At 47.7% G+C, this 54,905-nt stretch carries 71 protein-coding genes (1 of these 71 running past the window's edge); 6 read left to right on the top strand and 65 right to left on the bottom strand.

Annotated elements, in window-relative coordinates:
- The 54 genes from NSB25_RS20165 to NSB25_RS19900 form a co-directional block, all read right to left on the bottom strand.
- Positions 1–259, bottom strand: the 5' portion of a protein-coding gene (locus NSB25_RS20165; protein WP_103241049.1) for a DUF3599 family protein. It extends 104 nt beyond the left edge of the window; 259 of the gene's 363 nt are visible here — the first part of the coding sequence; the start codon lies at positions 257–259; the stop codon falls past the left edge of the window.
- Positions 260–269: 10 nt separating this feature from the next.
- Positions 270–662 (bottom strand): DUF3199 family protein, encoded by a 393-nt coding sequence (locus NSB25_RS20160; RefSeq protein WP_103241050.1) that lies wholly within the window; start codon positions 660–662, stop codon positions 270–272.
- Positions 663–670: 8 nt separating this feature from the next.
- Positions 671–1,006 (bottom strand): hypothetical protein, encoded by a 336-nt coding sequence (locus NSB25_RS20155; RefSeq protein ID WP_103241051.1) that lies wholly within the window; start codon positions 1,004–1,006, stop codon positions 671–673.
- A gap of 13 nt (positions 1,007–1,019) precedes the next feature.
- Positions 1,020–2,084: a carbohydrate-binding protein gene (locus tag NSB25_RS20150; protein ID WP_207656176.1), complete on the bottom strand. Its 1,065-nt coding sequence runs from the start codon at positions 2,082–2,084 to the stop codon at positions 1,020–1,022.
- A gap of 20 nt (positions 2,085–2,104) precedes the next feature.
- Positions 2,105–3,412, bottom strand: coding sequence for an XkdF-like putative serine protease domain-containing protein (locus NSB25_RS20145; protein ID WP_103241052.1), 1,308 nt, complete (start codon positions 3,410–3,412; stop codon positions 2,105–2,107).
- A gap of 119 nt (positions 3,413–3,531) precedes the next feature.
- Positions 3,532–3,789: a hypothetical protein gene (locus NSB25_RS20140; protein WP_103241053.1), complete on the bottom strand. Its 258-nt coding sequence runs from the start codon at positions 3,787–3,789 to the stop codon at positions 3,532–3,534.
- A 1-nt stretch (position 3,790) separates the two neighbouring features.
- The gene (locus NSB25_RS20135; RefSeq protein ID WP_103241054.1) at positions 3,791–5,437 is read right to left on the bottom strand and encodes an EndoU domain-containing protein; all 1,647 of its coding nucleotides are present in this window, start codon (positions 5,435–5,437) and stop codon (positions 3,791–3,793) included.
- A 1-nt stretch (position 5,438) separates the two neighbouring features.
- Positions 5,439–7,136: a phage portal protein gene (locus NSB25_RS20130; RefSeq protein ID WP_103241055.1), complete on the bottom strand. Its 1,698-nt coding sequence runs from the start codon at positions 7,134–7,136 to the stop codon at positions 5,439–5,441.
- Complete coding sequence (locus NSB25_RS20125; RefSeq protein WP_103241056.1) at positions 7,136–8,614, bottom strand: terminase B; 1,479 nt, start codon at positions 8,612–8,614, stop codon at positions 7,136–7,138. Before NSB25_RS20125 ends, NSB25_RS20130 begins: the two co-directional genes overlap by 1 nt.
- Entirely contained in the window at positions 8,604–9,392 is a 789-nt protein-coding gene (gene terS / locus NSB25_RS20120) for a phage terminase small subunit (RefSeq protein WP_103241057.1), read from the bottom strand. Before terS ends, NSB25_RS20125 begins: the two co-directional genes overlap by 11 nt.
- A 97-nt stretch (positions 9,393–9,489) precedes the next feature.
- Positions 9,490–10,011: a ParB N-terminal domain-containing protein gene (locus NSB25_RS20115; RefSeq protein WP_103241058.1), complete on the bottom strand. Its 522-nt coding sequence runs from the start codon at positions 10,009–10,011 to the stop codon at positions 9,490–9,492.
- Positions 10,001–11,152: a phosphoadenosine phosphosulfate reductase domain-containing protein gene (locus NSB25_RS20110; RefSeq protein WP_103241059.1), complete on the bottom strand. Its 1,152-nt coding sequence runs from the start codon at positions 11,150–11,152 to the stop codon at positions 10,001–10,003. Before NSB25_RS20110 ends, NSB25_RS20115 begins: the two co-directional genes overlap by 11 nt.
- A complete protein-coding gene (locus NSB25_RS20105) occupies positions 11,143–11,769 on the bottom strand; it encodes a ParB/Srx family N-terminal domain-containing protein (protein ID WP_103241060.1) in 627 nt (208 codons plus the stop codon). The genes NSB25_RS20110 and NSB25_RS20105 overlap by 10 nt, the downstream gene beginning before the upstream one ends.
- A 125-nt stretch (positions 11,770–11,894) precedes the next feature.
- Complete coding sequence (locus NSB25_RS20100; RefSeq protein WP_103241061.1) at positions 11,895–12,680, bottom strand: phosphoadenosine phosphosulfate reductase domain-containing protein; 786 nt, start codon at positions 12,678–12,680, stop codon at positions 11,895–11,897.
- Positions 12,673–14,058 (bottom strand): sodium:solute symporter family transporter, encoded by a 1,386-nt coding sequence (locus NSB25_RS20095; protein ID WP_103241062.1) that lies wholly within the window; start codon positions 14,056–14,058, stop codon positions 12,673–12,675. Before NSB25_RS20095 ends, NSB25_RS20100 begins: the two co-directional genes overlap by 8 nt.
- A 199-nt stretch (positions 14,059–14,257) precedes the next feature.
- Positions 14,258–15,010 carry a hypothetical protein gene (locus tag NSB25_RS20090; protein ID WP_242982530.1) on the bottom strand — a complete coding sequence of 251 codons (753 nt, stop codon included), beginning with the start codon at positions 15,008–15,010 and terminating at the stop codon, positions 14,258–14,260.
- Between the two features lie 90 nt (positions 15,011–15,100).
- A complete protein-coding gene (locus tag NSB25_RS20085; protein WP_103241063.1) occupies positions 15,101–15,313 on the bottom strand; it encodes a DUF6011 domain-containing protein in 213 nt (70 codons plus the stop codon).
- The gene (locus NSB25_RS20080; protein WP_103241064.1) at positions 15,310–15,531 is read right to left on the bottom strand and encodes a hypothetical protein; all 222 of its coding nucleotides are present in this window, start codon (positions 15,529–15,531) and stop codon (positions 15,310–15,312) included. The genes NSB25_RS20085 and NSB25_RS20080 overlap by 4 nt, the downstream gene beginning before the upstream one ends.
- Positions 15,524–15,751, bottom strand: a complete 228-nt coding sequence (locus NSB25_RS20075; RefSeq protein ID WP_242982531.1) for an alanine racemase — start codon at positions 15,749–15,751, stop codon at positions 15,524–15,526. Before NSB25_RS20075 ends, NSB25_RS20080 begins: the two co-directional genes overlap by 8 nt.
- 2 nt (positions 15,752–15,753) lie before the next feature.
- Complete coding sequence (locus NSB25_RS20070) at positions 15,754–16,068, bottom strand: hypothetical protein (protein WP_120478977.1); 315 nt, start codon at positions 16,066–16,068, stop codon at positions 15,754–15,756.
- Between the two features lie 91 nt (positions 16,069–16,159).
- The gene (locus NSB25_RS20065; RefSeq protein WP_207656177.1) at positions 16,160–16,555 is read right to left on the bottom strand and encodes an ASCH domain-containing protein; all 396 of its coding nucleotides are present in this window, start codon (positions 16,553–16,555) and stop codon (positions 16,160–16,162) included.
- Positions 16,549–17,361: an MmcB family DNA repair protein gene (locus tag NSB25_RS20060; RefSeq protein WP_207656178.1), complete on the bottom strand. Its 813-nt coding sequence runs from the start codon at positions 17,359–17,361 to the stop codon at positions 16,549–16,551. Before NSB25_RS20060 ends, NSB25_RS20065 begins: the two co-directional genes overlap by 7 nt.
- Positions 17,318–17,794, bottom strand: coding sequence for a hypothetical protein (locus NSB25_RS20055; protein WP_103241067.1), 477 nt, complete (start codon positions 17,792–17,794; stop codon positions 17,318–17,320). The genes NSB25_RS20060 and NSB25_RS20055 overlap by 44 nt, the downstream gene beginning before the upstream one ends.
- A 13-nt stretch (positions 17,795–17,807) precedes the next feature.
- On the bottom strand, positions 17,808–17,990 hold the full coding sequence (locus NSB25_RS20050; RefSeq protein ID WP_103241068.1) for a hypothetical protein: 183 nt from the start codon (positions 17,988–17,990) through the stop codon (positions 17,808–17,810).
- A 9-nt stretch (positions 17,991–17,999) separates the two neighbouring features.
- Positions 18,000–18,341, bottom strand: a complete 342-nt coding sequence (locus tag NSB25_RS20045; protein WP_146040118.1) for a hypothetical protein — start codon at positions 18,339–18,341, stop codon at positions 18,000–18,002.
- A 33-nt stretch (positions 18,342–18,374) separates the two neighbouring features.
- Positions 18,375–18,551 carry a hypothetical protein gene (locus NSB25_RS20040; RefSeq protein WP_172455196.1) on the bottom strand — a complete coding sequence of 59 codons (177 nt, stop codon included), beginning with the start codon at positions 18,549–18,551 and terminating at the stop codon, positions 18,375–18,377.
- A gap of 43 nt (positions 18,552–18,594) precedes the next feature.
- Complete coding sequence (locus NSB25_RS20035) at positions 18,595–18,810, bottom strand: hypothetical protein (protein WP_103241070.1); 216 nt, start codon at positions 18,808–18,810, stop codon at positions 18,595–18,597.
- Positions 18,807–19,394 carry a DNA adenine methylase gene (locus NSB25_RS20030; RefSeq protein WP_242982532.1) on the bottom strand — a complete coding sequence of 196 codons (588 nt, stop codon included), beginning with the start codon at positions 19,392–19,394 and terminating at the stop codon, positions 18,807–18,809. The genes NSB25_RS20035 and NSB25_RS20030 overlap by 4 nt, the downstream gene beginning before the upstream one ends.
- A gap of 42 nt (positions 19,395–19,436) precedes the next feature.
- The gene (locus NSB25_RS29755; RefSeq protein WP_242982533.1) at positions 19,437–19,622 is read right to left on the bottom strand and encodes a DNA adenine methylase; all 186 of its coding nucleotides are present in this window, start codon (positions 19,620–19,622) and stop codon (positions 19,437–19,439) included.
- A gap of 5 nt (positions 19,623–19,627) precedes the next feature.
- Positions 19,628–20,296, bottom strand: a complete 669-nt coding sequence (locus NSB25_RS20020; RefSeq protein ID WP_103241071.1) for a hypothetical protein — start codon at positions 20,294–20,296, stop codon at positions 19,628–19,630.
- A gap of 93 nt (positions 20,297–20,389) precedes the next feature.
- On the bottom strand, positions 20,390–21,436 hold the full coding sequence (gene dnaN, locus NSB25_RS20015; RefSeq protein ID WP_103241072.1) for a DNA polymerase III subunit beta: 1,047 nt from the start codon (positions 21,434–21,436) through the stop codon (positions 20,390–20,392).
- Positions 21,390–21,950, bottom strand: a complete 561-nt coding sequence (locus NSB25_RS20010; protein ID WP_103241073.1) for a Holliday junction resolvase RecU — start codon at positions 21,948–21,950, stop codon at positions 21,390–21,392. Before NSB25_RS20010 ends, dnaN begins: the two co-directional genes overlap by 47 nt.
- Complete coding sequence (locus NSB25_RS20005) at positions 21,943–22,131, bottom strand: hypothetical protein (RefSeq protein ID WP_103241074.1); 189 nt, start codon at positions 22,129–22,131, stop codon at positions 21,943–21,945. Before NSB25_RS20005 ends, NSB25_RS20010 begins: the two co-directional genes overlap by 8 nt.
- The gene (locus NSB25_RS20000; RefSeq protein WP_242982534.1) at positions 22,125–22,511 is read right to left on the bottom strand and encodes a hypothetical protein; all 387 of its coding nucleotides are present in this window, start codon (positions 22,509–22,511) and stop codon (positions 22,125–22,127) included. The genes NSB25_RS20005 and NSB25_RS20000 overlap by 7 nt, the downstream gene beginning before the upstream one ends.
- Positions 22,504–23,544, bottom strand: a complete 1,041-nt coding sequence (locus tag NSB25_RS19995; RefSeq protein ID WP_103241076.1) for a DUF5131 family protein — start codon at positions 23,542–23,544, stop codon at positions 22,504–22,506. Before NSB25_RS19995 ends, NSB25_RS20000 begins: the two co-directional genes overlap by 8 nt.
- The gene (locus NSB25_RS19990; RefSeq protein ID WP_103241077.1) at positions 23,516–23,794 is read right to left on the bottom strand and encodes a hypothetical protein; all 279 of its coding nucleotides are present in this window, start codon (positions 23,792–23,794) and stop codon (positions 23,516–23,518) included. Before NSB25_RS19990 ends, NSB25_RS19995 begins: the two co-directional genes overlap by 29 nt.
- On the bottom strand, positions 23,787–23,972 hold the full coding sequence (locus tag NSB25_RS19985; RefSeq protein ID WP_103241078.1) for a hypothetical protein: 186 nt from the start codon (positions 23,970–23,972) through the stop codon (positions 23,787–23,789). The genes NSB25_RS19990 and NSB25_RS19985 overlap by 8 nt, the downstream gene beginning before the upstream one ends.
- Position 23,973: 1 nt before the next feature.
- A complete protein-coding gene (locus tag NSB25_RS19980) occupies positions 23,974–26,076 on the bottom strand; it encodes a PcfJ domain-containing protein (protein ID WP_103241079.1) in 2,103 nt (700 codons plus the stop codon).
- Positions 26,077–26,088: 12 nt separating this feature from the next.
- On the bottom strand, positions 26,089–27,201 hold the full coding sequence (locus NSB25_RS19975; protein WP_103241080.1) for a Cas9 inhibitor AcrIIA9 family protein: 1,113 nt from the start codon (positions 27,199–27,201) through the stop codon (positions 26,089–26,091).
- On the bottom strand, positions 27,182–28,027 hold the full coding sequence (locus NSB25_RS19970; RefSeq protein ID WP_103241081.1) for an N-6 DNA methylase: 846 nt from the start codon (positions 28,025–28,027) through the stop codon (positions 27,182–27,184). Before NSB25_RS19970 ends, NSB25_RS19975 begins: the two co-directional genes overlap by 20 nt.
- The gene (locus NSB25_RS19965; RefSeq protein ID WP_103241082.1) at positions 28,020–28,661 is read right to left on the bottom strand and encodes a replicative helicase loader/inhibitor; all 642 of its coding nucleotides are present in this window, start codon (positions 28,659–28,661) and stop codon (positions 28,020–28,022) included. Before NSB25_RS19965 ends, NSB25_RS19970 begins: the two co-directional genes overlap by 8 nt.
- Positions 28,654–29,448 (bottom strand): hypothetical protein, encoded by a 795-nt coding sequence (locus NSB25_RS19960; protein WP_103241083.1) that lies wholly within the window; start codon positions 29,446–29,448, stop codon positions 28,654–28,656. The genes NSB25_RS19965 and NSB25_RS19960 overlap by 8 nt, the downstream gene beginning before the upstream one ends.
- A 50-nt stretch (positions 29,449–29,498) precedes the next feature.
- Positions 29,499–33,347: an AAA family ATPase gene (locus tag NSB25_RS19955; protein ID WP_103241084.1), complete on the bottom strand. Its 3,849-nt coding sequence runs from the start codon at positions 33,345–33,347 to the stop codon at positions 29,499–29,501.
- The gene (locus tag NSB25_RS19950) at positions 33,344–33,811 is read right to left on the bottom strand and encodes a hypothetical protein (RefSeq protein ID WP_242982539.1); all 468 of its coding nucleotides are present in this window, start codon (positions 33,809–33,811) and stop codon (positions 33,344–33,346) included. The genes NSB25_RS19955 and NSB25_RS19950 overlap by 4 nt, the downstream gene beginning before the upstream one ends.
- A complete protein-coding gene (locus tag NSB25_RS19945) occupies positions 33,787–34,953 on the bottom strand; it encodes a hypothetical protein (protein ID WP_103241086.1) in 1,167 nt (388 codons plus the stop codon). The genes NSB25_RS19950 and NSB25_RS19945 overlap by 25 nt, the downstream gene beginning before the upstream one ends.
- A 165-nt stretch (positions 34,954–35,118) precedes the next feature.
- Positions 35,119–35,430 carry a hypothetical protein gene (locus NSB25_RS19940; protein WP_146040119.1) on the bottom strand — a complete coding sequence of 104 codons (312 nt, stop codon included), beginning with the start codon at positions 35,428–35,430 and terminating at the stop codon, positions 35,119–35,121.
- Positions 35,366–35,641, bottom strand: coding sequence for a hypothetical protein (locus NSB25_RS19935; RefSeq protein ID WP_103241088.1), 276 nt, complete (start codon positions 35,639–35,641; stop codon positions 35,366–35,368). Before NSB25_RS19935 ends, NSB25_RS19940 begins: the two co-directional genes overlap by 65 nt.
- A complete protein-coding gene (locus tag NSB25_RS19930) occupies positions 35,638–36,258 on the bottom strand; it encodes a cell wall hydrolase (protein ID WP_242982535.1) in 621 nt (206 codons plus the stop codon). The genes NSB25_RS19935 and NSB25_RS19930 overlap by 4 nt, the downstream gene beginning before the upstream one ends.
- On the bottom strand, positions 36,236–36,427 hold the full coding sequence (locus NSB25_RS19925; RefSeq protein ID WP_103241089.1) for a hypothetical protein: 192 nt from the start codon (positions 36,425–36,427) through the stop codon (positions 36,236–36,238). The genes NSB25_RS19930 and NSB25_RS19925 overlap by 23 nt, the downstream gene beginning before the upstream one ends.
- 10 nt (positions 36,428–36,437) lie before the next feature.
- Positions 36,438–36,662, bottom strand: coding sequence for a transcriptional regulator (locus NSB25_RS19920; protein ID WP_242982536.1), 225 nt, complete (start codon positions 36,660–36,662; stop codon positions 36,438–36,440).
- A 14-nt stretch (positions 36,663–36,676) separates the two neighbouring features.
- Positions 36,677–37,042 carry a hypothetical protein gene (locus NSB25_RS19915; RefSeq protein ID WP_103241090.1) on the bottom strand — a complete coding sequence of 122 codons (366 nt, stop codon included), beginning with the start codon at positions 37,040–37,042 and terminating at the stop codon, positions 36,677–36,679.
- Between the two features lie 2 nt (positions 37,043–37,044).
- Entirely contained in the window at positions 37,045–37,491 is a 447-nt protein-coding gene (locus NSB25_RS19910; protein WP_103241091.1) for a helix-turn-helix domain-containing protein, read from the bottom strand.
- Between the two features lie 103 nt (positions 37,492–37,594).
- Complete coding sequence (locus NSB25_RS19905) at positions 37,595–38,068, bottom strand: helix-turn-helix domain-containing protein (RefSeq protein WP_172455197.1); 474 nt, start codon at positions 38,066–38,068, stop codon at positions 37,595–37,597.
- A gap of 45 nt (positions 38,069–38,113) precedes the next feature.
- The gene (locus tag NSB25_RS19900) at positions 38,114–38,329 is read right to left on the bottom strand and encodes a helix-turn-helix domain-containing protein (RefSeq protein WP_207656179.1); all 216 of its coding nucleotides are present in this window, start codon (positions 38,327–38,329) and stop codon (positions 38,114–38,116) included.
- A gap of 161 nt (positions 38,330–38,490) precedes the next feature.
- On the opposite strand from NSB25_RS19900, the gene NSB25_RS19895 reads away from it, so the two are divergent.
- From NSB25_RS19895 to NSB25_RS19885, 3 genes are read left to right on the top strand one after another with little or no spacing between them, the layout of a single operon-like run.
- Positions 38,491–39,189 carry a helix-turn-helix transcriptional regulator gene (locus NSB25_RS19895; RefSeq protein WP_172455198.1) on the top strand — a complete coding sequence of 233 codons (699 nt, stop codon included), beginning with the start codon at positions 38,491–38,493 and terminating at the stop codon, positions 39,187–39,189.
- Positions 39,190–39,194: 5 nt separating this feature from the next.
- Positions 39,195–39,569, top strand: coding sequence for a hypothetical protein (locus NSB25_RS19890; protein ID WP_103241094.1), 375 nt, complete (start codon positions 39,195–39,197; stop codon positions 39,567–39,569).
- Between the two features lie 36 nt (positions 39,570–39,605).
- Entirely contained in the window at positions 39,606–40,712 is a 1,107-nt protein-coding gene (locus NSB25_RS19885) for a site-specific integrase (protein ID WP_103241095.1), read from the top strand.
- Positions 40,713–41,209: 497 nt separating this feature from the next.
- On the opposite strand, the gene guaA is transcribed toward NSB25_RS19885, so the two are convergent.
- Together guaA and NSB25_RS19875 are read right to left on the bottom strand one after the other, a co-directional pair.
- On the bottom strand, positions 41,210–42,502 hold the full coding sequence (guaA, locus tag NSB25_RS19880; protein WP_103241096.1) for a glutamine-hydrolyzing GMP synthase: 1,293 nt from the start codon (positions 42,500–42,502) through the stop codon (positions 41,210–41,212).
- 179 nt (positions 42,503–42,681) lie between these two features.
- Positions 42,682–43,476 carry a histidinol-phosphatase gene (locus NSB25_RS19875; protein ID WP_172455199.1) on the bottom strand — a complete coding sequence of 265 codons (795 nt, stop codon included), beginning with the start codon at positions 43,474–43,476 and terminating at the stop codon, positions 42,682–42,684.
- A 213-nt stretch (positions 43,477–43,689) separates the two neighbouring features.
- Between NSB25_RS19875 and NSB25_RS19870 the strand changes: the two genes are divergently transcribed.
- The gene (locus tag NSB25_RS19870) at positions 43,690–44,109 is read left to right on the top strand and encodes a metal-dependent transcriptional regulator (protein ID WP_103241098.1); all 420 of its coding nucleotides are present in this window, start codon (positions 43,690–43,692) and stop codon (positions 44,107–44,109) included.
- Here the strand turns inward: NSB25_RS19870 and NSB25_RS19865 are convergent.
- The 6 genes from NSB25_RS19865 to NSB25_RS19840 form a co-directional block, all read right to left on the bottom strand.
- Complete coding sequence (locus tag NSB25_RS19865; protein WP_103241099.1) at positions 44,101–44,289, bottom strand: FeoB-associated Cys-rich membrane protein; 189 nt, start codon at positions 44,287–44,289, stop codon at positions 44,101–44,103. The two genes, NSB25_RS19870 and NSB25_RS19865, sit on opposite strands and share 9 nt — an antisense overlap.
- A 19-nt stretch (positions 44,290–44,308) precedes the next feature.
- Entirely contained in the window at positions 44,309–46,714 is a 2,406-nt protein-coding gene (feoB, locus tag NSB25_RS19860) for a ferrous iron transporter B (protein WP_103241100.1), read from the bottom strand.
- Between the two features lie 61 nt (positions 46,715–46,775).
- Entirely contained in the window at positions 46,776–46,997 is a 222-nt protein-coding gene (locus tag NSB25_RS19855; RefSeq protein ID WP_103241101.1) for a FeoA family protein, read from the bottom strand.
- Positions 46,998–47,097: 100 nt separating this feature from the next.
- Positions 47,098–47,310, bottom strand: coding sequence for a FeoA family protein (locus NSB25_RS19850; RefSeq protein WP_103241118.1), 213 nt, complete (start codon positions 47,308–47,310; stop codon positions 47,098–47,100).
- A gap of 284 nt (positions 47,311–47,594) precedes the next feature.
- The gene (locus NSB25_RS19845) at positions 47,595–49,424 is read right to left on the bottom strand and encodes a DUF5050 domain-containing protein (protein ID WP_242982537.1); all 1,830 of its coding nucleotides are present in this window, start codon (positions 49,422–49,424) and stop codon (positions 47,595–47,597) included.
- A 37-nt stretch (positions 49,425–49,461) separates the two neighbouring features.
- Positions 49,462–50,733: an LptM family lipoprotein gene (locus tag NSB25_RS19840; RefSeq protein WP_103241102.1), complete on the bottom strand. Its 1,272-nt coding sequence runs from the start codon at positions 50,731–50,733 to the stop codon at positions 49,462–49,464.
- A gap of 400 nt (positions 50,734–51,133) precedes the next feature.
- On the opposite strand from NSB25_RS19840, the gene NSB25_RS19835 reads away from it, so the two are divergent.
- Positions 51,134–51,406, top strand: coding sequence for a helix-turn-helix domain-containing protein (locus NSB25_RS19835; RefSeq protein ID WP_103241103.1), 273 nt, complete (start codon positions 51,134–51,136; stop codon positions 51,404–51,406).
- A gap of 5 nt (positions 51,407–51,411) precedes the next feature.
- On the opposite strand, the gene NSB25_RS19830 is transcribed toward NSB25_RS19835, so the two are convergent.
- Positions 51,412–52,119: a hypothetical protein gene (locus NSB25_RS19830; protein ID WP_146040120.1), complete on the bottom strand. Its 708-nt coding sequence runs from the start codon at positions 52,117–52,119 to the stop codon at positions 51,412–51,414.
- Between the two features lie 223 nt (positions 52,120–52,342).
- On the opposite strand from NSB25_RS19830, the gene NSB25_RS19825 reads away from it, so the two are divergent.
- Entirely contained in the window at positions 52,343–53,767 is a 1,425-nt protein-coding gene (locus tag NSB25_RS19825; RefSeq protein WP_103241106.1) for a VanZ family protein, read from the top strand.
- A gap of 394 nt (positions 53,768–54,161) precedes the next feature.
- Here the strand turns inward: NSB25_RS19825 and NSB25_RS19820 are convergent, their stop codons facing one another.
- Positions 54,162–54,425, bottom strand: a complete 264-nt coding sequence (locus NSB25_RS19820) for a Txe/YoeB family addiction module toxin (protein ID WP_103241107.1) — start codon at positions 54,423–54,425, stop codon at positions 54,162–54,164.
- On the bottom strand, positions 54,418–54,669 hold the full coding sequence (locus NSB25_RS19815; RefSeq protein ID WP_016292713.1) for a type II toxin-antitoxin system RelB/DinJ family antitoxin: 252 nt from the start codon (positions 54,667–54,669) through the stop codon (positions 54,418–54,420). The genes NSB25_RS19820 and NSB25_RS19815 overlap by 8 nt, the downstream gene beginning before the upstream one ends.
- Between the last annotated feature and the right edge of the window lie 236 nt (positions 54,670–54,905).

Below are 54,905 nucleotides of genomic sequence, written 5' to 3'. Positions count from 1 at the left end.
GGTCAACGATTTTGTCATTTACCCGGACGTCTGTTCCGTAAGGCAGATTCAGCTTTCCAACCACGACATATTCATTGGCATCCTCCGTCTGTTCTAAGGTTCCCGTATCCGACACATTGAAATGGCATGGGATGGAAGCCTCGTCCGGCTCCATCGGATAAGAAAAACTATCCCCGTTTATTCCATACCCCAGGCTTTTGCTGTCCTTTTTCATATGGTATATTGCACACTTGTGATCCAGCAAATTTTCAAACGACATCCGGCACCTCCTACAGCTTCCGCAGTTTCATAACCACTTTACCATGATCTTCCGGCAGAACATATTCCTCCAGCATTGCGCCAAGCCCCAGGCTGTCTGCAATGTCCGCTCCCACATCAACGGTATATGAATAATCGTCAAATGTCTCTGAACTCAGTGCTCCCTCTCTCTGCACTATCGCCTGCTTCGCATAGGCCTCTGCAAGAAGGATGACTGCCATCGTCACATCCGATGGCAGCCCGCTCTCATATTCCTTTGAATCAAAATTGTTGTGCGTATGGAAGATTACATATTTTTCTGCCCTGGCTATATCATAAGCGAGCTGGGTGTCAGTTCTGGCCTCGACCTTTGGAGATGACGTGTAATCCCGAATCTGTTTGGGTTCTATCCAAGGTCTTTTCATGCTCCCCCCTATTCTTCGGAAGCCAGCCGCGCAAAAGCATTTATGTCCATTCCACTCTGAATCCGCTGGATCCGCTCTTCATTGTTCTTGCAGTCCGAAACATCGATACCCTGAGCCTCTGCAAATGCAATCAGCTCATCTTTCTTCATCGAAGTTATATTGGCAGATTTACCATCCGGAGCCACAGGTTCAGGATCTATGGGAACCGTATCTACAGCCTCAAATCGGCCGGTTTTCATAAGCTTTTCAGCAACATCATCCTCGACATCCATAACTTTTCCTTTCCTGCATGAAATGCCTTTGGCGACATAGGAAAGCCCTGTCTTCAAACATACTTTTCTCATAGCGCCACCTCCGTTATGAAAGATCCGTAAGAAGCGCCGGAAGGTTTGTGATCATTGCCGTGGCCTCGATCTCCTCAATGATCGCATCGAAGTCAAAGTGGATCACATAAAATTTCTTATCCTTCCGGATTGCCTCTACAGAAGTTTCATCTTTCCGAATCTTCATCGTGTAGGTGTTAACCTGGACAAAATTCTTCGGATTGGAAAGGATAACGGTATCATCCGGCATCATAGGAACGCCCATAGAAGGAATTCCCACGGGGCTTTTATATAAGCTCTCAGGGACGGCACCTCCGGCATTGATAACCTTATTGAGCAAGAACAGCTCCCACTGCTGCGCCCTGGTCGGACTCATCATCCAGCGAAGCGTTCCGTCATTGAATCTGGTTGGCATAGAGGCTACTGCCCTATAGAACATTTCAAGTTCCATTTCTTTTGCCCCAGAGGCATCAATGATGTGGCTGCCGCCAAGAATCTTGATAACACCGTCATTCTGGCCAAGAAATACCTTGTCTGCAGCATCTCCGATCCGTTCAGCCTCTGCCGCATTCCATGCTCCCGCAGCATGGTTTACCCGAAAGCGGTATAAGCCACCGGCCTCTGTTACGCAGTCACCCGCCTTGTAAGCCGTACTGGCGGAAAAGGCTTCTGCCGCAGTTGCGTTTTCCTCTCCATTGAGCAGAAGATCTTCCGAATCGACACCGACCTGCTTCGTCATGAGATTGGTTACGACATCATCCATATTTTCGCCCTCGATATTCTGCCGGAGCGTTTCATTGGTGATATCCCAGTCAAGCCTTGTCGCTTCGCAGGCATATTTGACTACCCCGAATGTGGGGCTTGCGGTTACGCCGTCAAATGTATTCTCTACCTTCGGGCGGAGCAGTCTGTGACCGATACCGATCTTGTCAATCTCGCCTGATTTTTCCGTCCGTGTCACATGCCGGATAGCCTGCTGGAAAGGCGTGGCCTCAAAGGTCTGCACTAAAAACTTCTTAGCCTGATACGGGGTAAGCAGGCCGTGTGAGACCGAATCAGTTGTTATTGTATTTTTGATGATCTGTGCATTAGTTGGCATAATGTTCTCTCCTCCTTTTCTTAGACAATGCCGTGCAGGTAGTGCTGCTCCTGCTTTTCAACGGCTCCCGCTGCGTCATTGAGATTGCCGGGGATCGCCCTGCTTTTCATCACAGGCTCCAGCGCTTTCATCACAGGCTCCATGGCCTTCTTGATCTCTTCCCCTACCATCTTTGCTACTGCATCAGCCGACATATCTCCGGCGGGTGCCACGCTTCCAGATGCCGGAGGTTCGCTTCCGCCCTCCCCCTCCCCCTTAGTTACCGTGGCAATTGCTTTCAGCTGCTCCACAACGGGATCCATGGCCTTTTTCACTTCTTCGGCCACCACTACCTTTACTTCTTCACTTGTCATGTCAACATCCTCCTTCTGAACATTATTTGTTTCCGCCGGTTCCTCCTGGAAATCTGCCAGAAATGAACCGAGCGTATCATAAATGCCTTTGATGGCACTTAGATTCTTTGCACTGAGACTCTTACCCTCTTTATGGATGGGGGACGGAGCCGCCTTTGCGGCCTTTTCCAATGACTTCACGATACTTCCATCCGAAGTAAGAAGCTGCGTAACGATATCATTGAAATCCTCCAGTGCCTCCCGGATGGTGCTTTCATCGGAGTTATAACCCCATTCCCACATGCCTGTGTCCGGATTATAAAAATTCCCTTCCAGCGTGCTTCTGAGCGCATACCATGCAGAATAAAAATTATCCTCTTTTACTCTGCGCTGGAAATTCGCTTTTACAGCGCCCTTCTCCACCACATCAAATCCCATTGCTTTAGCCAGGCGCCGGAGCAATCCTTTGGGTTCATCCCTTTTTTCAACGGGAAGCTCTACATCTTCTTCGGAATACACGCCCATTCCTCCCATGGAAAATCCTGTGATATCCCCTTTCTGTATAGCTTCCCACACATCGGTATCACTGATCTCCATAGTCATGATCCATGTACCCTTTTTGATGGCCTCGCCTTCGATCTCCATGTCGCACTTCGCAACATAAGATTCCACCACAGCGGCACCATCGCATTTTTCAAAACAGTGCTGCAGATCCACCTGGTTTCCATTCTTGGCAAACCAATAGGCAGCTTTTGTAATTTCTTCTTCCGTCATGTAATTGCCCTGGGTATCTTCCACCATAGGCTCATACACAATTCCGGTTACAAAGTGACTGTCTGCATCAGCCTTCAGGATCCGTCCGAATGTAGCGAAATTTGCAGCTCCATTCTCAGATTTGGTAATCAGGAACTGCTTTTTATTCGCAGCCTTATTTACCAGAGACACAAAGCTGATCTTTGCGTCTGTAATTGCGTATGCTTTCGCAATCCGCGGCATAATCTCATACCTCCTTCCACTACTATCATTGATTCAATATCCAAAATTCCCGCGCTCCCTCCCTTCCTAAAAAATGCAACAAAAAAGACACCCTTTCGGATGTCTCCTTTCAGAATCCCTTATGCGATTTTATCTTCAAGCTCTCCGAGCGCATTATAAACATCATCCGTCATAAATTTTCGGTAAATGCTCTCAAAGCACCCTGAAACTACTTTAAGATCCCCGGGTTCCATTTTATCCAGATAGGACAGTATTGCGTCCGCATCTTCTCCAAACGCTTCCATAAGCGGATTGATAAGATGCTTCCCTATGTCCATGCCCTGGGTATCTGTTTCCTTCCACCACTTAACCAGGCTCTCTATTCTGTTTTCATCCATATCAATCACCCACCTCTCTTTGCGCCGCATCCGGAAAGACCGTATCTATATTGTGCCCCGCATCCTCGAATATACCTACCGTTACGCCGTCAAACTTTTGGAATTTGCGATATCCAATGATATCTCCAGCATCATTCCGAATTTCTTCCGTGATCGCCGGCCGATTTGCGGTGTACGTCCCTGCCACGGTAATCTTTTCCGTATCCCAGCTTTCTGGAAACCAGGATTGCCCTGACTGTCCCAGCCTTTTCTCCGGTGCCGTATGGTTTTCCACCCCGCCTATACGGACACCATTGTCATATGCCATTTCAATGTTGTATGCAATCCCTCGGTTTGAAAGCTCGTTGAGATTTGCCTGCGAGTGCCCACCACCCGTCATGTTGCCGCCATTTCGCCCGCCGGCCGGTTTCTTCGGATTCGCAAGGTTGGAGAAATCTCCCACCGTTGAATGCCTTGCGGCTGAGCTTCCTACAGTTAATATACCATCTTCCCGCAATTCCTGCAATGTGGATTTTTTAATCTTTCTCAGCATTTCATCACTGTCGATCAGCCCGGCGTCATAAAGGGCCATTTTTGCCTTTCCGAGATATTTGATCTGTTTTTCTCTCGGCTTTTCCTTAAAGCTTTCAAGCGCAGAATAGGGTGTTATCCCGGCCTTTGCCTTATTCTGTTCATCCAGTTCCTTTTTCCATGCGCCATCATCCTCCTCAATATATTTTTGCTGAAGCTGTCGCCGCTCCTCCAGGCTCATTCCGAGAGCATCATCTGCCGCAACTCCCCTATGGATACAATGGCAATTCACAGTTTCGCTGGCAGGGAGGATTGGATCTCTGGGATACATGGGATGATAGACAACACCATCTCTCCCCTGTAATTCAAACGGTTTATCCTTTGGAACAATCTGGCCGTCCATATCTACATGATTTGGGCGAGGCTTATTTTTATGTGCCCCGGTATGCCGCCATTCCTTCCGATCCGTAGATGGGCTTTGCTGAATCGCCTCTTCTCTGGCAACCGAATGTGCCCGCAGCACTTCGGTAACAGCTACCCGCCGTGCCTGGTAATGTTCATTCCGCCAGCCTCCATCCATTATTTTCCGCGTAAGTGTCTCAATGCTTTCTCCCTGATCTATAGTTCTCTGGATAATATCCGTTATCTGTTGATGGGTATTTATTTTCATCAGCTGTCCCAGCCGCTGGCTCCATGAGGCAATCCAGCTTTTTGTTCTCTGCCGGATGACATCAACAACCAGGTCTCCGTCTGTTTCCTGCATATAAACCGTTGCCAGCTTAGGAACCTCTGTTTGGAACATATCTGCAGCGGCTTCCTGAACCTGCTCCGCAATATCATCTCCGTCAAGCATTTCAGATACTTTTTTCTGCGCCGCAGCCCATCCGGAATCCTGTTCCGCCGCCAGTGCTTCCACAAGATCATCTGTCTGGTTCTGAAGCGTTTCCGCTATCTCTTCCTGCATGGCATTGATTACCTCGACTGAATCTTCTGCATCAGCATACCCTTCATCAGCCAACACATCCGACAATTCATCATCAGCTTTTGCAAGATACTTGTCTATGGCCTCTATGATTCCATCGGCATTTGATATGAGAGCTTTTGCAATCGCCTGGTTATATTTTAACTGCCTCGGCATATCACTCACCCTCTTTCTCTCGATATCCTTTCAACGCCTTCCGGATTTCCAGCATAATAGGAATAATATCCGCATCAAAAACAGCTGCTTTCCGGATTTGCCCGTCAAGCTGCTCGATCTCTTCATCCGTAACCACTCTTTTTTGCCTCTGAGACTCTCTCTTTTGACCTGTAGGCTCGTTAGTCTGCGCCGACAGGCTTCCCAACGGTTCAGCCGCTAAACCCGCCTGTTGGCTTTGTGAGAGCGTTTTTGTATAAGCAAGCGGAATGTCTCCCCATTCCCCTTCGTAGTCCTCGCAGCCGTCTTTCCCCAGAACTTCATAAGTCAGAGCTTTGGCGGTATTGGGTGTCAGGCCGCCGGCCCGTTCCGTAATGTTCAGCATCTTCTGAATATCATCCGGATTGGTGATGTCTGGCTCATCGAATTGCGCCTCCACATGTTTGAAGCGATAACCATTCAGCAGTTTTTGATTGACTGCCCAGGCAAGGGACGTCCTTTCTGGCTGGAATACCTGTTTTTCAGTAACCTCCATTGCCGTCTGAGCCGTTGCCCTGTTAAAGTCTGTGGTATATCCCACATACAGATCCGGGAGTAGGAAAGCTGACTGCGTTTTCTTTCTTCCGTTCTCCTGGTACTCCTGAAACAGTTCATCTTTTTGTAGGATGGCAGCAAGATCCTTGATTTCTACTTCCGGCTGTTTCTGATCCGTAAATGCGGCCGTGGTCTCCAAGGTGTCCGTCTCCAATACCAAAAAGGAGTGCTGTCCGCTTTCTCCTTCAATGCCGTCCATATACGCTTGCAGTTTGGTAAATGCCGAGTCTGTCAGCGTTCCACCCTTGACCAATATCATAAGCGGCGTATGCCTCCCATGCCGGAAATAATTATTATTTAAAACCTCTGCCCTTCGGTTCCCGTCCACGGTAAGCACTTGCCCGATCCAGCGGACTTCTCCGTATGGCATACTTCCAATGCGGAATTCGATAATCTCATTGGCCTGGTCATCTATGTCGATAGGAGCATCAGCCTCTCCTATGTACTCACCATTTCTCTTATCCATGATACGGGGATCTCCAAACTCCTTGAAGTACACCGTCTTACCGCCTACATTCTGCCGGAACTTGCGAAATTTCTTTTTTCTGTTGATTGCTTTCCCCTTGTAAAAATACTCGATATCCACATATGGCCGAAGCGGATATGTCATATCAACGGACGGCGTATCGATAATGAACTGCAGCTCCACGACCTCCTGTGCCTGATTCCTGATAACCTCGCAATAGGATATTCCATACGTTTCCCGGTCACGGATAACATTTTCAAATACCTCTTTTGTCTGCATATCCATATTGAGAAGCGCTATGATCTGCTTCAGCGTATCCCATTCCGCTTTCATCTCCGGCGTTTCTGTATCATAATCTTCTGCGTATCTCACAGAAATACCAAAACCGGCAATATTGCTCTTATATGCTCTGATGCACTGCGGCAAAATCGTGGAATTATCAACCAGAATTTTCAGGCCGCGCATATCAATGGCATGTGGTATCCAGTCAGAAGCAGATATCTGTATGGACGGATCCAGCTGTTCGCCCTTATCCGACTTCTCCACCTTCTGCTGCTCATAAAATACTGTCGGTGTATCCATGCTGGAGGATTTTATTATTTTCACATCCACTCTTGGCGTAGGAGCTTTCTTTTCATCCATCAGCTCTTGCCTCCCTTCTTCTTATAATTCATTGGCAAACACACAAGCAGAATACAGTCCCCTTCATCCGGAGAGGAAAGCCCCCTGTCTTTCATATCCTGTTTGCTCTCTACTTTCTGTTTGGCATTACTCCCAAACTCAAATTTCCGGCAAGACAGCTGGCCGATAAGGTCACTGTCATCCGGCAAGATCACTTCTGGCACATGGGGACGCCCGAAATCATCATATGGCGCAATCAGATCCCTTACTACCCCCATCATATAGGTTGTCGAATCCGCATAATGCCGGTGCTTTATTGGCACTCCGAAATTCACTGCCAGAATAGCCATATCCCCAAACACTTCCGGGTCAGAACGTTTCCAGTTTCTCAGCTGATCAACAACACCGCCTCCGACACCGCCATCATCGACTTTCACGCCAATCTGTCCCTGGAATCTAAACCGCTGCTTCAATTCCTTATAGAGCCGCGCTATCATGCTGGCCGTCCAGGTGGTATCCTTCCCGTTGTACTTTTTATAGATTTGGACTACTTCATTTACCCGATACCCTATGCAGGTTTTATCATCGCCAAACCGGGCCACGTCACAGCCTATCTCAATCAGCTCCACTCCGCTCACATCTACCGGCTGGAGATTCCCGGCGCCGTCCCGGTATTTTCCGAATGCTCTGGCTGTAGGCTCTGACATTTCGGTTTTGATACTCTGCTCCAGAAACGAGATAGGGATAAACACATCATCTTCCTGCTCTGGGAACTCCCCATATACACGGACACGGACCACATTGCTGCGCTCCCCATACTTTCGCTTCATGGCATCGATATTCTCTTTATTGGTACGCTTGCTATGCTCCGCATTTACCGTATGACAGCGATACAAGGCCCTGTCTGCAGTATGGCTTTCATAAAACGTGCCGCTGGTCTTTGTCGGATTGCCCATCAGCAGAAGTTTGTTATTGGCTCCAGCCAGAGTACCGGTAATTGCCTCCATAATCGGATCTGCTACGCCCGATGCCTCATCCACAATGAAGAGCATATTGTCCTCATGGAATCCCTGCATATTCTCCGGCTTGGTCGCTGTCCTTGCCACCGCAAACCAGCGTTTTTCATATCCAATCATGTAAACGTATGTTTTGGTCCATTTAAGGAGCATTGGGAGTAGCGGAGAATTATTCATCCACTTATCAACCTCAGACCACAATACATCGTGAAGCTGCTGCTTTGTAGGGGCCGTGGCCACAATGCGCGGATACGGAAAGCAAACCAGGAACCAAAGAAGCAGTGCCGCTTCCTCACCGGTTTTCCCGACACCTTGCCCTGATTTGACTGACACTCTCGGATAATCCCTCAAATCATAGGCCACCTCGATCTGCCAATCATCCGGTTCAAACAGCAATACCTCGCGCATAAATAAAACCGGATCGCCTCGCCACAGCGGGATGCTTTCATCAAGGAATTCTTCAAGCCATTTTTCATTTTTCATCCCGCTGCCTCCTTGCCTCTAAAACTTTTTGGGCCCAGGTCTTCACAATATCATTGCCAGCCTCTTCATTCTCCAGCTTTTGGCTCTCCGTCCTGAGTCTTGACAGTGCCTCTATAGCCTTTGTCTTTGCCCTCTGCACTTTGGTTAATTCAGCCTCCAGGGCCATTATGCTGCTCATGACAGCTTCCGTGTGCGTGACGCTGGTTTCTGTCACCTTCTTATATTTTCCAGCACCGGCACTCTCTCCATCAAAATCTGTCACATCCTCCACCTTTTTGGTCTTGGATGCCGCTTTTACGGAAAGCCCATGGTTCTCCGCTTCCAGCTCCCGATAGTGCTTGATCCTCTGCATCAGGCGGCGCTCCCGTATGGAGAACATTTGCAGCTGCATAAGCAGGTGTTCTTCCTCGGAATCCCCCATACTTTCAATCATGCCCAGTTCTTCATCGTCCAGGGTATCCCAGTATACCTTGGAATAGGCTCCATGTGTTTCTGCGTTTTTATTTCTTTTAGGGGTAGATGGGGCATGGCCAGCAGCATTCTTATTCCCTCTCGGCGCTCCTTTTGGTTTCCGAGCGTTCGGTTTCTTTTTATCCGAGCGTTCGGTTTCTTTTTTTTTACTCTGTTCGCTTTTATTTCCATCCCATTTTTGGGTAGATTTCCATCTGCGGACAGTGCTGTCCGGTACGCCGATTTTCTTCGCAATATCAACCAGTTTCATCCCATCCTGGTATAGCTTTTCTGCTTCAATACTGCTTGGGCTTCTTGCTCTTGCCATTCATCACCACCTCGCTATTTGTTTTGTTTTCATAAAAACAGAGGGAGGCAATGCACTCCCTCGTTGTTGTGTCATACGGATACCGATTGATTTAACATTAAATCTTCGTTATAAACTCCGCTTTCGAGAACCCCTGATCCGGCTTGATCATCATTTTCAGAAAGTCTTCTTTGGAAAACTCTGAAAGCCGGAAGATTTCCTCCGGCCTCATTCCCAGCTGCTTCCCAATTTCTTCCACGGATTTCCCCTCTGCCATCAGCTCCTTTACGATTGCTTTCATGGGTCCCAGCAGATGCGTACCTCTCGCCCTGTTATGGGTAACAGTTCCATAGATATTCCCGGCCTTATCCTTATGCTCCACAATTACCACCGGCACCTTCCCGTCCAGCATGGAAACCAGAGGCTCTTCTCCGGCAACCGTCCATCTGTGGAATCCGTCAATAATCGTGAAATCCGGCCTTACCACAATCGGCAGGGTCCAGCCATTGGCAAGTATGGATTGCTTCAGCAATTCCAGGTTCTGTTTTGATACTTTGTTTGGGTTGTAGTCGTTCGGTTTCACACTCCCCCTGTCTACCCATCGGAGCGTTGACAGCGGGCCAGAAATCTTATTGTCCATTCGGCAGCCCCTCCTTTTTCTTGGCTTCTGTGATATATTTTCCATAGATCCTCTGGTATAGCGCCCGGAACGAACGCAGCTTCGGATCGCCCGATATAAGCCCTTCATAAATCGCCTTGCAGTCCTTATTGTCCGCAATAGCAGAAACACTCATAAAAAAGTTTCGGTATCGGTTGGCCACATATCGCTTATGCTCCGTCCGAAAATTCCCATCCATGTCAGAGAACAGCTCCAGAAGCGCCGCCTTGTAATCCTTTTCAGCGCTCCCCTTTTCATTCTGCTTTCTGGCTGTGGTATTTCTCCCGAACATCTCACTGTCCCAATAGAGGGCAGCGAGATAAGCGTTTGGTTCCCTACGAATGATCCGCTCCATCAGATCCGGATAATACTCATTCATTTTCACAAGGCTCTTGGCCGTGTCAATGGAGAAAAACTGCGATACCCTCAGCTGGCCCTTCTTTGTCCCGGACTGCCATAAAAACAGGTATATCTCCGGAATATCCACTTTTTCCCGCAGTAGATAGAGCCATACATCATTGTTGGTCCAATCATAGATCGGGAATACCTGGTGCTTATTCGTCATGGACTTTCCGGCTCTCAACATTACTGCGATATTTTGCAGGCGCTGTACGGATTCTGCTGTCCGGATTCCGGTTATGGTAATCCCCGCTGTGCATAGCCTCGGCAGGAAATCCTGATACGCATCTATGCGGGGCCGCAAGAGCGGATGGTCCCGGATTGCGAATGATGGGGGCTGCCTTACCCATACATCCTTTTTATATCTGTCCCAGCAGATGAAAGTTTCATCGTTGGACAGTTCGTTAAAGCAGTTGTAGTGTTTCACCTCAAGGCAGAACCACTCAAACTTTGCCCCAACTAACATGAATTTTTTGCGCCATTCCCGCACCTTTTCCTCCATGCATGGGAAAATGGCTTCTTCATCAATGAATTGCACAATGAGCTGCGCCGGATCGATCTCGCCAGTCTGGATCAGATTCATTACCAGCTGCGACATGCAAAGGCTGTCTTTCCCACCGCTGAAAGACATATAAACCGGGAGACCATTTCGGAAAACATTCCGGATTCTGATCTTTGCAGCTTCCACCACATCGATGCTGGCCGGGCATCTTTTTATAGCCATATCTTTTCTCCACATTTCGGGCAGACAACAAATTTTCTTATCTCGGTGGGATCTTCATTGTCTGCCGCCGGCTCCTGCTGCACTACTGCGGCCGGGGCCTGTTCTGACTGCTGTTCTCCCTGGCTGGCCTGCATCTGCTGATCCCTTTTCTCCGCCGCCTCCTTAATGCTCCGGATCTCATCTTCATCAAGGGTTCCATATTCAGAAAGCTTGCTTGTGATATCCTCGGCCTCCGACACCATCTGTTTCAGTATTTCTTCATCAAATCCGGGAATATCCAGATCGCCCTGCAGGTCCTCCAAAAAGCTGTTCAACGTCTCCAGGTTCTCAATCCCCAGGCTGAAAATCTTATTGTCAGCGATCATCAGCTTCTTTTTCTGATTTTCAGTGAGATTGTCATACCGGTACACGTCTGCCGTGTCCATCCCCATCGCAACGAGGGTATCATACAGGCCGTTCCCTGCCAGAATGATATTCTTTTCATCCACGACAATCGGCCTGATCTGCCCGAACATTTCCACGCTCCGGCGAAATTCTTTGATCTGCTGCTCTGTATGGATCCTGACATTCTTCTCAGGCTTTACCAGATCAGCCAATTTCATTTTTACCACTTTCATGTCCGCATCCTCCAAACTGATTTGGTAGGAGCGTCTGCAACGTATGATCTATATGCCATCTGCAAATAGCAAAATTGACAGCCATTGCGGACATTTGCCTGCAAGTGCTGTCAAGTGAAAACATTTTATTTCAGACTATCCAAAAAGTCTTTTGCGCTCTGGATATGTTCTGCCGCCTCCGTTACGATAGAGCCGTCTATCTCATAGATCTCTGCCCAGGCATTTTCCACGCTTCCGGTCCACTGCCTTGCCGGCCATGGATGCGTGCCGCAGAGATACCCGTTTTTCCAATCATAGATTGGCGGCATCTCCAGATTGTGATAATGGATATATGCCAGCATCTGTTCATGTGTCCAGTCGGAGAGCGGGCTGTATCTCGTCACGCCCTGATTGTTGGTATAGATATTGTCTCCCCTTCCCACATAGTTCCCATCTGCCCGCCGGCGTCCCAAAAGCATCATATCCAGCTGGTTCTCTTTGTAATATTTCGCCTGCCCTCTATGCTGAACGATCTGGAACCACATAGACGCATATTTGCTGTCCTGTGGGAAAAGCATCTGCGGATGGGCGGCCAGCCATTTCATGTCCTGTCCTGTGTTGATTATGGACAATTCCGGAGGCTTATGAGCATCCACCCATTCTATAAACGCTTTGTACTCCAAATTGCAGATAACGAGCACACAGGAGGCTATCCCCGCCATACGGCAGATTTCCCCCAGAACCAGGGAATCCTTTCCGCCGCTCCATGCATATGCGGCTTTCTTGCCCCTGGTTTTCTTTTTAATCTCCTTCACGGTTTTATCCACCAGCTGATCCAGCTCTTTCCGGCTCACGGCCTGCTCGATCTTTGCAAGCGCCTCGATCCATTCAGAATTTTTGATCCGCTGCTTTCTTCCAAGTATTTCACCCATGGTCCTCACCCCGCTTTCTGGTCACGGCCAGAGCCACGGCTCCGGAGAGGATAACGGTCAGAAGGCTCCCTGCAGTCTTGCAAACGGCTATCCCCTTTATATTTCCATACCCGAACACCGGCAGTCCGATCAGCATGGCGGAGATAACTCCTGCCACGATGCCCTGCGGCGCCAGCCTTACGCCTTTAAGGGTAAGAACCGTTGGCAACAATGTGGAGGCTCTGAGCGTTCCGTACATCAGGAAAAAGTGCGTTACCGTCAGCCCCGGGATATTTGCTACCGCAATGCCGGCGGCCAACAGCAAGATCATGGAGAGCTTTGTTTTCCCCATTGTATTTTTCCGAAAAATGTCTGTTGTGAGGGAAGATACTGCGCACAGGTTACTGTCAATCGTGGACAGCAGGCCGGAAATGATCATAAACAAAAACGGGATCACCGCCCAGGCCGGAAATAATGTGCTTATCAACTCAAAATTGACCACCCCGGTATCCACCGCGGCATATCCCATGCCGGCGCCGATAAATCCGAGGATCCCCATCGACAGCGGCACAATGCCAAACAGCAGAGCTCCTACCAGAAATGCCCTGCCGACCCTGTCTTTTTTCACGCAGAAAGCCCTCTGCCAAAAGCACTGATCCCCAAACGGCCCGGATATAAGCCCGATTGTGGTCGGAAGCCCAAATCCGAGGAAAATCTCCAGTCCACTTGCCGAGAACAGGCGTCCGGCATCCCCTGTGGCCCCTCTTAAACCCGTAAGCAGCGTTTCCAGCCCTCCGCCATTCTTTACACCAAAAGCCACAAAACCTATGCTGGCGGCCAACATGAAGACCATCTGAATGGCATCTGTCAGTATCGAGGCCCTTATCCCGGAAAACTGGGAATAGGAAAACGCAATCGCCGCCATAATCACCGTCATGGCGGTAAACGGGATCCCGGTAAGCATACTTAAAATCTTGCTGCCTGCCAGCAGCTGCACCCCGGTAGATAATACCGACAATGCGCCGAGCTGGAGCAGGTAAATGTTCTTCACGGAGCCGGACCGGTATTTTTCATGCATATACCCGGAAAGAGTGATCCCCTCCGGCATTTCCTCCCTTATCCTTTTTGCAAAAGGGATGAACAGTATCAGGCAAAGCACATTCGGTACCAGGAACCAGAAGAGCCCTGCAAAGCCCTTTGTGTATGCGTTCTCGGTTGACGTGAACAGCGCCGGCGCCCATATCCATGTGGCGGCTATGCTCAGCGCGGATATTCCCCACCCGATATCTCTATTCCCGACACAGAACCTTTCGACATTGCCCTCTTTTTTTGTCATAAGCACCGTTGCCCCAAACATTACCACCGCATAGGCCAACAGCACGATCAAAGTGTAATTCATGGTATTCCTCCTTATTTTCTTTTGGAGGAGCCCTCATGCCATCCTCTCCCTGCTCCATCTCCTTTCCCGGAAAAATTGCACGAAAAAGGAAGCCCGGAATACTACCAGGCTTCCCCGACGTTCGATTTAGAATTTTACGAGTACAATTTTCCCACTTTTATATTGTAATGTCAATGGAAAGTTTTTTGAGCCGGAGGATTTATCGAACGTTCAATCCGTCCACCCCAAAAATGAGCGCCGTCAGCCTCTCAATCCCTACCCGGAGATCCGAATATACACTGTCCTTGGAAATATTCTGCTTTTCCGCAATCTCCTTGGCCGAAAGCGTATCCTCCGCCATATACATATCCCATACCACATTGTACCGGCGCAGATCAATCTCCCTATTGGTGGACCTGTCACAGTAAGAATAATACAATCCGAACATAGTTTCGATATGAGATACAATGATAGCCGTCCTGGTGGCGCTGTTCTTGATGCTCTGGATGATAACCTCGTCATTATAGATGGACATCATGGATTCAAGAATATCCAGCGCCGACTCCTTCATCTGCGTCCGGCCAAAAACGGAATTTTCTGCATGCTCCTTCAGCATATGATAATTCCGCAGAAGAAGTTTGGTATTGCGAAGCCGCTTGTCGGCCCGGTGGCTGTACTCCTTCTTCCGTTCCTGTTCAAATGTCTTGAGCGCCTCCCTTGCCCCAATCGCAGCTGCTTTCTCATATATTTCACGAAGTTCTGTAGCTGAGAGACACACGATCTTCTCTGGTTTCGCTTCTTCCTCAGCTTTGCGTTTTTGTTCCCGGACCGGCTTTTCCGCATGAGCACGCAGAGCTTCTTCTACTGCTTCGGGTGTAATTCCCATTTCTGCGGCAATCCTCTCGGTTCTCCAGCCGGCCGATCTGAGTGCCGCCGCCTTCCCGGCATCAATATTTTTGTTGTCTGTTTTCATGCAATCGCCCTCCTGATCCTATTTCAATTTCTATCAGATTATGTTATAATCTAACTGTCTGTTGGAGGGTTGCGAAAGCACTCTCCTTTTTTACTGCCCCAAAAGTGTCTGCAGATAATCTTCCATGGATATCTGTCCCGGGAGATTGTGATCGGCTTCTTCCACTGCCGGTACCGGCATATCGGCATCCCTGTGGCTTGCATGCGGGGCAATGCCAAATTTCCTTTTATAGCAGACCGGACCATACCCCAGCTCCCGGCTCTTTGGGTTCTTTAATTTTCTGCCGCAGATTGAACACTTCATAGCCCTCCCTCCGCCAGCCGCCTTATGTACTGCCGTATGACTTTTGAAACCGCCGCCGGCTCCATGCGCATTTCAGCCGCGATATCTTCATCGGTCCACCTTGCCCTTTTCAGAGCCATTATTTTTCCAGTATCGATACGCTTTGGAGCCTTTTCCTCCGGTTTTTCCTTGACTCGCTTCGGTTTTTGGGATTTTAATACGCTTTTTGTCTTAGCCATTTGCTTCCACCCCTTTCCGCAGGGCGCATTCCGTACATAAGGCAGTGGCTCCCTGCTGAAGCACCACTGAAAGCAGCGGTGTCTTCCAGCATTCACATCCACACGCCGGGCATTGTGTAAGTTCCCATCCATCCCGGCCGACCGGAATATTCTTCCTCATGGGCATCATGGCATATCCGCCTTTTTCCTTTGGGCCTCTCGGCCATATCTTTACTTCCACGCTTATCCCTCCCCTCCCACGTTTTGTAATTTCTGATCAATAATCGGAATCAGCATCCTTGCCGACACCCTCATGTGGATCCTGGTAGGCGCCTCCACAATCTTGTAAAGCATATCCGTATATACCTGCTCTGCAGATAATCCCCTGGCATATTCCTCTGCCTGCTGCCTGGTTTCATCCACAATCGGGATAGTGCTGCACTTCTCAGCAATCTCATGAATCAGCTGCCTTGCCTCGTTGGAGAAAACAACCGTATTGTCTGATTTGACAATATCCATATCAAGCAGATCCGCAATCATATCATCAAGTTTTTTCATACTCACCATCCGCCTTTTCATCATTTCAGAATTTTGTAGGATTTCCATCCATTCCTGCTCTTGCTGACAAGTTAGCGATAATACCACCCTGTCATTTGCAACCCAATCTAACACCCTGTTCTGTTCCATCCTCCGCCTCTCCCCTTTCAATACCGGCCATCCGGCCAATCTGCTCGATATGGAACCGATAATATTCCTTTCCAGGGACAGCTCCCCATTCTTCCCTTCCGGTTCCGATAGATAATTTACACATGACCTCCACTTCCGGAGAATCACGTCTATATCCGTTCTGGAGAATGACCGGATGGGCCTTGATCGTGCCCTGGGCCCTAAGCAGCTCCAGAACAGTCTCCGTTTCCTCGCTGGGAAATCCCAGCCAGTGTATAATCCTCACGGTCCAATATGGTTTTATCTCCCGGTATTCATCTTTTTTCTCTCCGGAAAGTATCATATCAAGCCACTTGCGCTCTATGGGAAGTATCAACATAGCTCACTCGCCTCCTTTTGTAAATGGTTTTCCTTTATCCTTCTAAGATTATCCAATGCTCTCTGCAGATCATCCTCTACACGCCCTAATTCTTTCGGATAGCTGCTGCTCAGAGCATCATCCAGATCTTTTAAAGTATCATCCAGATTTCGGTACCAGCGCCATCCTAATATCTGATGCTTTTCCAGAATCTCCTCGATCTTACGGAGCTGCTCAAGCCGTCCCTCCACATCGCTCAGGCGCTCAAGCCTCTCCTGGCAATTTTTGAGATCCTTTGCCATCTTACTTCCGAAGTCTCGCCCTATCTTCCTCTTTTCGCTCTGATCCGCGAGATAATCTCTGGCATATTCTGCCCGGTCCTCATAAAACGGTATCCGCTCCTGATCCAGCCGGCTGTAAATGATATACTTATAAACTCCCACCGGCTCCTCGATTTTCCGATAAACCGCCCTTCTCTTTTTCATGAGTTTCCCTGTTTCGGGATAATAGTAGATCAGGCCGACATTTTCCGGAATTTCATCCTTTGCCACCAATCCCGCAGGAACCACGAAATAAAATTCATTACAGTATTGCAGATACAAATGCCATTTATTATCTCCAAGGAAACCGCTGCGGCTTACCTTGATTTCATATCCGGTTATACATGGCGCCGTATAGCTTCTGGTCATTGCCAGTCCGTCAAATTTGAGCATTCCTTGTGGATCCGGAAAGTATGTAGAGCAGGTTTTGCACTCTGTAAGGAAATAATCCTTCGGATGGTATTTAGCCAGCGCTTTCTTTATTTCTGTTGATGTTACTTTTAGCACCTGTCTCACCTCCTTCTTTCTTGGCCTCTTTCCCCCTACCACTATATTTCACAGCTAAAGCCATCGCATCCTCTCCAACATCATCTTTTCTCTCTTTCGCCTCCATTTTCTTTTTACACTTCTCCAGCTGCTTTTCGTAGTCATATTCGATCTGTTCTGCCAGCCGGTCGGCCATCTTCGTGAACACGCCCCGATAATATGCCTGATAAAAGACATCATCAGCCTTTATTTCATCCAACATATTTATATAATCGTGCAGCATACAGATGATCAGCACCACATCATAGTATGAACAGCTGACCACATAGTCACACATCAGGCGGAGATTGATGGCTTTTTCAATCATCACCTGCTTTTCTTCCTCCCGGGACATTTCTTTTTCGACCTCATGGAGAAACTGAAACAGGAACCACAGCCGTTCTTTTTTATCCATCACATTCCACCTTTCAACTAAATTTCCACGCATCCATTCCATACAGATTGTGGCTTTTCCCTGTCAGAGTGATCTTATCCGTAAATTCCTCTCTGCAGCTTTTCTTCGCTGCCCTTCTCATTCCCCGAGAAGTGCATCTCTTTATATGCCGTTTGTACCCAGGACCGACAAATCTGTTTTTATGATACATTCCCATAGGCACCTCCTATTTTTTTATCAGCCTTATCCTTTTTCTGTTCCTTCTGGCTCCATAATCAGACATTACAAATTCCACGCATTCTTCTTTGCGCTGGTTCAGTTTCCGGCGATCTCCATCATATACCCGGCAATCATCACAGTTAAAACACGGCTCCTGCATCTCCCCTGGCTTAACTCTGTCCAGTGATTGCTCCGCATTATTCACGCAAAACTCGCATAGACAGTTGGCACATAGACATACCGGATCTCTTACCTTTTCAAACAGCTGCTCAAATTGTGTCCGGGGTGGCTTCAGTTCGCTTTCTGGTGGTTTCTCTATGAAATCAAATATATCCATTTGCCTATACATATTACCTCCCACCATGCGCAACATAAAAATATATTATGAGGCGCTTTCCATCAAAGCAATAAGCTGATCTTCAAGGCTCATTCTGCGGTAATCATCGTAACAATCAGGGCATATAAAATAATTACCTTCACGATGAAAAGTCTCCTCCATTTCCATCAGATCTTCAAGATCATCATCTGTAAACTGCTCTCCACACAATGCACATTTCATATAATCAATCTCCTTTAATCACCGGATAAGAGAATTCCGTTGTTCAATTATGCGTATCATTGAAATTCTCCATGGCCCACTTATTCCCCGTTGCTGCTACCGCAAGCCGTGTACGCTCCTGCGGTGTCAAAATCCCATGCTGAACGCTGTCCAGTGCCTCCATAGTCCCGCAGTTATCGCAGATCATCGTTTTATTATCCATTCTCGATACGGCCAAAAGCCGCTCAAATTTTCTTCCACATTTCGGACATATCTTCATACTAAACCTCCAAAATCTTCAAAAGTCATCTGAATATTAGCCGGCTCAAAGTTCATCCACAGCACTTCTTTTTTCTTGGAGTTGACCTGGGAATAAGATGTGTTTTCCCGGCGCTCCCATTTAGAAAGAATGTCCCGATACAATTCTGTATCATAGCCGCTTATCATGGCTGGTCCTTTATGTTGGAGCAAAACCTTCAGCAGTTCCTCATGTTCCATATCATCCATTTCACATCGGTATTGCTTCCCGTGCCTAGTCTCCAACACATACGGCGGATCGCAATATATCAGCACGTTTTCAAAATTGAACCGTTTTATAAGTTCAAGCGCCGGCCTGTTTTCAATCTGTACGCCCCTGAGCCGTTCAGCAGCCTGCATAATCTTCCCCGGCAGATTGCACCAATCCTGTGATGCGTAGGAGCGCTCCCGCCCCTGCACATCATTCTTCCAGCCCACACGCTCCCCGGAAGTCCGGAAACCATGTCCCATATTAAGCCTGATATAGAAATTCAAAGCAGCTTCAAATTTGTCCTCTGGAATTTCCTCATATGACCTTTCGTATACTTCCCGTGCGTATGGTGTCATATAAATCATTCCTGCCAGCTTTTCCGGATTTTCCCGTATGCACTAAAAGAGATTAACAACATTGCAATCCAGGTCATTAACCGTCTCGATATGGGATCTAGGCTTATTGAACAGGACGGCTCCGCTTCCAAAGAATGGCTCCAGATAGCTGTGGTGCTTTGGGAAAAATCTTATGATCCAATCTGCCAGCGACCACTTACTTCCCGGATACTTCGCTATCGCTTTCATCGGCCTTACGCTCCCGGAGCCAATACCGGCTGATCGGCTCCACCAGCCCCATCCTCCCCCGCTTCTGCTGCCGCCTTCCGTATCTGTTTTAAAGCCATCTGGTACCCAATGGCCCACAAATACACACGCTCGCTGATCCGCTTCCCTATATGTGCAAATTCTGATTCCCACCACGGATCCGCATATCTCTCTGCAAGTTCAACAAAGGCATCAGGATACGGAACATTTTCTCCAAAAGTCATTTCATCGCATAATCTGAGCATTTCTGCAAAATCTTCCTCAACCTCACCTGCTGATATTCCATGATTCCAATTTCCATCATCTTTCAGAAATTCTTCCTTTATGCCCTCAAGGTCTGACACGATATCGTGCCATTGATAATCATATGTGTCGGAAGAACACTGGAATTTTCCCATGAAGTATGAGATATCATTGATATAACACGCCAGCTTATCCGGTGTTACATGATTGAACCAGCTGGCTATGCAGTCTCCCAGATCCCCACTGACAATCAGATTTCCTTTCTGGCAATCCACAATATATCTGACCGCATATTCTCCGCTGCCGCTCTTATCCCTCCAATCCAAAATCAGGAAATCCTCATTTTCCAGTACCACCGTAGCTTTATGATTCTTAAATCTTTTCATGCATCTGTTTTTTATGCTTTCGTCCATGTCTGCTCCTTTCCGGGCGGCAGCGCCCGCCGCCCTGGTTTATTTGTGTGATATCATTCCTTTCCGAGACCAATCGGAGTATGTGGCGCTAATTTATATTGCCACCGGGAGAACGATTGTCTTAAAATCGCTGTCCTCGGCCTCGACAATCATAGGCATCTTCGGGCCTCCAAAGGAAAGCCCTACATTCTCACAGTCGAACGCTTTCAGCGTTTCCAGTACCAGCCGGGCATCAAACCCTATCGTCAGCGTCTCCGCAATGTTCTCCTGAAGCTCTATCGTTTCATGGTAATCCGTGGTCTTATCTTTAATGCTCAGGCTCAGGGAACCTCCTTCCAGTTCAAACCTGACCGGACACCGCTCCTCGGTACACATCTTCGCCCTTGTCATCGCATCCAGCAGGGCAATTCTCGATACGACCGTATGTAACGGAAGTTCCTTGAATAGTGTCTGATACTTGAAATACTCCCCCTCGATCAGCCGGGTATATATTTCAAAATCCTCCGTTATAAATACTGCGCCCGTCTTATTGTGCCGGATCTGGACCTCCCCGGACAGCCCGAGTGACTTCATCTTATCGACCGTATTTTTCGGTATCAGTAGTTCAAATTCTCCGTCATAGTCTATTTTGTCCCATGCCAGCACATGGCCATCCAGTCCGGCAAAATTCAGCTGCCCGCCTGCCGCCTGCAGACACATGGCAGTCATTACCGTATTGGTATTCTGCGCCGGCACCGCATAGGATACACGTTTCATGGATTCCAAAAGCATTTCTGCTTTAATCCTCAGCTCACTTCCCTCATCCTGAGAAGCCGTTGTAGGAAACTGTGCCGGATCCAGCGTCTGATACTTATTTTTGATCTTGTCAGCCTTGATCGTGATGATATTGCCAGCCGCAGCGGAAATTTCCATCTCTCCATCCGGCAGGTTATTGATCAGGTCAAACGCCCTTTCCGGAATGATGAAGGATTCCCCCTCTGTGCCCTCTATCTTCGCCTTAACGGTCATTTCCATATTGCTGGCGATTAAATAACCATCCCGGACCAAAATACCCTGTAAGACCGGCATGGTGGTTTTCTTCGGCACCACTCCCTTAATTTTGTTCAGCTTCTGAGCCAGGTCTGTTTTCTGTATTTTCATCTTTCAATTCCACTCCTTCCAAAATGAGTATTGTGCATTGCTTCTCCTGCAACCGGTACGGCTCCAGTTCCTGTTCCGTCATAAACTTATGCCCGAACAACTCTTTCATCTTTTTCCAGATATCCCAGGGAACCCTATAAAACTTCATCAGCCCTACGGATACCATCACATAGCAGTGGGCCCCAAACTTCTCATAAATATCAAGGCTTTTCCACTGGGTATCCGTAACGGCATTCTGATTGATTCTGTCGGAATCCGTGTGCTTGGCCTCAAACATAATCCCGCTGCCATCACATAAAATGCCTTTATAATCCGGCTGCCCTTTCTTTTCATAATAACCACGGACAACTCCTCTTTCGTCCTTGCTGGTGATGTGGAACGGCTCCGGCGTCTTTTCTATATGCGCCCAGCCATTCCGCAGATAAAATTCACAGGCATCCGTGATCCAGCGCTCAAAGGTTTCTCCGGCAGCTTTGCTCCGCCTCCCGATCAGCTGCCGCCTCGGATCAGACATTGGCCTCACCAACCTTTGTCAATCCGTCTGCGGCATAACAACCTCTATAACCTTCGAGCCATACACAAAGCGTTCCACATACTTCCTGCGGTTCTACTGTAACAATAAACTCTTTTCCCTTATTCTTCTCAGGAACATGGTACTTGTCATTCATAACAACCTTATCTCCAACTTTTAACATTCTGCTCTTACCTCCAAATGCTTTTCGAGGATTGCCTGAATGCCCTCCAGCTTAGTTGCCCCGATTCCCCGGACATTTCCAATCTCATTGATAATTTTCTCAATGCTGATCGATCTGTATTTAGGTGCCTGAGCCTTTCCCTGGTTAAAACCCTCGCTCCTGGCTTTCTCCACCCGATCCTCCACGTAATGCACCAGCTGCTCGTCAGTCATTTTCCGCATCTTTACAGCCTTTTCGTGGATAATACTTTCGTCTGTTGTGCGCCTGCAGTTTCTCTTCTTCGCCATAGCAATCTTCCTTTCCTCTCTTGATACTCTCCCTATGGCTATGCCGGCGGTAATGTCAGCATAGCCCTCTCTGTTCCTATTCCATTTACCCATCTGTATCACCGGGGCCTATTGTAATGCTGTCTGCCAATTCTGCCAGATGGGGAATATCCAGCCCCAGATCCCGGCAGAATTTCTTGAAACATTCCTTGCACATAAATCCAAACTGTTTCGGCTGCTCTCCGCGCCTGGATCTCGCCAGCAACGTAATCATGTCGCTCTTTTTCAGCCGGACCTTACATTCGGCACAGACATCATATATTTTCGCTTCCATCTTCGGACTTATCGCCGAGTGCTGAAGCTGCTTTGGGAATTCTCTCCGCATTCCGTCTTCTCCAACGATAGGGAGCAGACTATCCTTCATAAACACCGGGATCCCTGACTTCTCACACCATGCCACGATATCCTCTATCCACTCCTTCTGTGGGATGATCCTGTTTTTACTGCGCCCGGTTTCCGCACCGATAATTATCCAGTTAGGAGAAAATTCATCCCGCTCCCACAGGCAAAACGGCGCATGAATCGGCTCAATGCTCCAGAATGTATTGTGTGCATTTGACACGAAACATTTATCTTCTGGCCTGGTGAGCGTGGATCCGTACCACATATTTTTACCCGCCGGGAGGATTCCGGCTGAATCAATGCGCTTATATCTTTCCGGGTTCTTTGTGAGAAACAGGTAATTATGTATGGGGTACTTCTGGCAGATATTGAATATCTCCGCAATCCACTCATCCGGCACCCAACTTCCGAACACGTCCGCCATGGCGCCTACAAAAATATTGTTTCCCATTTTCAGCTTTGCGGGAGTATCCAGCCGGTACCGGTGCAGCGTAGGGGCAAATCCAAAGGGATATACAAGCGGATTCCCTGTTTCATTCAGCATTGGGGCATCCAGCACATATAAGTCTTCTCCCCCATCAGCCGCCGGCACCATGGAATAATCCTTTTTTGCCATCTTATTAAGCCTTACATCACCGGAAAACCGGGCAACCATGCGCCGGGCATAGCAGTATTCGCAATTACGCCGGCATCCCGTAATGGGATTTAATGTGTGGTCACACCACTCTATCTTCGACCTGTTCATGTTCCCCGCTCCTTTCCGCAAACCCTAATTCCTTTTCTTCTTTCCACTCAATTCCCTTGAAGCTGACTTTCTGCCCGCACTGATCGCAATATCTCGGCTGGTAATTCGGTCCTGCGTTCAGAATGCTTCCGCACCTGGGACATAAATGCTTCTCGCATTCTGTAATCACAAATCCGTATTTCAGATACGTTTCTGTTCTTGCCGCCGGCCTCCTGGCTATGTTCTTGGGAATCCAAACTTTTCTAAGCATCTGCATCCTCCTCCCAAAATTCCACGAAATACATTGTCTGCCCCTTGCCACCGGGGCGCTCCTTTCCGATCCGGGCAGCATATCCCGCTTTTATCAGCAGACAACAAAGAGTATTCCGGTCTTCATCATTCAGCTTCATAAGCAGATTTCTGATCTTATGCCTTGCCTTATCCGCCATTTCATCCCGCCCTCCTTCCCTTTACAGAATTTTCTGCCTCGCTCTCCTCCTTCATTTTTCGCTCGAAAGCCTTAACGAAAGCTTTAACATCTTTTGTCATACCACAGTTCTTTTTGCCTCTGCATTGGATGACTTTTCCGTCTCTATATTCCAGTGTAAAATAAGGGACGTCCGGAGCAGTTTCCTTTCTAATAAACAGAATCATGGTTTCGCCTTTCGCAACTCGCTCTACATAGGTTCCTACACAGTGATGCAACGTCCGGCCCTCTTCCTTAATCTCAGATCCGCTCTTGGGAAGAATGATCATCAAACCTCTGGCCTTCATCATCATCGCCGGAATACCCTCGGCGGCGTCTAAAGCTTTCTTGATTAACTTCTCTAATTCTTCCTGACGTTTCCGTTCCTGTTCATCCTTAAATGCCTGATATTCTTTCATTACCCTATCATGGGCCTTTCCAAAATCCGGAGGGAGCAATACATACATATCTTTTATGTCATACTTCAATGTTGCACTCCACGAAATATAGTCCAACCAGTCTTTTGCCAGATTTCTATATCCCTCACGCATCCGTTCCTTTTTGCTGTAGCTTTCCGGAGAACACCATGCTGCGTGGCAGGGGACTTCTTTATGCTTTGGCAAGACAGTTCTTTGCTTATCCATATATTTGTTAAACTTCCGTATGCTCATATGGGCATTGATAACCCCGATCAGTTCATCATTTCCTCCGAACCGTTCGCAGAAACCACGGATATCTTCTCCCTGCGGAAGAATATTATCGGATTCACACTGTTTCAGTAACCTTAATTCAGCAGTGCCTCCGTCAATCTCTCTCAGTATTGAGATATATTTTTTAGATATCCCCAAAATAGTCTCTGGTGTCTTGCCATTTAAATCAAGCTCGTATGCATGCCCTTCCACAATTTCACCGGTCAAATTAACAAGGCCGGCCTTTAAAAACATTTCCAGATAGGTGTATCGAGGATATGTATTCATAAAGCGCCATACCGGTACTGGATCACAGGCAAGTTTCTTTTGGTATAAGTCCAAAGCGCAATACCGGTAGAAAGTCCCCTTAAACACCTCCGGCAGGTTCTCTGTATAAACAACAGCACTTGCACAATTTTTATGATTCTGATCTGGACACCAACGCGGAAGCCCATGCTGTTTGTATATCCCCCATTCATATGAATCAATTTTAATCTCCACGTTATCTTCTTCCAAAAACGCTCTACAGAGTTCACTTATGCTAAACGATTCCTTGTAGTTATAATCTCTTTGGATTTCCTGATGGACGTGAAAATATCTCGACACAATCACAGTCGAAACTTTTTGCATCAGGCACACCCATTTACTGTCTCTCTGATAGGTCGGAAAATATCCTTTGGGGATGAAAGTTACAGGGCTACCGCAGTTAGGGCAATTCCCCCGCTTTTTATTTCGGGGTTGAACAGATTTAACATCTATTCGGACAGTCCTTTTGCAATAAGTACAGTATCCCGTTGTCATTTTCTTTTTGCTTGCGGCCTCATACACCAGATACCTTTTATCCCCCATCGCAATCTCATGCACCCATTTTTCAAATCCTTCCGGCTTTTCTGGTACCATCTCCATTTTCTTATCAATTTTGTCTGTTTCTTTTTTATGCTTAGCCTTCAGCCGCCTGTCGAGAACTTCATCCTGAAATTTCCAGATTGCATCCCATACATTCGGATCTTCCCCCTCGAAATAGGCTTTCATATAATATTTCGCACTGATAAAATCTGAATCTGATGCGAATGTAACATCATGCCCCTTTTCTTTGGTATTCCACCAATACCACCCCAAAATTGACTTGAAACTTCCAGTTTTCCATTTCACTCTTGCGCTAGATAGGTCCTGCGTGATATAATCGCTCCGGGAAATAAATGTCCTAAATGCTGCTCCTGTTTTCTCCTTGACGAGTTCTGACCTCTGGAAGAAATTCAAGAGCAGTATTTTTTCTCCATCCACATCAATAATTTTTGCTGTCGCAATATACCTGTCCCCGTCTGTTCTTTTCGCCAGACGAATCATATTTTCAGACGCCTTGGGCTTTTCTATCCTTGAAAGCGATCTCTTATTCATATTAACCACCCCCTACATGCCCATCATTGAGAACAGATCCATCTGGCCGTCCATCTCTTTCGGGTTTTTCTTGGGCTTCGGCGGCGCTTTAGGCGTTTCTGCTTTAGGAGGAACGGAAACCTTTTCCGTCTTCTCAGCATTTCCTTTCGCTTTAACCGTTTTTCGTTCTGTCGCAGTTTTTACCTTTTTAGCTTTTTCAGTAGCGGTCTTTTTGGCCTTGTCCTCGGCTGTCTTTTTGGCTTTCTTCTCTTCCTCAGCCTTATCGTCCTTGTGGTAATAGTCCTCGGCCCATTCATATACCACATCATCACGAACAGCAGCACAATTCCCATGCGCCTGTTGTCTGGCCTGGCGATAGATATATTCAAAACACTTTTGCCAGGTCTTATGATCCTGCACCACATCCTCGGCCAGCCCTTCATCCTCCCGGCATCTCTCCAGAAGATACCCAATAATCGGATCCGCAAAAGATTTGTCTTTGGCCGCCGCCAGCTCCTTTTTCAACTTTTCCTCAGCTCGCTGTTTGACCAGCCTACTGTCTTGTTCGCTGGTGCTCTTGCCTTCCACTGGTTTGGGCGGCTCCTGGTTGCTTTCAATGTTTTCCCCAGTTACATCAGGTGTGCTATCCGGTTCATCCTCCTCCGCTCGCTCCGCCTGCGGAGCCTCGCCAGCTTCCGGATCTTCCTCCGTCTGTTCCACAACCAAATCACTTTTCCTATCCGCATTATCTTCCTCCCTGGTGTCCGTATTCTCCGCCGCATCCCCGGCGCCGCCGTTCATCAGCCATTCATATTCCTTTTCAAGCCTCTCATTCGTCACATCAAAGAGAGTGTCCCCGGCAGCATCATAAAAGACCGTTACCTCTGGACGCCGCAATGTCCTGTACGTCTCGCCCATCACGACAATATCAGGGCTTTTATCCTCGGCATTATATCCGCTTTTCAGATACTCATTTACAACCTGATTCCAGATCGCTCCATAGGCATTCTCCGCTGTGCTTTCAGCCGTGAAGTGCTTAACCTCTTTTTTCTCTTTCATGCTATCCCTGACTTTCTGCCACGTTTCCGACTGCAGAGCCTTTTTGCTCTCTTCCGACAAATTTCCATCAAATCCTTTGACTCCCATACTGCGCCTCCTTTTCTCCAAAATCGAAAAACATATAAAAGTGCTCTTTTTCCACTGTTTTTTCGGTGGTTACAGTTCCACCCATACTTCCCAGCGAATGAAATATCTTCCGCCACTGCCACACATCCGACTGGAACATTGGCATATACCACATTTCCTGCCCCTCGTTTTCCCTGGGGAATAATACCGGGCCGGTCAAAGGGTTGGTAATCGTATTCCCTACACAGATATAACCGGCACATCCCAAGAGAGAAAGCTGGATATAACACATCTGAGCCACCACCCGATCCACGTCCTGCCCTACAAAAAGCACATGGTTCTGGAAATTATATTTGGATCCTTTCAAGGTATTTGCTGCTGCTATCAGTGTTGCCCCTGCGCCGCATGCTGGATCACAAATGGATATGTACCCCTGTTCTTCTATCTGCCTGTCAACGTTCTCCACGGTCATCTGCGACATCATTTTGCATACGTTATATGGGGTGAAAAACTGGCCTTTCCAGTGGTTTCCCAAGTTCAGATTCATATACATTTTTCCGAGAAAGTCCTGCTCCGGCTCATTTTCCAAAGCCATGACGATGATATTGAGTATCTCCGCCGTTATTTCCACTGATCCGAGTCTCTCTATACATTGGGCATATTCCTTTTCCCTCGCCTCAAAATGCTTCTGTGTCCGATCTGTCACATTGCTCAGGGTACATGCGATTGCGCTTATCAAGTCGGCCCATACCTGCCAGGAGCTTCTGGAATAGCAGAGCCGGTTGAATACATCCAAAAATTCCTTTTCGGTACCCTGTATGATTTCACTCCGCTTTGCTCTAGCCACCTAAAATCCTCCTTCTTGCCTCCTCAAATTTCCTTGCCCGTTCCTCCATCTGCTCCTGCGTGAGATCTGCCCTCGGATCCGGCGGTCTCTCTGCTGTCTCAATCCTCGGTGCCGGTTTCTCTTCAATGGGCGGAATATACTGCTCTTGCAGCATTGCTTTCCCCTTTGCCACAAACTCTGGCAGTTGGAGGCTGTCCTGCAAATCACCAGCCCTGGCTTCATATGCTTCCCTGAAATTCGCTCTGTCAGCTGTCGGATTTTCACTACAACACAGCCTGGTCCATCCGAGATTTTTCACTATCGTCCTGGTAAGTTCATCCATGGTTTCAAATGCTTCCTGCGGACGTTCCCGACCATACGTGGATATCGCTTTCTGCACCACGCCCCACGCTTCGTCAAAGCTCAGCACTGGCTGCCTGCACCGCTCCATGCACAGCTTCCGGATCTCCGCTATGTTCGGGGGGAATACGTTGGTGCATATATGCTCCATAACCGCATTTTCAGCCACCTCATAGGGGATGTCTCTCAGCATCATGTACCAGAAATCCATAGATGCCTTATCCTCCAGTATCTTTGAAGCCGGGTAGGCAGATTTGATTCCGATGGAAATTGTTGCAAACTGCTGTTTATCCATTATTCGCCCACTCCCTTGCTCCCGCTGCAAACTGCTCTACTCTGGAAGCGCCGGCAGGCTCCCGGTTTGCTATGGGCCTATACCTCGGCGTCCCTCCCCGATCCTGCTCTTTTTGCAGCCATGTTGTTATAAAGCGCGTGATTCCGCGTGCCGTTTTTCTCTTTGCCGGATTAGACATCAGCCAGCCTTTCATGTTCCGCAGGCATTGCATGACATCAACAGCCGGATAAAGTTCCATCCATCCCTCCACGTCTCCCCGTGTGACGGCATATTCCTCCCCGGTATTCAGGGAGAGCGTGATCACCGGCGGCTCCGCAGCGGCTTTCTGCTCGGAGCATATATCCGCATTGGATTCCGATTCGGATTTGGATTCCGATTGGATTGGATTACGGACGCATTTGTTGTCCGATGCTTCCTTTTGCTGTCCTTTGCTGTCATTTGACAGCAGAAGTTCACAATCGCATGTGTACTCCGGATATTTACTTTTCTGGTTACGGATCCTCTGATGTTCCGCCCAAGTTACCAATTGCAGGTACGGTCTTCCCTGTGCCTTATACACTCGGACCAAGCCTACCGCCGACAACTTATCAAGCGCTTTATCAATATCCTTTTCCGTAACATCCTTTAAGGGAAAGCATGAACCCTTGATTATCTTTGCCCTGCCGTCATATCTCCCAAAATCATCACAGATCACAATCAGCCTATAGAACAGAACTTCTTCAAACCAGGATAAGGAATCTATTTCTTCACTTCTGCAAATGCTCTCTTTCAATATCCTGTTTGGCATCCCACCACTCCTTTCATTCCCGGAGAGCGTTTCCGCCCTCCGGCATATTTCTAATAAATAACCTTGCTGCCCCTCTCGGTCTTTACGACATCCAAATTCTGGGGGAACCTGGCTTTCATAGTAGGATCATGCGTGATTGCCATGATTTTAATGTTTCTGTACCGGCCCTGGATGGTTTCCAGTGCGTCACAGTATGCCTGAATTCCGTCCCCGTCCAAAAACGGCGGTTCGTCGATAAAGAGCATCCCCAGCTGGATCCCGGCAGATGATGACTTGATCTCCGCAAGGGCAAGTATCACCGAGAGGGAGGATTTTACCTTTTCGCCTCCTGACTTCGACAGATACGGCAGTACAGATTTCCCATATTCTTCAATGAAAATATCCAGAGAAACCTTTTCCTTTCCGTTTTTCAGCACCCTCTCCAGCCGAAATTCCACGCCCATTTTCCCGCCGGTCATCTGCCCCAAAATGGAGTTGGATGTAGCCGTGAGCTGCGGGATAATGGAGCGGATAATCTGATGGGGAACACCGCTCTGACTAAATGCAACTTTCAGAGCGTCATAATCTGCCGTTTCTTTTGCGTATTCCGTCTGCTTTTCTTGCAAATCCACAATCTCTTTTTTCAGTTTGGAAATCTGATCTGATTTCTGCTGCAGAGCGCCGATCTTCATCTGCTTTTCCCGTACCAGGGCATTGATGGAATCCACTTCCACATTCATGCCGGCAACAATGCCAGCAAGTTCCTCTATGCTGCTCATGACTTGCGCCTCTTTGTCTGCCTCAGCCTGTTTTTCACTGATTTCCGCCTCGATCTCTGCCATTTCTGCCGCCAGTTCAAGCACCCGGCCCATTGCTGTCGTCTTCCTTTCCTCTGCCACCGGAAGCTGCTTTTCCTTTTCAATCCATGGCCCGAGCGCCGCGATCGCGCTCAGTGCCTGTGCATGTTCCTCCGATACCTTGGCGTACCGGTCGCGCTCTTGCTCGGCCTCTGTGCCCTTTAATTTGGCCTCCGCAAGCCTTTTTTCTGCCCCGAGTATATTTGACTGCAAATGCTGTATATCAGCTTCCAGCAGGGCAATCTTGCCTTCCCGCTGGTTGATGGCTTCAAGCTTTGCCATGTAGGGCTTCAACTCGGCTATCCTCTTCGATACTGCCGCCACTCTCCCGGCATCAAAGGGCAATCTGGCCAGCTGCTCTTCTAACTCGGCAATCCGCTGATCGAGGGGCGCCGTCTGCTCCCCATAGGCTCTCTCCAATTCCGCATAGCGTCCGGGATAATCTTCAAGGGCCTGTTTTGCCGAAATCGCATCTGCCAGAAATCCGCATTTAGCCTGGGATATATCCACGCACTCCACATTGGAGAGCAGCTCTGCTTTCTTTTTCAGTCCGGCCTCTTCAAGCTGCAGACGCTTTACATCCGAATCATGCCGTGTGGTGATCTGCTGTAAATCGTACCTTGCCTGTGTCAGCTGCTTCTCCACCGCCCGGTATGCCCTTTCCTGCTCATACGCTTCATCCAGCAATTTCTTCTGCCGTTCATACTCTGCGGCGTTTTCTTTGATGACTGCATCCTGATCCGAGGGCTGGGCCCACGACAGCTCATTTTCTTTTTGCTCTATCCTTGCTTTGAAAGCATCAATAGCCTCCTGCTCGGATGCGGCCTGCCTTGCAAAACCTTCCGCCTCCCGTTTCTTTGCAGAATACAGCGCGGATTCCCTGGCCAGGTTCCTTTCGCGCTCCATGAGGGCGCTATACTCCGCGACCTTCCCCTCAATCTCCTGCCGGCTGTCAAGAATAACCGAGCAGCTATCTATAATCGCCTGCTGAGTGGCTCTATTTTGGCCTGTAGCAGCCTTTTTACTCTGCAAAGTAGTAATAGATGCCAACAGCTTTGTCCGCCTTTCTGCGGCTTCCTGCTGATTTGTCAGGAGAAGCTTATTTTTATCCCGCTCTGCAATCTTTTCCTGCAACCTGCTTTCGTATCCTTCCAGTTCCGTCCGGCAGTTCTCCAGTTCTTCCTCCGGATTTCCAAAGCTGGATATCGTACTCCTGTGGATCTCGACCTCCTGCTTCAGTTCACGGTTCTTCGCCCCATATACCTTTGCCTTATCCTGGGCGATTCTCTCCATGATCTGATAGACACCCAGGCCGAGAAGTGTTCCGAGGACTTCCACCCTTTCCTCCGGCTTGGCCTGCAGGAAGAGCCCATACTGATCCTGCATGATCAGCGCGCAGGACTTGAATGTGAAGCTATCCATGCCGATGATATTCAAGATCTCCTGTTGGGTATCGTTCGCCCTTTCCTTTGAGCAGTCTTTCCATTCCCCTTCCATGAAACACGCAATGTTCAGCGTTACCTTCCCGGAGCGGGCCCTGGTCCTTGTCACCCGGTATTTCTTTTCCCCAATACGGAATGTAAACATAATGGCGCCGGACCGGACCGATTCATCATTCCGCAGCCACGGAGATCTCCCGGTATCGTCCTTGATGATGCCCTCTCTCGGCTGCTCATAAAGGCAGTCAATTATGGCGTCCATGAACAGGCTGCTCTTCCCGGCCCCGTTCTGCCCATTGATGGTGCAGAATGTGATATCCTCAAAATTAAAGGTTTCATCCTCATAGTTGCGGTAATTCTTGACCGAAATTTCCACCGGTTCAAATATCCCAGTATTGACCGCCGTCGGCATATTTGCCTCTGCCTCTGCGATAATGGGCCTTGCTTTCAGCACCAACTCCTGCACCTTTTCCGGCTCCATCTGCTTCTCTTCAAGATATTTGATAAGATTGGCTTCCGGATCCGTGGCTCTGGCCAGCTCTGTCCGGTTTGCAAATTCATCTATTTTATCCGGGAGGATCTCCCATACCATGAAAGCCCCGTCTTCAAGCAGCGTCCTCTCGATCAGCGCCTTATTCAGCGCTTTGCTGTTCTCCGCGGAGCAGCTATAATGGATCCGGACAATCTTATCTTTCACGGCCCCGTTGTGCCGCCAGTAATTGTATGCCACATCATCCATGTCTCCGAGATTGATCGCTGTGATATCCGTGTCAGTAAAATTGAAAGTGATGAATTCTCTGATCGGTGTCTTGAAAAACCGGCTGTCCCATCCCCCAAACGGCATATCCGTGTGGATCCAGAATCCCCGCTCCTGTCCTTCGTCATTGAAATTCATGGCATTTATGGCGCCGGAGTAAAACCAATACTGGTTCATCAGGTTCTGCGGTCTGTGGATATGTCCCAGGGCTACCAGATCATACCCTGCCGCCAGCAGAGCTTCCTGAGGGATGATCGGCTCAAACTGCGTCAGCATCATCGTCTGCCCGCTTTCCGTATTGCACCCAGGAACGGTATAATGCGCCATAAGGATTTTTTTCTTACCAGGTCTGCACTGGGCCCGCATTCCGGTAACGATATTGGAGAGTTCCTGCGTGAACACCTCATTTTCTTCCTCGCTGGAGAGGCCGGGGAACTTTGCCCGGTAAACTCCCCTGTCAAATCCTGGGAGGACCGCTATGTCAGCATCCTCAAATGTAAGAACCTCCGGCATGGCGACAATATGGACATTCGGAACGCCCTTGAACATTTCAGAGAGGACGTTAAACTGTGCAGCTCCGTCATGATTCGGGGTACCGCGCATGATCACCACTTCCTTAGAAGCTGCCGCCAGCTCCTTGATATAGTGAGTTGCCATGACAATCTCTTCGCAGCACCTGTCGGACCAGAGCCGGCCAACGTGGAACACATCACCGGAAACCAGAGAAAAATCCGGATGCTCCTCCTTTGTCACTCTTATCAGTTCATCCATGCAGCGTTTCGTATCCTCTGTGCGGAGATTTACCCCATCCCTGACCGGGCTTCGGAACGTCCCGAAATGCCAGTCTGCCGTATGTAATATTTTCATAAGCCAAACGCCTCCTTTGCCACTTTCATTACCTCGATCATATGATCCAGCTGCAGCTTCAGATTTTCAAAAACAGAATCCTCAATGCCGCAGAAATCTATCCCGTCACTTCCCCATTCCTCTCCGACAAAGAGAATGTTCCCCATGATCGGATGGCCGTGCCTGTCAGTTTCATAGAGATAACTGCCAACCGGATTCGGCTCGTTTTCCTTTAACAGCCCCTCCTCATCAATCAGCATACTTATACACTGCCCCGGCACTTTTGTCGGGCGGTTTTTCATATGCAGCACTGTATACAATCTGCTCGGCATGATATGCTCATAAATATCGCAATGGTTCCCGATCAGTTCCCGCAGAAACCTGTTCTCTTCCGCATATCCCCCGGAAGGGAATTCATGCACTGTCAACTCTAGATCCGGTGAAATTTTAATCAGCTTCATCACTTCCCCGCTCCCTTCTGGCACTTCATGCAAAGCGGCCTCCCAAATTTATTAAGGGAATACCCATACACCCTTTCGTTGATCTCCGCTCCGCATTCATCACAGAAATATCCGCTGGATTCTTCGCGGGGCGTCTCTGTCTGCTGGGCCGGCGGCTCCCGGCGTTCTGAGGTCTCCTGTGGCGGTGCCTGCTGGTATTGCTCCTGAATATCATCATCTTCTGTACTCTGCTCCGATGTAAAAGCCGGATTGCTCAGATTTTCCTCCGGATCAAAAGCCTCATGGACAGCGTCCTCGAAAATCCCCATAGAGCTGATTGCCGGCGGCGCTGCTGCCGCGCCGAACATATTCCCCATAGAATTCATTCCCTGCTGCAACATTGCCTGCCGCACAGTGGCATCCGAGTAATCCGGCGAGAATGTGACAGTGGGAACCGCAAACGGCTTTTTCAATTCGTTCAGCTGGTATGTACCTTTGATTCCCAGCAAAGCCCGGATAACCCGCAGGATTGCCCCCGTCTGTGCCTTTTCAGATGCCGTTTTCCTGAGAAGCGTCATGTTTACCAGAATGGAACGCTCAATGTATTTTTCCCGGTCACAGTCTGCAATCACATAATACTTTTCCGGTTTGTTCCATTTGTCCCGCTTCTCCGGATCCTCCCGCCATTCTCCTTTGAACATATCCGCTGCGGCCTTTGCTGCTCTCCAGTCATGGATCCCCATAATGGATTTATCCATGAATTCGAGGCGGTATTTGGATTCTTCATCATCCAGACAGATCCGCTTCGTTTCTGCGTGTGTCTTGAAAGTCCCGTCCGGGAGCCGGAGTGCTCCATATGCCTTGCCGACATAAGTATTTGCATTTTCCCGAAAGACCGTTGTGTACTCCGGATGGAACTGGACGCCCGCCGCAGTCGCAAGCTTCATCAGGAGCGGCTTTGCCGGGGAGAAAACGTCTGCATAGATTGCTTTTCCGTTCCGATCCTCCCCGGTCTTGATATTTCCGACCTTAAAAATATCGCCGGAGTTCTCAGAGGTGTCGGCCACAACCTCCATGACCGTACATTTGTAAAAGGGATTGATCTGCACTGATGTAGCTGCCGGTATCAGCAGATTGCAGTTCTGGTATTTTGACTGGATTTCAGTCAATGCATAAGAATTGTCCATAGATTTTCCTCCATATCGTCATTGATTTATTTGCTAAATCATGCCCTGATATGGTTTTCCGTAGAAGCCGCCCCGACAATCTGCCGAGTGCTCTTTTCCCCATATTCTGCATGTTTATAGCCATTTTCATTGTCCTCTTTACCATATTGAAAAATTCCGCTTGCTTTATCCGGCAGGAACTGCTACAATATGGTTATCCGTAGGGGCGCTCTGGCAACTTGCCGAGTGCTCTTTTTCCATGTCGCGCAGCGCCCTGCACAGATCCATCGTGAATTTTGAGAACGCAAGGCTCCGCACATACTCTTCCGTCAGCTTTACCAGATACCAGTGCTGCAACACCACCGGCCTCCGTTCCCGCTGATAGATATACTCCTGCTTGCGCCGGGCGCATTCTAAAGCCTCCTGAAGCTGTTCATCTGTTATTGCGAAGCCCAGCAGTTCCTCTACCTCCTGCCTTTTCATGTCCTGTTTCTGCATACATTCCATCCTCCAACGCATTCAAAAATATATTGATCATCTTATAAGCCGCCCAGGCCACCATGGGGATAAAAAGATACTCTCCTCCGACAGCATCATAGCCACGCTCCAGATAGGCATAGCGTATAGCCCATTTCCCGGCCATGTATGTAACTGCCATAACATAAACTGCCACGACCGCCGGCCGCCCGATCCACTTCCACCTGCTCATTTCCCGCCCTCCTTATCCGTGTAAAAATAATGGTTGCCATGTTGGAAAAGGAATTCCAAATTTTCCTCATGCCAGGTGGATTCACTCTCACTCTCGAAGTAGGTAGCACCCATACTTTCATCCCATCCATCCACTTCAATCAGAGAAAGAGCCTGCCAACAATCGGCATCCGGCTCCACTCTGTCAAACCTTCCGCTGGCAACGGGGCTGAACTGCCTTTCCTGATAGATCACTTCTTCTACAGAATCAGGAAATCCACCGGCTTTCACACGGTTTAGAACCACCAGCATGACCAGCGCCTTCCCCTCCGTATCCTCACTTTCCGCCTCTGCCATAGCGATTTTGGCGAGAAGATAAGAATCCTCCGAGCTCCGGCTCTCGCTTTCCGTTTGTGGCGGTTCCTCTGCTGGCTCAGGCAATGAGACCGTTTCAACTGATAATCGTCTCTCTTTTTCTTTGATCCCCGGCTCCTCCTGACAGATTGCAGCTTGCATATCCGCCCTCTGCCCTACTGCCGGACTTGCGCCGTCCGTGCCCGCCGTACTTATAAATGCCGCTGCAGACAACACCACCAGGCCTACCACCGCACCCAGGCTAACAACAACTTTTGCTTTCACACCGAACCTCCCCGCTGTCGAACGCAAAAGCAAGCTGCCTCGCTTTCGGTTCCATTTTCAAGTGCCGGCTGAAAAACTCCTGTTTCTTTTCCGCTTCCTCCCAGCAATCGCATTTTTCGCCCGGATCCAGCGTAGCCCCGCAATCCGGACAGATTTTGTAAAATGCCATGACACACCTCCTATTCTTCAATCATGCACCGCTCCAAAAAATACTTTCTCGGTACTTTTCCCTGCGGATACGCCGGCGTCAGCTTGCCGGCTTCTATGAGTTCCTCCCTGAGCTTTCTTATCAGCTCATAGGCCTTATTTTCTTTGCAACCGAGATACTCCATAACCTCTGCAACCCCACAATAGTATTTCCCGGGGGAAGAGATCACGCCCGGCGCCGCTGCCAATGCTCCCATGCAATCCCTCCTTCCTACCATGTCGCACGGACAACATACGGATTATCATCAATCTCCGGATCGTAGTAATCAACCTGGACCGGGATGCCCGCGCGGACAGCATCAACAATTCCCTGCACTTCATCCAGCGTCCGCATCTCCGAGCGGGGCGGCGCCTCGATCTGCACCTCCAGCGCTCTCCGCAGATAGGCCATGGCACCTTTCAGGTAAAAGTCTCCGTAGTGTGTGCGAAAGTGCATATCCCGCTGCACATCACCCATTCCCTGCCCTTGCAGTGCATAGTGTTTCAGAAAGCCCTTCACAATGGCGTCTTCGTCCAGATTGTCATGGGCCAAATCAAACAACCATGTTGCCTTATCTTCCAGCCATGCTTTTGCCATGGTCACACACCCTCCTTTGATAAATCCCTCATTTCCAGCTCTCCCGGCTTTAATCCAAAAAAATCTGCTATTTTATGCCTTTCCGCAGGACCGATAGGGAGTTCTAATCCAAACCGCACACATTGCTTCCATTGGCTCATTGTCAGCCCCATCAAAAGGGCTAATTCTTTATCGCTAATCTCATACTTGGTCTGCAAAAATCGGACATTTCTTATGTAAAGCGGTTGGACCGGCCGAATTGGTTTGGCAATCAATTCATCTACAGTAATCTGGAAATGAAATGCCAGATCAACAACCTTTTGCAAATTCGGTTCACATTCCCCTTTCTCATATCTGCTGATAGTCATTTCTGTCACAAAAAGCATATTGGCTATGTCTTTTTGCGTTTCCCCGTTTTTTTCTCTCAGATACTTCAAGTTTTGTGCTAAATACAACTTTCCACCTCCCACTGCCTATCCACATTGGATTCCGATTTGGATTTGGATTCGGATTGGATTACGGACGCACTTGCCAGCAATCGCTGTCAAATGTCCGCATATTGCAGGCAAGATATTACAGATTTTTCTTTACCCACAGCTTGAGGCTCTGCGCTATCTGCTCCAGTTCCTCCAGATTTTCGAGCACCTTATTCAGATCTCCTTTTTCGTCCTCCGAAATAATACCGTCCTCTGTAATATCCAACAGCAAATCCTTTGTTTCTCCAATTTTTCGGAAAGTAGAAAGTGCCTTGATTGATATCCTGTCAAGATCTGCCAGATCGGCTTTGGGCATTTCTCCACCGAGAGGGCAGATATTCGTGCAGTAATAGTTTTCCAGTTCCGGCGCATTATACAAATCCGCCATGAGGCGTATCTCTTCAGGATAGGGATTGGTTATTCCGCTTTCAATCCTATAAAGGCGTCCCCGGTCAATGGACATTATGTCTGCCGCCCCTTCTCTGCTGCTTAATTGCTCATTGTGTGCTGCCGCCGCGCAACGTGCCTTATAGAACACGTTGGAACTTGTCTTTGCTGCTATATTTGCCATTTTGATTTTCACCTCCATGCTTTATAATGAAATAAAGTCAATTTTTTATGGACTTTCGTGGCAAAAAAACTCTGTCGTTTTATCACAAGCATTGGAGATGCTGACTGCCATCTCAAAGCTAAGTTTAATATTCCCACGCTCCAACTCGGATACCCATTGCTTTGATTTACCGATTCTTTTTCCGAGTTCAGTCTGTGTCAGCTTGGCATCTTTACGGGCATCTTTTACCCTTTTTGCTGTGTTGATGGTAATGGCATCCACTTTTTCGCCCTCCTTTCAGTCCATTTTCTATGGACATTTTAATATTAGTCCATTAAATATGGATTGTCAATGGTTTTTGACAATTTTTTTTGGACTTTTTCTTTCGGAGGTTGAAAGTCCAGTATTTTTGGACTAAAATACATTAAGGAGGTTGAATGCGTATGGCTGTAAGTGGAGAACGGATAAGACAGCTCCGGAAAGAGGCTGGACTTACACAAGAAGCTCTTGGGAAAAAATTGGGAGTCATAAAGCAAACTGTAAGCAGCTGGGAGAATGGCATTTCAGAGCCTAACAGCGAAATTTTATCAAATATGGCTTCCATTTTTAAGATTCCTATCGGGTATTTATACGGGGATGCATCTACCGGTATCGATTATAAGAATTACCAAATGGACGCTCCCCAATTTACATTTGAATTCAAAATGAAAATAAGGGATTTGCTGGCAGAAAAAAAGATATCCAAAGACAATTTTGCAGAGATGCTTAATTTTAGCAAAGAAGAAGCTGACGCTTACCTATATGGCAACCGAATGCCATCCATTGAGGATCTGATCAAAATTGCTGGAGTCCTTAATGTGTCAACAGATTACTTACTAGATGTCTCGCACCGAAAACGCATCACAGAGGAAGAAGAAGCACTCCTTCAATCATTCAACCGCTGCGATGATGAATGTAAAAAATATCTCTTAGCAAAGGCAGGTGTTTTGTGCGTAGAGGGTATCTCGGCAGTTGCAGCTGGCGAATACGGAAAATACGCCGATGAAGAAAAAAATCCCGTCCTTCGAGTGGTACCGGAGGCATCGGGGCTTAAAAAAAATAGAAATTCACATATACGAAAACTGTGCTTAGAGGGGAAGTGAACATTATGAGAAAATACATCTTCATACTGCTTTGTTTTATTATGCTTTTCCTATCCGCATGCGGAACTTCAAAAAAAGATAGCGTTCCAAGCGACAAGGCCGTTTCCTGTGCAAATAAAGCAATCGAAACAGCAGAGAAATACCTATCCTATGAACTCAATTATAAGGAAGCCAAAGAAATAATAGATGACTTACAATCAGATATGGAATACGTGAGCGATCTTTCCACGGAGGATCCGAATTATTTTCCGGATTCTAATATTCACACTGCTATCATGGGATTGTCAATCCACCTTATAGATGATAATTTCAAAGGCTCCGATGAAACATATTCTAAAATTCAGGATGATATAGAGGAATTGAAAAAACTGATAGATTGATATGTAGGTACTTTTCCCAGGAAGGAGGAAGCTGCCGTGCCGGCCTATAAGTACACCTTAAAAGACGGAAAAACCACACGCTGGTATGCCAACTTCTACTTCACGGACTGGACCGGCGAAAAGAAGCATATCTGCAAACGGGGCTTTAAGACGCAGCGCGAGGCCAAAGAGTATGAGCGCTCATTCCTGGATCAGCAGAACAATACCAGCGATATCCTCTTTTCCTCCCTGGTGGAGAACTATCTGGAGGACATGTCGCACCGGTTGAAGCCTACCACAATGGAAAATAAGCGGTTCATCATAAAAGGAAAGCTGCTCCCCTACTTCGGGAATCTGAAGGTATGCGATATTGACACCATCAAGGTCCGAAAATGGCAGAACGAATTGATATCCTACCGGGATGAAGCCGGGAACCCCTTTTCCCAGACATATCTCAAGACTGTTAACAATCAGCTGTCCGCCATCATGAATTATGCCGTGGCCCATTACCGGCTCTCCGCTAATCCGTGCCGGGCCGCCGGCAGCATGGGGAAGAGCCGAGCCGAGGAAATGAATATATGGACACAGGCACAGTACGAGCAGTTCTCCGCCGCCATACAAAAATCCTCTGTAAAGCTGGCCTTTGATGTGCTCTTTTACACCGGAATGCGGTCCGGGGAGCTGCTGGCCCTTACCCCTGCAGACATCCTCCCTTCAAAACGGATTGATATCAATAAAAATTATGCAAAAGTAAATGGGGAAGAATTATTCCTGGAGCCGAAAACGCCCAAGGCTAAAAGGTGTATATCCATACCCGATTTTCTATACGATGATATTCAGGAATACATGGCAAAGCTCTATGGGATTGAACAGGGGGACCGGATATTCTATTTCACAAAATCTGCCCTGGATAAAGAGATAAAGCGGATCGCCGCCAAAGTGGGGCTGCCAATTATAAGAGTCCACGATCTGAGGCACTCACATGCCAGTATGCTGATTGAAATGGGTTTTGCCCCATTGGAGATTGCGGACCGGCTGGGGCATGAATCCGTGAAGACCACACTGGATACCTATTCCCACCTTTACCCGGACAAGGATCAGCAGCTGGCAAATCGGCTCAATCAGTTCCGGCGAGCGGCGCCGCCGACAGAAGAAAATTCTTGAACTTTCCCGCAGATTGTGCTATTCTTTAGATAAAGAGAGGCGCCTGCTGGTAACAGACGCCCCACGGGAGCTACCGATAGACGGTTAGCCCGATTCATAAGTTAACAGCTATAGCCGCTTACCTTGTCACGGGAGGGCGGCTATTTCTGTGGCTTGTTACTATCTTTACCGAATGTATATCCGATACCAAAGCAGGTCAAGCCAAAACTTAACACCGCAATAAGTCCCAAAATATCCATATGGCTCAGCCCTCCTTTCCCAGATTCCCTTTCAGGTTTCTATGTAAACGGAGGGTCACAGTCCCTCCGGGGAGGGCTAACCGCCTACCATCCTGGTAGTCCCAAAGAGATATTACCACATTTCGACAGGGATTTCAACCGCATCCATTTTGGAGTAGGAAAAGTAGCTGGCTCTATTTTCAACATCATATTAACATCACAGAGATATAAAAAGGACTGAAAACCCTTATTTTATCAGGTTTTCAGTCCAAATGTCCACTATTCAAACTCAATCGTCGCCGGCGGCTTCGGACTCATGTCATAGCACACCCGATTCACATTCTCCACCTCAGCCAGTATCCGCTCCGTAATCCGCTCCAGCACATTCCAGTCCGCCTTCTCCACAGAAGCCGTCATGGCATCCACGGTATTAATAGCCCGGATAATCACCATGTACTCAAACACTCTGGCATTATTTTTCATGCCCACCGACTTGAAATCCGGTACCACCGTGAAATACTGCCATACCTTTTTGTCCAGCCCTGCCTTTGCGAATTCCTCCCGCAGAATCGCGTCAGATTCCCGCACTGCCTCCAGCCTGTCTCTGGTAATGGCTCCCAGGCATCTCACACCCAGTCCCGGTCCCGGAAAGGGCTGACGGTATACCATATCATGGGGAAGACCCAGCTCCACGCCGCAGGCACGCACTTCATCCTTGAACAGCTGCTTCAGAGGCTCCACCAGCTGGAACTTCAGATCTTCCGGAAGTCCGCCTACATTGTGATGGGATTTCACCATCTTTGCCGTTTTTGTTCCGCTTTCAATGATATCCGGATAAATGGTCCCCTGTCCCAGGAAATCGATTCCTTCCAGCTTTCTGGCTTCCTCTTCAAAGACCCGGATAAATTCTCCGCCGATAATCTTCCGTTTCTGCTCCGGATCGGCAACCCCTGCCAGCTTGTCCAGAAAACGTTCGGAGGCATCCACATAAATCAGATTGGCATGAAGTTCATCCCGGAATACCTTCACCACACTTTCAGACTCATTTTTCCGCATCAGGCCATGATTCACATGAACACATACCAGCTGCTGCCCAATCGCCCTGATCAGCATGGCCGCCACCACGGAAGAATCCACCCCGCCGGACAGCGCCAGCAGCACTTTCTTATCTCCGACCTGCTGCCGAATCAGCTCTGTCTGATCTTCGATAAAGTTCTTCATGTTCCAGTTGGCTTCCGCTTTACAGTCCTGGAAAAGGAACTTCTTCAAAGCATCCTGGTCCGGAATACCAGCAAGCTGCGTTGCACATTTCGACTGCGGATAGTCAATGGAAATCATGGGATAACCCATCCCGTAAAGTTCCTCACAAACCTCCACCGCCTGTCCGTCAACCACGCGGTTTTCCCCGCCATTTAAAATAATACCTTTTACATTGGGCAGGTCTCTTAACGCTTTCGGCGTTATGTCATGGGGATGTATCTCACTATAGACGCCGAGAGCTCTGATTTCCCTGGCCAAAACCGTATTCTGGGTACTTCCCAGATCCAAAATTACAATTAAATCCTGTCTCATGATAAAGCTCCTTATCTTTTTTAACAACAATGTACAGTAACAATTCCGTTCTTTCGCAGGCTGCGGCTTTTGCATTCAGTATAAAATGATAACAGCCGGAATGCAACTGTTTCTTCCGAAAGTTCTGTCATTTTCCGACATTTCTTCCGGATGCTCTGCTCCTGCGCAATATGGAAATGTCATCTGTCATCGGATGGAAACAATTCCCTCACCGGTTCTATCCCCAGCTCCTGCAGCGTTCTGTAGGACATTTCCATGGCTTCATCCCACAAATCCTGCGGCGAATGGCAGTCTGAACCCACCATCACCCGGACAGGTGCCTGTGCCACCATTTTCCAGAATCCTTCATAAGGATAGGGCTGGCGCACACCGTCCGGATAGCTGTCCGGCGCCCAGCGCAGGCCATTGGCATTGTATTCCAGAATCGTATCCGTAGCGACTGCCGTGTCAATGATCAGATCTGCCGCCCTTCTGCAATCCTCGTTCCAGACAAAATGATTCAGCATATACAGGTCCGGGTGCGCCACTGCTTTAAACAACCCTGTGCGCATTCCTTCCGCCACAGTTTTTGCATAGGCGATATACTCCTGTGTGGAAGAGGTTATTTCATAGGTATTGGCCCGCCTGCCTTGCGGATCTATGTAAAAATGCTCGCCCATCAATAAATATTCCACCTTGTGTTTCGTCAGCAAATCTTCATAATAATTGCGGTACTGCGGTAGATACTCAATCTCCAGGCCCTTCCGGATGACCAGCTTCTCCCGATATCTTTCCCGCATTTCCTCTACCGCTGCCAGATAATCCGCCAGCTCTTCATAAAGCATCCGCCTTCCGAGATCCACATCCGGATAAGGTGCATGGTCCGAAAAGCCCAGCTGTGAAAGTCCCTTTTCCAAGGCTTCCTTTATGTAATCTTCCTCGCTTCCTTCTGCATGTTTACAGCGTTGTACATGAGTATGAAAATTACTTTTCATTATTATAATCCGCCTTTCTGCTCCCATTTCCCTTATTTTAATCCCAACACCCTTTAACGTCAACCTGAATAATCCTCCGGTCGTCGGAAAAAGATTCCTTATGCAAGCTTGAAAACCTCCTCTCAAAGTGATAAGATAAAAAGTGCCGGCTGCGGACCTCCTCATAAGGTGCGGAGGTGAATCCCATACATTGGAAAGGAGCAGAATGATACAATGAGTTATATTCAGCACAAATCAGAAGAGTCCCTGGAAGATTACCTGGAAACCATACTGATCTTAAGCAGGCGCCTTTCCGGTGTTCGGTCCATCGATGTGGCAAACGAACTGAATTTTTCGAAACCCAGCGTAAGTGTCGCCATGAAAAACCTGAAAGGACGCGGATATATTACAGTGGCAGAGGACGGATATATCAGCCTCACCGCCTCGGGAAAAGAACTGGCCGAAAGCGTATATGAACGCCACACATTATTAACGCAGTGGCTGGTACGCCTGGGAGTGGATCCTGAAATTGCCGCCAGCGATGCCTGTAAAATGGAGCATGACATCACTCCTGAAAGCTATGAGGCCATGAAAAAATGTATTAAAAGTTTTTTGGAGACACAGCCTGCTGATCCGCCTCCCTGCTTACACTGAGTCATTCTGCTTCCCGGAATGACAGGCAGCGCCCATGGGACAATTGGCACATCCGCATCCACAGGATGATTTTCCCTTTTTCTTATTGCGTATCATACTTGTGACAATAGCCGCCACCACTGCAATCAGTATTACACTGATGATGATTGTGGCTGCATTTTCTGCAATCCAGTCAAACATCCGGATACCTCCATCTTTATTATGCTGCCATTTTACCACTTTTAACGCCTGTTGTCAGCCTGGTGGGCTCTTTACAGGGTCTGAAAAGCATATAAATCATCAACACAAGTACCAGAACCGCGGCAATGAGACCAATTATATTAAGATTGCCGGCAAAAGCCGAACCGATCTGATAAACCATCAGAGCGACTCCATAGGCCAGCAGACACTGATAACCAATGGCAAACCAGGTCCATCCGGCATTGTTCATCTCCCGTCTGATCGCACCAATCGCCGCAAAGCAGGGTGCACACAGGAGATTGAATACAAGGAAGGAGTAGCCTGCAGCCATACTGAAGTTCTCCGCAATCTCAGGCCAGCCGCCGGGATACAGAATCCCCATGGTACCCACAATGTTTTCCTTTGCCACCAGGCCGGTAACTGATGCCACCGCCGCCTGCCAGTTTCCCCAGCCAAGAGGTATGAAAATCCATGCAACGGCGCTGCCGACAGCAGCCAGAAGAGACTGAGCCAATTCTTCCTCCCCAAGCATCCGGAATCCCTCCGATGTGAAGCCGAAATAAGTTGTGAACCACACAAGGATTGTGGACAACAGGATAATGGTACCCGCTTTCCTGATGAATGACCATCCTCTTTCCCACATGGAGCGCAGAACATTGCCCACTGTAGGCAGGTGATAGGCCGGCAGTTCCATGACAAAGGGCGCCGGTTCGCCGGCAAACTTTTTCGTCTTCTTTAACATAATACCGGAAATGATGACAGCCGCCATTCCCACAAAATATGCCGAGGTTGCAACCCATGCGGAACCTCCGAAGATTGCGCCTGCAATCATGGAGATAAAAGGTACCTTTGCTCCGCAGGGAATAAATGTGGTGGTCATGATCGTCATCCGACGGTCGCGCTCGTTTTCAATGGTTCTTGATGCCATAATGCCGGGAATGCCGCAGCCCGTACCGATCAGCATGGGAATAAAGGACTTTCCGGACAGGCCGAATTTGCGAAATACACGATCAAGAACAAAAGCGATACGTGCCATATAACCGCATGCCTCCAGGAATGCCAGAAGCAGGAACAGAACCAGCATCTGAGGCACGAAACCGAGCACTGCCCCCACTCCCGCCACGATACCGTCATTGATCAGCCCTGCAAGCCATTCGGCAGCTCCTGCCTTCTCCAGTCCGCTGCCCACAAGAACCGGTATGCCGGGAACCCATATACCATAAGCTGCCGGCTCAGGCGCTTCCCCATATTTTTCCACAACGGCCAGTGCTTCCGTATATTCCGCATACGTTGCCGTCTCCTCTGTCACTTCCAGCGTTTCCTCGTCTTCTGACAAATAAGGAAAGTCTCCTGTGGGCGCCGCCCCGTTTTCTTCTGCATATGCATTATAACCCTCCACAATCAGAGCCGCACTGCCATATTCCTCTGCCGCTTTCCCATATGCGGATGAGCCGATGCCGAACAGATGCCAGCCATCACCGAACAATCCATCATTCGCCCAGTCTGTAGCGGCGGTCCCTACTGTCACCATGGACAGATAATATACCAGAAACATGATAACGGCAAAAATCGGCAGGCCCAGAAAACGGTTCGTAACCACTTTGTCAATCTTGTCAGAATGAGACAGCTTTCCGGCAGATTTTCTCCGCAGACATTTCTTAATCACTTCACCGATGTAAATATAACGTTCGTTGGTGATAATGGATTCCGCATCATCATCCATCTCCGCCTCTGCGGCTCTGATGTCTGTCTCGATATGTTCCAGTATCGTTTTCTCCAGCTGCATCTGTTCCAGAACCTTATCATCACGCTCAAACAGCTTGATTGCATACCATCTCTGCTGTTCCTCCGGCATATTGTGAACTGCGGCTTCCTCAATATGTGCAAGCGCATGTTCCACTGTTCCGGAAAATGTATGCATGGGAACGGTCTTACCGTTCTCTGCCGCGTCTACAGCCGCCTCTGCAGCCTCCATGACGCCGGTTCCCTTCAAAGCGGATATTTCCACCACCTTGCAGCCCAGCGCCGCTGACAGCTCTGCAGTATTGATTTTATCGCCGTTCTTCTGTACCACATCCATCATGTTGATGGCAACTACCACAGGAATGCCCAGCTCCACAAGCTGTGTGGTGAGATACAGATTCCTTTCCAGGTTGGTGCCGTCTACAATATTCAGAATTCCGTCCGGTCGTTCACAAATCAGATAATTCCTTGCCACCACTTCTTCCAGTGTATAGGGCGAAAGGGAGTAAATACCAGGGAGATCTGTAATGACAACCCCGTCATGTTTTTTCAGCTTTCCTTCCTTTTTTTCTACCGTTACACCCGGCCAGTTCCCCACAAACTGGTTGGAACCGGTCAGGGAATTGAACAATGTCGTTTTGCCGCAGTTCGGATTGCCTGCAAGAGCTATTCTCAAATCCATATTTTTCATCCTCACTATTCTAATTAGTTAATTCTAACCCTTGTTCAAAAAAATTCCCCCATTACTCTACTTCAACCATTTCCGCGTCTGCCTTACGGATGGAAAGTTCATACCCCCGTACAGTGACTTCAATGGGATCTCCCAACGGTGCAACCTTACGAATCTGCACCTCCACCCCCTTTGTCAGCCCCATATCCATGATTCGACGTTTGACGGCACCTTCCCCGTGAAGCTTTACCACTTTCGCCCTGTCTCCCACATTCACCTCTTTTAATGTCTTCATTTCCGCTCTCCTTTTTGTTAACCCTTTTTACACTCCTGTACCGCCCGAAACTGCCAGCTGCCTTTATATCCGTATTCCGTGCTGACAAATCCCCGGCAAATCAGATCATGATCTTCTGAGCCATCTCCCTGCTGACCGCAATGCGGGATTCCTTCACATTCACAATCACATTGCCGCCGATAGCGTTTACCACAGTGACTGTTCCTCCCACCACAAACCCAAGAGTCTCAAGATGCGATTTGACTTCCTGTTTTCCCCCGATCTTCTTAATAATGTTCTCTTCTCCGGCTTCTGCCAATGTAAGCGGCATCATCTTTCCCTCATTTCTGCGCGGCTCCTTTCGTTTCTCAGGTCTGCGGATGCTGCGCGGACGCAAACCTTTCTGCCTTCTCAGGAATATGTATTGGATTAGTTTTCACTAACTCCCGGTGTAAAATATATGGTTAGCAGCATCTAACCATATATTATAATATGATTTCCGGGAAAAATTGTCAACAGTCTTTCCGGCATTTTTATAATTTCGTCAAATCGCCCTTAAGTTAGTGTATGCTAATCATCTGTTTGTGTAAATTTTAAGAAACCCTGAAGGATATATCATCAATAATAATCCGCCGGACAGGCAGGCACGCTGCTCCTGTCCCAGCTCATGCCGCTCATGGCACCATAGGTGTCATCAGACAACAGGTAAAATGCCCTGAACCCTGACTTGTCATTTCCCTGTACGTCGATAATATACCAGTTCCCATCAATGCAGACCTCATTCCACTGGTGGCTGGGGTTCATTGCATATTCGTCTGCATGGACATAATAGCATCCTATCCCCATGGCATCGCACAGGGCTTTCATTGCCCTCGCATATCCTGAACACTGGGCTTCATAGTAGACCAGTGCACCCCAGGCCGTATTGGCCCGATTGTATCTCCAGTCCGGGGCAAATTCACAGATACTGCACAGATAATCATGCGCGGTTTCCACTTTATCATAATCGCTCATGGCAGAGAAATCATAACTGTTAAGGTAGGCCTGTACCGCGTCGGCCACCTGATCCAGCTCTGCCTGTGACAGTTTCGGTCCATATATGCTTCCCGGACTGTAGTTCCCCGGCGGGTATGTTCTTGCAGGTGTCTGCGGCGCAGACGGAGCAGTCTGGCCCAGATTGGCGGATTCTTCTTTTGCCTCTTTTGTGGCTTCCTTCATTGCCGCTTCCATCACTTTCCTGTCCACAAAGAAATACGCCACCGGCAATACCCGGTCTCCCTCTACTTCGTAAAGGTACTCATCCATGTACTGCTGTCCGTCCATGGTCTCCGCACACATAAAAGCCATATAGTCCTGTTGAAAATTCAGTCCCATATATCCGTCCAGCCGGTATTCAGATACGGTCTCTATTGCATACCGGTTTACCGCCTCCTCTATCCGGGCCTCCAGTTCAACAGATTCGGGAACCTGACTTTCCGCTTCCAGGTCAATGAAATACACTTTGCTTCTGTCTGTCCCGTCCACATAATACAGCCTGTCACGAAACAGGTTCATGAACACTGCATCCGTCTCGACAACGATCTTTTCCCCGCTGCCGTCAAGCCCCATGACGCGGATGGAATATTCCTCGTTTTCCATCCCCAGATAATATATTCTGTCCTTATATATGGTGGGCATGTAGGCGTGAACCTCATTGATCCTTGTCATCTCCCCACCCTCCCGGGGCACACTGTAGAGAAAATGCTCCTCGGAGTCCAGTGCAAAATAAACTCTGTCCTTATAAATACAGGGAGTCACAATGGGCTGGTCCACAAGAACAGTCTCTTCCATGCTGTCCAGAGATAACTTTCTCAGGCTGTTGTCAGAAGTATCCATAAAATACAGCTCCCGGTCTGCCGCCATCAGATATTCCACGCCGCCTTTTCGGATTTCTGTGACCTGGCCGCTTTCCGGGTTGATCTCTATGACAGACTCCTCCTGCGCGTTGTTGGCATAAATCTTCCCATCCACCAGATTCAGCTGGAGACAATAGCCATCCACAAGCTTGTCGGAAATGCCGGTCTTTCTGTCAGTTCTGTATACACAGTTATCATATCCATGGTAGAGGTAGAAATAATTGTCATCCTCCAGGAACAGTCCGCCGCCCATAATATTTCCTGGGGTGTTACCATATACAGTGGTGTCCGGTTCCGTTTCCGGAGCTTTCATTTCCTGCGGTGCCGTTTCTTCCTGTGCTTCTGATACTTCAGATTCTTCGGATTGTTTTTCCGTCTCCTTATCTTCCTGCACTTTGTCTGATATCTCTTCCACGGAAAAAGATTCCTCCATGGAAGTCTCAGCTTCAGATATGATTTCTTCACCGGGTGCCTTATGGGATGTACGGCCGCAACCTGATATTGCCGCTGCCATCGCGATTCCCAGGATAAAAATGATGTATTTTTTCTTCATAAACACCTTTCCTCTTTCTCCGCATTGTTTTGTCTGATCATTCATTCAACAGTCCCTCAACCTTAACCGGCACAAGGATAACATGGGACTCCTCAAGATAAGGATATTTTGAATATTTCCATATCTCTATGCCGAACCAGTCCTTTACCACCAGGCCATAAGTGCTATAATGTGACATGTAAATCTGTGCATGTGACAGGATTTCTTTCTCCAGATCTTCCATATCCACATTTTCCGGCAAGGCCTTTTCATTCTGCAGACATTCCAGAGTCATATGGAGATACTCCTTTGCCATATCTTTATGTATTTCGTCAAATTGGATGTCGAAAGATATTTTTATTTCAAAATTATTCTCTTTGTTGTCTCGATTTCTATATGTAAATGCATTCACTGTCATCCAGTCACTCATATATGTATGTATTCCACTGCTGTCCACAAGCAGCGTTTCAAAGTCACTTTCTGTGGAAACAGCATCCGGATGCTCAAAATAGTTAATAACCTGATCATCCCTGTCTGTGATATATTTTATTATCCTGGTACTCAACGCACCTTCCTCTCTTCCTGTCCCGCCCTCTCCTAGATACGTCTTATAGTCATCATAACTGTTAAATTCTTTACAGGTAACTTCCGGCTGTTTTATCTTGCAGAATACTCTGTCAAGCTCCGCATACTTTATGATATACTTCGAGGACCTTTCCACTTCAATTGCCAGTCTGACATTTCCCGCATCATATACCGTACTTGCTGTTCCGGTTCCCACAACCTCCATTAATCCTGCCGCCAGTTCCTCACCGCTTTTGAACTTTTCCTTCAGTTCCGCATTATCCGCCGCCTGAATAAAAGAGTACAGAAGCTTCATACTCCCATCCTCTGCGCTCAACCCTTTCTCCGGGTGAAACTCATACCTGACACTCATTACGGTATCAACGGCCCCTGTGCTGCTGTCATACATGGAATACCCCACGCATGCCATCCTGTAAGAATTCTCCAAAACCGTATACTCTAATTCTTTATTATAAGCAAATTTCTGGTTTTCCGTCAATTCATAGGTTAATCCGCTGTCCGTAAATGCCGCGATAATTTTCTCCATCCTGCCCGCCTGATAAGCTTCCAGCTCCTCATAAGAAGTAATCTCCGTGCCCTCTGCGTTCCGCAGTCCGCCGGTTCCGCTCTGGGCGGTATCCTGCCCGGTGTTTTCCTGCTCTTCCCGCATTTCTTCCCCCTGGCTGGTAACCGTTTCCTTTTTCCCGCAACCTGTCAGCATCATTGCCGCCATAGCCACTACTGCCCATCTTTTTACTCTCCTCATCTTACTTTCCTCCTGAATTTATCTTCTCATTTTCCCAAATTGTCTGACTTCCACTTTATCTGCCGCTTTTCTACTATGCCGCAATCTCCGGAATCAGGTACAGTCCCTCTTTCCCCTCTCTCCTTCCCGGAATTCCTTTTCCTGCTTCCTGTATAAGAGAGCACCTGAAATGCCAAAAGGTTTCATCCAAATGTCATATTTGTATAAATTATGTTCATTTTAATGCTCCTATGGATTATATCGTATCCTTTTATTTAACGCAACAAAAATATATGCAATATATTACCCACATAATATATAGATAATGTGCAATATTTTATATTGATACTAATATATACATATAAATTTGTAGCAGTTCAATATTATGTTAATATTTTCACAATATCCGGAGGGTTCGGAAATGATTTCATATGATCCGTTATGGACTACCATGGAAAAACGCGGCGTCACCAAATATCAGCTAATCTACCATTGGGGAATCAGCAGCAATACTTTAAGGCGAATAGGCCACGGGGAAGCGATCAGCTCCCATACTCTGAATGAATTATGTCTGATTCTGGACTGCAGCGTCCAGGATATTCTGCAGTTCAACGCATCAGAGGAAGAGCTGGCCTCCATAAGCCGGCGGAAAGAAGAAATCGAACATTTCAGAAGCAGGAAGCGAAAAAAGTAAGATTACTATGTTCCGGTTTTCCGTCTTGCCACCTCTCCCGTCGTCCCCTCCAGCTCCTCTGGAATCTCAATCTCATGATAATTGCAAAAGCTCTCAGCCATAACGTTCAGTCTCCCGTTCACCGTTTCCAGCTCTGCGAAGTCGCTGCCGCAGAACCGCCTGTAGTTCTCATACAAAGCATCTTCCGACCTGAAGAATTCCCACCATCGTCTGAAAAGCGCAGGGCTGATTTCCGCATCTTCAGCCACATCCGCAAGATACAGAAGCATGGGAATGGAAATCCCCGTCAAACCTTTATCCTTTTCGGGAAATGCATCTGTCAGGTACTGTACCGCCGAACGCAGTAAAACGCTTTGCTTATCACTGCAGCAGCCTCGAATGCTTTCCCCGTACTCCGCCAGACCTTCCTCCGAGAAATTTTTCATTGCAAAGCCGACGATATACTTCCTGTCAAGAAGCATCATGGCCTGTAACAGGCAATTCCGGACGGCACTTCCTTTCAGCTGTTCTTTTGTAAGAGAAGCGCTTTCCGTAAAGAATTCTGAGACAAGCAGTTCGTTCAGCAGCATTGCCAGGTCTGTTCCTGTTTCTTCTCTGCCGGCTTGTACCATGGCAGGGGGAACCGCCGGATTTAACCTGCGGAACATTTTCTTTATAGTGTGGCTCATTGCCTTTAATATCCTGACAGTCATGCTTATCCCATTCCTGCACATAAAACTTTCTCCTTCCGTCAATAAGAGCATTTTGCTTTGCCTTTATACAAGAGAGACGAAAAAATGCGAGAAAGTTTCAGAAAAAAGATTTTTTTATTGCTGTCCCCAAATGGTATTTTCCAAAAAGTCATGTTATAATATATCCATATTTTTCACAGAAAACGGCCCCGGGCCATAAGTACCATATACGATAAAGATTCTGCATTTGCGGAGGCAAAGTATTATGAGAGTTTCTGATTTAATATATCTGGCATCCCGGTATTTTAAAATGGGAATTGTGGCTGCGCTGTTTATCATGTTTTGCATTTTTACAGGCTACTTTTTAATCTATAGAAAATTGTTAAACGGCCAGAAGAAAATTATATGGAAAAAGTTTTTATGGTATGGAATTCTCATATGTTACCTGTGTGTTGTCTTAGGTGCGACCTTGTTCAGCCGCGGGGATTACTGGTATAACAGCAGAATTGTACCACTTTTTTATTCTTATAAAGAAGCATGGATTCATTTCTCAGATTCGGCATGGAGAAACATTATCCTGAATTTCTGCATGTTCATTCCCCTTGGCCTCTGGCTTCCGCTTGGAATAAAATGGCTGCGCAGCTTTTGGAAAATGTATCTTGTTGGATTCGGTTTTTCTTTCCTGATTGAATGCATACAGTTGTTCCTGAAACGTGGAATATTTGAGCTGGATGATATTATGGGCAATACCGTTGGAACAATGATTGGATATGGTTTGTCTGCCATGGGGCTCTTTTTTGTCAGCAGAAAAGAAAGGAAAGCCTCAAATGCTGTATTTGTCATGCTTTTGCAGCTGCCTCTCCTTTTCACATGCGCTGTATTTGGAATGATTTTCTGGAAATATAATACGCAGGAACTGGGAAATAATCCCTATAGATACATCGAAACCTATGACAGCGCCAGGATCCATGTGACGGGAAATAGTGCCTTCCGCACAGAAGAACCGGAGCTTGCAGTGTATCAGGTGGAGACCCTGACAGTAGAAGCCGCAAAAGGAAAGGGAGAACAGATTTTTGAGGCATTGGGGACATCTGCAGACGCGTCCCGGACTGATGTGTATGATGAGACAATCGTCATGTGGTCTGAAGCAGGAAATTACAGTTTATGGATCGATTATCAGGGCGGGACTTTGGAATTCACCAGTTTTGATGTCCTTTATCCGGATGATCAGGTCAGACCGGAGCCGGTAGCCGGAGCGGATGAAGCTGTCATTCGAAATGCACTGTGTGCAATCGGAATCGAAGTACCGGAAGGCGCCGATTTCAGCAAGTCTGAACCTGGTACATATCGCTTTGACGCTGTGATGACAGAGGCGGATGGCGCAATTGTGAGCGGAACCCTTATGTGCCAATACTATGGAGAGGAGAAAGGAATCGGAAAAATATCGAACTCTCTGATTACAGGCACTCCCTACAGAACCTGTGCGGCCATCAGTGAGCAGGAAGCATATGAGAAAATCGTGCATGGAGAATTTGCCTATATGGGAGATGCATTTCTGGAAATTCAGGTCGAGTCCTGTTCGCTGGCATATTCCCTGGATTCAAAGGGATATTACCAGCCCAATTATGCGTTTGCATGTACGATTAACGGGGAAGAAAGCCAGATTATGATTCCTGCCGTCAGGAATTAGTTATTTTCTTTACCGGCATGTTGGGAAAATGATTGTTTTTCTCTCTTATTGTTTTGGACGCTGTTTTCATCATTATTTTTGACTGGGGCGTGGTTGGTGCTGCCAGTGCAACCGTAATCGGACAAATTTTTTCTGCAAATCATTTCCATTTTACTAAGGAGATGCTGAAAGCCTTTTCCAGACTCGATATATAGATTTTGTACTCAAAATATACTCAAATCCCGGAAAGCCAATAACCATGCGGCTTTCCGGGATTCTCCCATCTATTCAAATTCGGCGTGTTCTTTATTACTCTTAACTATTTTTGTTTAAGTTTTATGCGAATACACGCCCATTTTTACATCAATTACATCATTTGGCTTGCTGATTTTCTGTTGCCAAAATATTGCCGCCTTCACTTATCTCTATAATGAGAACCACATTGGACAATCTTTATCGTATTATCCTCTATACGATAAACAATACGATTCGCATCATCTATCTTTCTGCTCCAATAAGCTGCTAAATCACCACTTAACCTTTCCGGCTTACCTATTCCATCATATCCGTTCCGATCAATATCCTTCAATAACTGAAGAATACGCCTTAACGTTTTCTTATCTTGCTTCATCCAGTATTCAAAATCTTCCCATGCCGCATCTGACCATGACTTAATCATCAAAATCTACCTCATGTACTGTGCCGCCTGTAGCTTCCATCTGTGCTACCGACTCTTTTAGCCTGGTCATATTTTCCTGCGAATAAAAAGGATCTACAGCCACCTCAAAAGGTATTCGTTTTTCACGCCCAAGTTTTTTGAGATAAATATTAATTGCCGTAGACAAAGACATGCCAATATCGGCACATGCCTGCTCTGCCATTTTTTTTACATCATCCTCTATACGCAAACTAATTTGAGCCATTACATCACCTCTTTCTTAATAATAATACTAATATATTCTATATTAAAGCATTTGTAAAGCATTTTACTATAATAAATACCCATTTCTATTGACAACAATTTACTGCCTCGTAAACGGTAGATAGTGAGTACCTATACAAAACAAGAGCAAACCTGTATGATAGAAACAGATTTGCTCCAGTCTTTATTTCACTTCACCTTTATCAGGCTTGCGGCAATTCGCTGGCAGGCCTGGTG

It is taken from the genome of Acetatifactor muris (assembly GCF_024623325.1).
Lineage (GTDB): Bacteria > Bacillota > Clostridia > Lachnospirales > Lachnospiraceae > Acetatifactor > Acetatifactor muris.
Note: the sequence above shows the minus strand (reverse complement) of the source record. Positions and strands in the feature narration are given on the sequence as shown.

Bases quoted from the DNA above. Each gene is read 5' to 3' on its own strand.
- NSB25_RS19965 (WP_103241082.1), bottom strand. From the start codon at position 28,661: ATGGATAAACAGCAGTTTGCAACAATTTCCATCGGAATCAAATCTGCC.
- NSB25_RS19985 (WP_103241078.1), bottom strand. From the start codon at position 23,972: ATGGCGGATAAGGCAAGGCATAAGATCAGAAATCTGCTTATGAAGCTG.
- NSB25_RS19815 (WP_016292713.1), bottom strand. From the start codon at position 54,669: ATGGCTCAAATTAGTTTGCGTATAGAGGATGATGTAAAAAAAATGGCA.
- NSB25_RS20010 (WP_103241073.1), bottom strand. From the start codon at position 21,950: ATGTCTGATCCGAGGCGGCAGCTGATCGGGAGGCGGAGCAAAGCTGCC.
- NSB25_RS20115 (WP_103241058.1), bottom strand. From the start codon at position 10,011: ATGGACAATAAGATTTCTGGCCCGCTGTCAACGCTCCGATGGGTAGAC.
- NSB25_RS20140 (WP_103241053.1), bottom strand. From the start codon at position 3,789: ATGGATGAAAACAGAATAGAGAGCCTGGTTAAGTGGTGGAAGGAAACA.
- NSB25_RS20105 (WP_103241060.1), bottom strand. From the start codon at position 11,769: ATGAAAGTGGTAAAAATGAAATTGGCTGATCTGGTAAAGCCTGAGAAG.
- NSB25_RS19935 (WP_103241088.1), bottom strand. From the start codon at position 35,641: ATGAGCAGGTGGAAGTGGATCGGGCGGCCGGCGGTCGTGGCAGTTTAT.
- NSB25_RS19875 (WP_172455199.1), bottom strand. From the start codon at position 43,476: ATGAAAAGTAATTTTCATACTCATGTACAACGCTGTAAACATGCAGAA.
- guaA (WP_103241096.1), bottom strand. From the start codon at position 42,502: ATGAGACAGGATTTAATTGTAATTTTGGATCTGGGAAGTACCCAGAAT.
- NSB25_RS20095 (WP_103241062.1), bottom strand. From the start codon at position 14,058: ATGAATTACACTTTGATCGTGCTGTTGGCCTATGCGGTGGTAATGTTT.
- NSB25_RS19850 (WP_103241118.1), bottom strand. From the start codon at position 47,310: ATGATGCCGCTTACATTGGCAGAAGCCGGAGAAGAGAACATTATTAAG.
- NSB25_RS20085 (WP_103241063.1), bottom strand. From the start codon at position 15,313: ATGAAGTGTTCAATCTGCGGCAGAAAATTAAAGAACCCAAAGAGCCGG.
- NSB25_RS19945 (WP_103241086.1), bottom strand. From the start codon at position 34,953: ATGGACAATTCTTATGCATTGACTGAAATCCAGTCAAAATACCAGAAC.
- NSB25_RS20030 (WP_242982532.1), bottom strand. From the start codon at position 19,394: ATGACACCATACGCACGGGAAGTATACGAAAGGTCATATGAGGAAATT.
- NSB25_RS19905 (WP_172455197.1), bottom strand. From the start codon at position 38,068: ATGGCAAATATAGCAGCAAAGACAAGTTCCAACGTGTTCTATAAGGCA.
- NSB25_RS20100 (WP_103241061.1), bottom strand. From the start codon at position 12,680: ATGGGTGAAATACTTGGAAGAAAGCAGCGGATCAAAAATTCTGAATGG.
- NSB25_RS20005 (WP_103241074.1), bottom strand. From the start codon at position 22,131: ATGTTAAAAGTTGGAGATAAGGTTGTTATGAATGACAAGTACCATGTT.
- NSB25_RS19925 (WP_103241089.1), bottom strand. From the start codon at position 36,427: ATGGCATTTTACAAAATCTGTCCGGATTGCGGGGCTACGCTGGATCCG.
- NSB25_RS20155 (WP_103241051.1), bottom strand. From the start codon at position 1,006: ATGAGAAAAGTATGTTTGAAGACAGGGCTTTCCTATGTCGCCAAAGGC.
- NSB25_RS19870 (WP_103241098.1), top strand. From the start codon at position 43,690: ATGAGTTATATTCAGCACAAATCAGAAGAGTCCCTGGAAGATTACCTG.
- NSB25_RS20045 (WP_146040118.1), bottom strand. From the start codon at position 18,341: ATGTATAGGCAAATGGATATATTTGATTTCATAGAGAAACCACCAGAA.
- NSB25_RS19920 (WP_242982536.1), bottom strand. From the start codon at position 36,662: ATGGGAGCATTGGCAGCGGCGCCGGGCGTGATCTCTTCCCCCGGGAAA.
- NSB25_RS20040 (WP_172455196.1), bottom strand. From the start codon at position 18,551: ATGAAATGTGCATTGTGTGGAGAGCAGTTTACAGATGATGATCTTGAA.
- NSB25_RS19975 (WP_103241080.1), bottom strand. From the start codon at position 27,201: ATGGGAGTCAAAGGATTTGATGGAAATTTGTCGGAAGAGAGCAAAAAG.
- NSB25_RS19940 (WP_146040119.1), bottom strand. From the start codon at position 35,430: ATGCAGAAACAGGACATGAAAAGGCAGGAGGTAGAGGAACTGCTGGGC.
- NSB25_RS20150 (WP_207656176.1), bottom strand. From the start codon at position 2,084: ATGCCAACTAATGCACAGATCATCAAAAATACAATAACAACTGATTCG.
- NSB25_RS19855 (WP_103241101.1), bottom strand. From the start codon at position 46,997: ATGAAGACATTAAAAGAGGTGAATGTGGGAGACAGGGCGAAAGTGGTA.
- NSB25_RS20050 (WP_103241068.1), bottom strand. From the start codon at position 17,990: ATGGGAATGTATCATAAAAACAGATTTGTCGGTCCTGGGTACAAACGG.
- NSB25_RS20080 (WP_103241064.1), bottom strand. From the start codon at position 15,531: ATGGCTAAGACAAAAAGCGTATTAAAATCCCAAAAACCGAAGCGAGTC.
- NSB25_RS19890 (WP_103241094.1), top strand. From the start codon at position 39,195: ATGAGAAAATACATCTTCATACTGCTTTGTTTTATTATGCTTTTCCTA.
- NSB25_RS20160 (WP_103241050.1), bottom strand. From the start codon at position 662: ATGAAAAGACCTTGGATAGAACCCAAACAGATTCGGGATTACACGTCA.
- NSB25_RS19960 (WP_103241083.1), bottom strand. From the start codon at position 29,448: ATGCCAAACAGGATATTGAAAGAGAGCATTTGCAGAAGTGAAGAAATA.
- NSB25_RS19865 (WP_103241099.1), bottom strand. From the start codon at position 44,289: ATGTTTGACTGGATTGCAGAAAATGCAGCCACAATCATCATCAGTGTA.
- NSB25_RS20065 (WP_207656177.1), bottom strand. From the start codon at position 16,555: ATGTTGATACTTCCCATAGAGCGCAAGTGGCTTGATATGATACTTTCC.
- NSB25_RS19980 (WP_103241079.1), bottom strand. From the start codon at position 26,076: ATGAATAAGAGATCGCTTTCAAGGATAGAAAAGCCCAAGGCGTCTGAA.
- NSB25_RS20145 (WP_103241052.1), bottom strand. From the start codon at position 3,412: ATGCCGCGGATTGCGAAAGCATACGCAATTACAGACGCAAAGATCAGC.
- NSB25_RS29755 (WP_242982533.1), bottom strand. From the start codon at position 19,622: ATGAAAGCGATAGCGAAGTATCCGGGAAGTAAGTGGTCGCTGGCAGAT.
- NSB25_RS19990 (WP_103241077.1), bottom strand. From the start codon at position 23,794: ATGCTTAGAAAAGTTTGGATTCCCAAGAACATAGCCAGGAGGCCGGCG.
- NSB25_RS19995 (WP_103241076.1), bottom strand. From the start codon at position 23,544: ATGAACAGGTCGAAGATAGAGTGGTGTGACCACACATTAAATCCCATT.
- NSB25_RS19825 (WP_103241106.1), top strand. From the start codon at position 52,343: ATGAGAGTTTCTGATTTAATATATCTGGCATCCCGGTATTTTAAAATG.
- NSB25_RS19955 (WP_103241084.1), bottom strand. From the start codon at position 33,347: ATGAAAATATTACATACGGCAGACTGGCATTTCGGGACGTTCCGAAGC.
- NSB25_RS20035 (WP_103241070.1), bottom strand. From the start codon at position 18,810: ATGAAGATATGTCCGAAATGTGGAAGAAAATTTGAGCGGCTTTTGGCC.
- feoB (WP_103241100.1), bottom strand. From the start codon at position 46,714: ATGGATTTGAGAATAGCTCTTGCAGGCAATCCGAACTGCGGCAAAACG.
- NSB25_RS19840 (WP_103241102.1), bottom strand. From the start codon at position 50,733: ATGAGGAGAGTAAAAAGATGGGCAGTAGTGGCTATGGCGGCAATGATG.
- NSB25_RS19830 (WP_146040120.1), bottom strand. From the start codon at position 52,119: ATGTGCAGGAATGGGATAAGCATGACTGTCAGGATATTAAAGGCAATG.
- NSB25_RS19915 (WP_103241090.1), bottom strand. From the start codon at position 37,042: ATGGCAAAAGCATGGCTGGAAGATAAGGCAACATGGTTGTTTGATTTG.
- NSB25_RS19820 (WP_103241107.1), bottom strand. From the start codon at position 54,425: ATGATTAAGTCATGGTCAGATGCGGCATGGGAAGATTTTGAATACTGG.
- NSB25_RS19845 (WP_242982537.1), bottom strand. From the start codon at position 49,424: ATGAAGAAAAAATACATCATTTTTATCCTGGGAATCGCGATGGCAGCG.
- NSB25_RS20090 (WP_242982530.1), bottom strand. From the start codon at position 15,010: ATGAAAACAGACAACAAAAATATTGATGCCGGGAAGGCGGCGGCACTC.
- NSB25_RS20135 (WP_103241054.1), bottom strand. From the start codon at position 5,437: ATGCCGAGGCAGTTAAAATATAACCAGGCGATTGCAAAAGCTCTCATA.
- NSB25_RS20020 (WP_103241071.1), bottom strand. From the start codon at position 20,296: ATGGACGAAAGCATAAAAAACAGATGCATGAAAAGATTTAAGAATCAT.
- NSB25_RS19895 (WP_172455198.1), top strand. From the start codon at position 38,491: ATGGCTGTAAGTGGAGAACGGATAAGACAGCTCCGGAAAGAGGCTGGA.
- NSB25_RS20055 (WP_103241067.1), bottom strand. From the start codon at position 17,794: ATGGATAAAAAAGAACGGCTGTGGTTCCTGTTTCAGTTTCTCCATGAG.
- NSB25_RS20000 (WP_242982534.1), bottom strand. From the start codon at position 22,511: ATGGGTAAATGGAATAGGAACAGAGAGGGCTATGCTGACATTACCGCC.
- NSB25_RS20130 (WP_103241055.1), bottom strand. From the start codon at position 7,136: ATGGATGAAAAGAAAGCTCCTACGCCAAGAGTGGATGTGAAAATAATA.
- NSB25_RS19835 (WP_103241103.1), top strand. From the start codon at position 51,134: ATGATTTCATATGATCCGTTATGGACTACCATGGAAAAACGCGGCGTC.
- dnaN (WP_103241072.1), bottom strand. From the start codon at position 21,436: ATGAAAATACAGAAAACAGACCTGGCTCAGAAGCTGAACAAAATTAAG.
- NSB25_RS20070 (WP_120478977.1), bottom strand. From the start codon at position 16,068: ATGAAAAAACTTGATGATATGATTGCGGATCTGCTTGATATGGATATT.
- NSB25_RS20125 (WP_103241056.1), bottom strand. From the start codon at position 8,614: ATGAAAAATGAAAAATGGCTTGAAGAATTCCTTGATGAAAGCATCCCG.
- NSB25_RS20110 (WP_103241059.1), bottom strand. From the start codon at position 11,152: ATGGCTATAAAAAGATGCCCGGCCAGCATCGATGTGGTGGAAGCTGCA.
- terS (WP_103241057.1), bottom strand. From the start codon at position 9,392: ATGGCAAGAGCAAGAAGCCCAAGCAGTATTGAAGCAGAAAAGCTATAC.